The sequence below is a fragment of the Pseudothermotoga elfii DSM 9442 = NBRC 107921 genome (assembly GCF_000504085.1).
GTDB lineage: Bacteria > Thermotogota > Thermotogae > Thermotogales > DSM-5069 > Pseudothermotoga_B > Pseudothermotoga_B elfii.
The window spans coordinates 1,373,186-1,430,720 of record NC_022792.1 but is presented as its reverse complement, the minus strand read 5'-3'; the positions used below and the strand labels follow the sequence as shown (position 1 = coordinate 1,430,720).

58 protein-coding genes, 2 tRNA genes and 1 riboswitch (2 of these 61 cut by a window edge) are annotated in these 57,535 nt (G+C 38.4%); of the genes, 16 read left to right on the top strand and 44 right to left on the bottom strand.

Translation table 11 applies throughout. The features are described from left to right. Window positions 1-890, bottom strand: partial view of a dienelactone hydrolase family protein gene (locus TEL01S_RS06935; protein ID WP_028843922.1) — the 5' portion only. The gene continues 106 nt to the left of window position 1, outside the view; the window shows 890 of its 996 coding nt (coding positions 1-890); its start codon is at window positions 888-890; its stop codon lies beyond the left edge, outside the window. Beyond that, a complete protein-coding gene (locus tag TEL01S_RS06930; RefSeq protein WP_051366209.1) occupies window positions 877-1,578 on the bottom strand; it encodes a Crp/Fnr family transcriptional regulator in 702 nt (233 codons plus the stop codon). Before TEL01S_RS06930 ends, TEL01S_RS06935 begins: the two co-directional genes overlap by 14 nt. Before the next feature lie 63 nt (window positions 1,579-1,641). On the opposite strand from TEL01S_RS06930, the gene TEL01S_RS06925 reads away from it, so the two are divergent. The 4 genes from TEL01S_RS06925 to TEL01S_RS06910 all read left to right on the top strand — a co-directional run bounded on the left by TEL01S_RS06925 (window position 1,642) and on the right by TEL01S_RS06910 (window position 3,445). Continuing rightward, window positions 1,642-1,869, top strand: coding sequence for a DUF438 domain-containing protein (locus TEL01S_RS06925; protein WP_028843923.1), 228 nt, complete (start codon window positions 1,642-1,644; stop codon window positions 1,867-1,869). An 88-nt stretch (window positions 1,870-1,957) separates the two neighbouring features. Further along, window positions 1,958-2,563, top strand: a complete 606-nt coding sequence (locus TEL01S_RS06920) for a site-2 protease family protein (RefSeq protein WP_028843924.1) — start codon at window positions 1,958-1,960, stop codon at window positions 2,561-2,563. A gap of 13 nt (window positions 2,564-2,576) precedes the next feature. Then, the gene (locus TEL01S_RS06915) at window positions 2,577-3,062 is read left to right on the top strand and encodes a hypothetical protein (RefSeq protein ID WP_012003388.1); all 486 of its coding nucleotides are present in this window, start codon (window positions 2,577-2,579) and stop codon (window positions 3,060-3,062) included. Further along, window positions 3,059-3,445 (top strand): GIY-YIG nuclease family protein, encoded by a 387-nt coding sequence (locus TEL01S_RS06910; protein ID WP_028843925.1) that lies wholly within the window; start codon window positions 3,059-3,061, stop codon window positions 3,443-3,445. The genes TEL01S_RS06915 and TEL01S_RS06910 overlap by 4 nt, the downstream gene beginning before the upstream one ends. On the opposite strand, the gene TEL01S_RS06905 is transcribed toward TEL01S_RS06910, so the two are convergent. The 17 genes from TEL01S_RS06905 to TEL01S_RS06825 all read right to left on the bottom strand — a co-directional run bounded on the left by TEL01S_RS06905 (window position 3,433) and on the right by TEL01S_RS06825 (window position 17,609). Further along, window positions 3,433-4,119 carry an ABC transporter ATP-binding protein gene (locus TEL01S_RS06905; protein ID WP_028843926.1) on the bottom strand — a complete coding sequence of 229 codons (687 nt, stop codon included), beginning with the start codon at window positions 4,117-4,119 and terminating at the stop codon, window positions 3,433-3,435. The two genes, TEL01S_RS06910 and TEL01S_RS06905, sit on opposite strands and share 13 nt — an antisense overlap. Then, a complete protein-coding gene (locus tag TEL01S_RS06900) occupies window positions 4,103-4,855 on the bottom strand; it encodes an ABC transporter permease (RefSeq protein ID WP_028843927.1) in 753 nt (250 codons plus the stop codon). The genes TEL01S_RS06905 and TEL01S_RS06900 overlap by 17 nt, the downstream gene beginning before the upstream one ends. Further along, complete coding sequence (locus TEL01S_RS06895; RefSeq protein ID WP_012003384.1) at window positions 4,833-5,747, bottom strand: ABC transporter substrate-binding protein; 915 nt, start codon at window positions 5,745-5,747, stop codon at window positions 4,833-4,835. Before TEL01S_RS06895 ends, TEL01S_RS06900 begins: the two co-directional genes overlap by 23 nt. A gap of 72 nt (window positions 5,748-5,819) precedes the next feature. Then, complete coding sequence (locus TEL01S_RS06890; RefSeq protein WP_028843928.1) at window positions 5,820-7,571, bottom strand: NADH-dependent [FeFe] hydrogenase, group A6; 1,752 nt, start codon at window positions 7,569-7,571, stop codon at window positions 5,820-5,822. A gap of 79 nt (window positions 7,572-7,650) precedes the next feature. After that, window positions 7,651-8,022: a 50S ribosomal protein L20 gene (gene rplT, locus TEL01S_RS06885; protein WP_012003382.1), complete on the bottom strand. Its 372-nt coding sequence runs from the start codon at window positions 8,020-8,022 to the stop codon at window positions 7,651-7,653. 16 nt (window positions 8,023-8,038) lie between these two features. Beyond that, window positions 8,039-8,242, bottom strand: coding sequence for a 50S ribosomal protein L35 (gene rpmI / locus TEL01S_RS06880; protein WP_012003381.1), 204 nt, complete (start codon window positions 8,240-8,242; stop codon window positions 8,039-8,041). A 15-nt stretch (window positions 8,243-8,257) separates the two neighbouring features. Beyond that, on the bottom strand, window positions 8,258-8,809 hold the full coding sequence (gene infC / locus TEL01S_RS06875; protein ID WP_012003380.1) for a translation initiation factor IF-3: 552 nt from the start codon (window positions 8,807-8,809) through the stop codon (window positions 8,258-8,260). Between the two features lie 83 nt (window positions 8,810-8,892). Beyond that, window positions 8,893-8,968: transfer RNA gene (locus tag TEL01S_RS06870), tRNA-Lys, on the bottom strand. Between the two features lie 7 nt (window positions 8,969-8,975). Next, a tRNA-Arg gene (locus TEL01S_RS06865) sits at window positions 8,976-9,050 on the bottom strand. A 252-nt stretch (window positions 9,051-9,302) separates the two neighbouring features. Further along, a complete protein-coding gene (locus TEL01S_RS06860; protein ID WP_012003379.1) occupies window positions 9,303-11,078 on the bottom strand; it encodes an aldehyde ferredoxin oxidoreductase N-terminal domain-containing protein in 1,776 nt (591 codons plus the stop codon). Then, complete coding sequence (locus tag TEL01S_RS06855) at window positions 11,062-11,490, bottom strand: 4Fe-4S binding protein (RefSeq protein WP_012003378.1); 429 nt, start codon at window positions 11,488-11,490, stop codon at window positions 11,062-11,064. The genes TEL01S_RS06860 and TEL01S_RS06855 overlap by 17 nt, the downstream gene beginning before the upstream one ends. A 31-nt stretch (window positions 11,491-11,521) precedes the next feature. After that, entirely contained in the window at window positions 11,522-13,180 is a 1,659-nt protein-coding gene (locus TEL01S_RS06850) for an adenine deaminase C-terminal domain-containing protein (protein WP_012003377.1), read from the bottom strand. Continuing rightward, window positions 13,161-13,910, bottom strand: coding sequence for a nucleoside phosphorylase (locus TEL01S_RS06845; protein ID WP_012003376.1), 750 nt, complete (start codon window positions 13,908-13,910; stop codon window positions 13,161-13,163). Before TEL01S_RS06845 ends, TEL01S_RS06850 begins: the two co-directional genes overlap by 20 nt. Then, complete coding sequence (locus tag TEL01S_RS06840) at window positions 13,907-14,977, bottom strand: ABC transporter ATP-binding protein (protein ID WP_012003375.1); 1,071 nt, start codon at window positions 14,975-14,977, stop codon at window positions 13,907-13,909. The genes TEL01S_RS06845 and TEL01S_RS06840 overlap by 4 nt, the downstream gene beginning before the upstream one ends. Before the next feature lie 9 nt (window positions 14,978-14,986). Continuing rightward, the gene (locus tag TEL01S_RS06835) at window positions 14,987-15,766 is read right to left on the bottom strand and encodes an ABC transporter permease (protein ID WP_012003374.1); all 780 of its coding nucleotides are present in this window, start codon (window positions 15,764-15,766) and stop codon (window positions 14,987-14,989) included. Next, window positions 15,763-16,581 carry an ABC transporter permease gene (locus tag TEL01S_RS06830; protein ID WP_169728191.1) on the bottom strand — a complete coding sequence of 273 codons (819 nt, stop codon included), beginning with the start codon at window positions 16,579-16,581 and terminating at the stop codon, window positions 15,763-15,765. The genes TEL01S_RS06835 and TEL01S_RS06830 overlap by 4 nt, the downstream gene beginning before the upstream one ends. Beyond that, window positions 16,581-17,609 carry an ABC transporter substrate-binding protein gene (locus tag TEL01S_RS06825; RefSeq protein WP_012003372.1) on the bottom strand — a complete coding sequence of 343 codons (1,029 nt, stop codon included), beginning with the start codon at window positions 17,607-17,609 and terminating at the stop codon, window positions 16,581-16,583. Before TEL01S_RS06825 ends, TEL01S_RS06830 begins: the two co-directional genes overlap by 1 nt. A 105-nt stretch (window positions 17,610-17,714) precedes the next feature. Between TEL01S_RS06825 and TEL01S_RS10845 the strand changes: the two genes are divergently transcribed. From TEL01S_RS10845 to bgaS, 4 genes are read left to right on the top strand one after another with little or no spacing between them, the layout of a single operon-like run. Continuing rightward, window positions 17,715-19,694, top strand: coding sequence for an HD domain-containing phosphohydrolase (locus tag TEL01S_RS10845; protein ID WP_070104241.1), 1,980 nt, complete (start codon window positions 17,715-17,717; stop codon window positions 19,692-19,694). 15 nt (window positions 19,695-19,709) lie between these two features. Next, on the top strand, window positions 19,710-20,522 hold the full coding sequence (locus TEL01S_RS06815) for a DMT family transporter (RefSeq protein WP_228369055.1): 813 nt from the start codon (window positions 19,710-19,712) through the stop codon (window positions 20,520-20,522). A gap of 45 nt (window positions 20,523-20,567) precedes the next feature. Then, complete coding sequence (locus TEL01S_RS06810) at window positions 20,568-21,824, top strand: MFS transporter (RefSeq protein ID WP_038051840.1); 1,257 nt, start codon at window positions 20,568-20,570, stop codon at window positions 21,822-21,824. Window positions 21,825-21,837: 13 nt separating this feature from the next. Continuing rightward, a complete protein-coding gene (gene bgaS / locus TEL01S_RS06805; protein WP_028843931.1) occupies window positions 21,838-23,310 on the top strand; it encodes a beta-galactosidase BgaS in 1,473 nt (490 codons plus the stop codon). Between the two features lie 31 nt (window positions 23,311-23,341). Here the strand turns inward: bgaS and TEL01S_RS06800 are convergent, their stop codons facing one another. The 3 genes from TEL01S_RS06800 to TEL01S_RS06790 form a co-directional block, all read right to left on the bottom strand. After that, entirely contained in the window at window positions 23,342-25,381 is a 2,040-nt protein-coding gene (locus TEL01S_RS06800) for a heavy metal translocating P-type ATPase (RefSeq protein WP_012003367.1), read from the bottom strand. Then, a complete protein-coding gene (locus TEL01S_RS06795; RefSeq protein WP_028843932.1) occupies window positions 25,378-25,743 on the bottom strand; it encodes an ArsR/SmtB family transcription factor in 366 nt (121 codons plus the stop codon). Before TEL01S_RS06795 ends, TEL01S_RS06800 begins: the two co-directional genes overlap by 4 nt. A gap of 142 nt (window positions 25,744-25,885) precedes the next feature. Continuing rightward, a complete protein-coding gene (locus TEL01S_RS06790) occupies window positions 25,886-26,785 on the bottom strand; it encodes an L-fucose/L-arabinose isomerase family protein (protein WP_232504350.1) in 900 nt (299 codons plus the stop codon). Between the two features lie 223 nt (window positions 26,786-27,008). On the opposite strand from TEL01S_RS06790, the gene TEL01S_RS06785 reads away from it, so the two are divergent. Then, a complete protein-coding gene (locus TEL01S_RS06785; protein ID WP_012003356.1) occupies window positions 27,009-27,638 on the top strand; it encodes a nucleoside deaminase in 630 nt (209 codons plus the stop codon). A 7-nt stretch (window positions 27,639-27,645) separates the two neighbouring features. Here the strand turns inward: TEL01S_RS06785 and TEL01S_RS06780 are convergent, their stop codons facing one another. Further along, on the bottom strand, window positions 27,646-28,386 hold the full coding sequence (locus TEL01S_RS06780) for an MBL fold metallo-hydrolase (RefSeq protein WP_012003355.1): 741 nt from the start codon (window positions 28,384-28,386) through the stop codon (window positions 27,646-27,648). Between the two features lie 173 nt (window positions 28,387-28,559). Between TEL01S_RS06780 and TEL01S_RS06775 the strand changes: the two genes are divergently transcribed. Beyond that, on the top strand, window positions 28,560-31,064 hold the full coding sequence (locus TEL01S_RS06775) for an ABC transporter permease (protein ID WP_232504349.1): 2,505 nt from the start codon (window positions 28,560-28,562) through the stop codon (window positions 31,062-31,064). Between the two features lie 10 nt (window positions 31,065-31,074). Then, window positions 31,075-31,752 carry an ABC transporter ATP-binding protein gene (locus tag TEL01S_RS06770; protein ID WP_028843934.1) on the top strand — a complete coding sequence of 226 codons (678 nt, stop codon included), beginning with the start codon at window positions 31,075-31,077 and terminating at the stop codon, window positions 31,750-31,752. A 16-nt stretch (window positions 31,753-31,768) separates the two neighbouring features. On the opposite strand, the gene TEL01S_RS10955 is transcribed toward TEL01S_RS06770, so the two are convergent. Both TEL01S_RS10955 and TEL01S_RS10950 read right to left on the bottom strand, forming a co-directional pair. Beyond that, entirely contained in the window at window positions 31,769-32,125 is a 357-nt protein-coding gene (locus TEL01S_RS10955) for a hypothetical protein (protein ID WP_051366206.1), read from the bottom strand. A gap of 51 nt (window positions 32,126-32,176) precedes the next feature. Then, window positions 32,177-32,515: a class I SAM-dependent methyltransferase gene (locus TEL01S_RS10950; RefSeq protein WP_051366204.1), complete on the bottom strand. Its 339-nt coding sequence runs from the start codon at window positions 32,513-32,515 to the stop codon at window positions 32,177-32,179. A 195-nt stretch (window positions 32,516-32,710) separates the two neighbouring features. Between TEL01S_RS10950 and TEL01S_RS06760 the strand changes: the two genes are divergently transcribed. Beyond that, on the top strand, window positions 32,711-34,852 hold the full coding sequence (locus TEL01S_RS06760) for a sodium-translocating pyrophosphatase (protein WP_028843935.1): 2,142 nt from the start codon (window positions 32,711-32,713) through the stop codon (window positions 34,850-34,852). 70 nt (window positions 34,853-34,922) lie between these two features. Here the strand turns inward: TEL01S_RS06760 and TEL01S_RS06755 are convergent, their stop codons facing one another. From TEL01S_RS06755 to TEL01S_RS06730, 6 genes are all read right to left on the bottom strand, one after another. Beyond that, the gene (locus TEL01S_RS06755) at window positions 34,923-35,471 is read right to left on the bottom strand and encodes a sulfurtransferase TusA family protein (RefSeq protein WP_028843936.1); all 549 of its coding nucleotides are present in this window, start codon (window positions 35,469-35,471) and stop codon (window positions 34,923-34,925) included. Between the two features lie 79 nt (window positions 35,472-35,550). Further along, window positions 35,551-35,814, bottom strand: coding sequence for a DsrH/TusB family sulfur relay protein (locus TEL01S_RS06750; protein ID WP_012003349.1), 264 nt, complete (start codon window positions 35,812-35,814; stop codon window positions 35,551-35,553). Window positions 35,815-35,823: 9 nt separating this feature from the next. Further along, window positions 35,824-36,177, bottom strand: coding sequence for a hypothetical protein (locus tag TEL01S_RS06745; RefSeq protein WP_012003348.1), 354 nt, complete (start codon window positions 36,175-36,177; stop codon window positions 35,824-35,826). A gap of 10 nt (window positions 36,178-36,187) precedes the next feature. Then, window positions 36,188-36,544: a DsrE/DsrF/TusD sulfur relay family protein gene (locus TEL01S_RS06740; RefSeq protein ID WP_012003347.1), complete on the bottom strand. Its 357-nt coding sequence runs from the start codon at window positions 36,542-36,544 to the stop codon at window positions 36,188-36,190. 3 nt (window positions 36,545-36,547) lie between these two features. Continuing rightward, complete coding sequence (locus TEL01S_RS06735; protein ID WP_028843937.1) at window positions 36,548-37,543, bottom strand: YeeE/YedE family protein; 996 nt, start codon at window positions 37,541-37,543, stop codon at window positions 36,548-36,550. Between the two features lie 16 nt (window positions 37,544-37,559). Beyond that, window positions 37,560-37,799 carry a sulfurtransferase TusA family protein gene (locus tag TEL01S_RS06730; protein ID WP_012003345.1) on the bottom strand — a complete coding sequence of 80 codons (240 nt, stop codon included), beginning with the start codon at window positions 37,797-37,799 and terminating at the stop codon, window positions 37,560-37,562. Between the two features lie 525 nt (window positions 37,800-38,324). On the opposite strand from TEL01S_RS06730, the gene TEL01S_RS06725 reads away from it, so the two are divergent. After that, complete coding sequence (locus TEL01S_RS06725; protein WP_012003344.1) at window positions 38,325-38,876, top strand: YkgJ family cysteine cluster protein; 552 nt, start codon at window positions 38,325-38,327, stop codon at window positions 38,874-38,876. A gap of 271 nt (window positions 38,877-39,147) precedes the next feature. Here TEL01S_RS06725 and TEL01S_RS06720 read toward each other — a convergent pair whose 3' ends face one another. Genes TEL01S_RS06720 through TEL01S_RS06695 form a run of 6 tightly spaced genes read right to left on the bottom strand, consistent with a single transcriptional unit; the run spans window position 39,148 to window position 46,535 of the window. Further along, entirely contained in the window at window positions 39,148-40,122 is a 975-nt protein-coding gene (locus tag TEL01S_RS06720; RefSeq protein WP_028843938.1) for an ABC transporter ATP-binding protein, read from the bottom strand. Continuing rightward, entirely contained in the window at window positions 40,106-41,098 is a 993-nt protein-coding gene (locus tag TEL01S_RS06715; RefSeq protein ID WP_028843939.1) for an ABC transporter ATP-binding protein, read from the bottom strand. Before TEL01S_RS06715 ends, TEL01S_RS06720 begins: the two co-directional genes overlap by 17 nt. A 9-nt stretch (window positions 41,099-41,107) precedes the next feature. After that, window positions 41,108-42,025 carry an ABC transporter permease gene (locus tag TEL01S_RS06710; RefSeq protein ID WP_049753409.1) on the bottom strand — a complete coding sequence of 306 codons (918 nt, stop codon included), beginning with the start codon at window positions 42,023-42,025 and terminating at the stop codon, window positions 41,108-41,110. A gap of 13 nt (window positions 42,026-42,038) precedes the next feature. After that, window positions 42,039-43,025: an ABC transporter permease gene (locus TEL01S_RS06705; RefSeq protein ID WP_028843940.1), complete on the bottom strand. Its 987-nt coding sequence runs from the start codon at window positions 43,023-43,025 to the stop codon at window positions 42,039-42,041. A gap of 11 nt (window positions 43,026-43,036) precedes the next feature. Continuing rightward, window positions 43,037-44,395 (bottom strand): M14 family zinc carboxypeptidase, encoded by a 1,359-nt coding sequence (locus TEL01S_RS06700; protein ID WP_028843941.1) that lies wholly within the window; start codon window positions 44,393-44,395, stop codon window positions 43,037-43,039. Window positions 44,396-44,441: 46 nt separating this feature from the next. After that, entirely contained in the window at window positions 44,442-46,535 is a 2,094-nt protein-coding gene (locus TEL01S_RS06695; protein ID WP_028843942.1) for a peptide ABC transporter substrate-binding protein, read from the bottom strand. Window positions 46,536-46,751: 216 nt separating this feature from the next. Here TEL01S_RS06695 and TEL01S_RS06690 point away from each other — a divergent pair, with 216 nt between their 5' ends. From TEL01S_RS06690 to speB, 3 genes are read left to right on the top strand one after another with little or no spacing between them, the layout of a single operon-like run. After that, window positions 46,752-47,987, top strand: coding sequence for an RNA-guided endonuclease InsQ/TnpB family protein (locus tag TEL01S_RS06690; protein WP_051366202.1), 1,236 nt, complete (start codon window positions 46,752-46,754; stop codon window positions 47,985-47,987). Continuing rightward, window positions 47,969-49,534 carry an AAA family ATPase gene (locus TEL01S_RS06685; protein ID WP_028843943.1) on the top strand — a complete coding sequence of 522 codons (1,566 nt, stop codon included), beginning with the start codon at window positions 47,969-47,971 and terminating at the stop codon, window positions 49,532-49,534. Before TEL01S_RS06690 ends, TEL01S_RS06685 begins: the two co-directional genes overlap by 19 nt. Before the next feature lie 2 nt (window positions 49,535-49,536). Continuing rightward, window positions 49,537-50,394, top strand: a complete 858-nt coding sequence (speB, locus tag TEL01S_RS06680) for an agmatinase (RefSeq protein ID WP_028843944.1) — start codon at window positions 49,537-49,539, stop codon at window positions 50,392-50,394. On the opposite strand, the gene TEL01S_RS06675 is transcribed toward speB, so the two are convergent. The 7 genes from TEL01S_RS06675 to TEL01S_RS06645 all read right to left on the bottom strand — a co-directional run. Continuing rightward, window positions 50,395-50,826: an amidohydrolase family protein gene (locus TEL01S_RS06675; protein WP_144313079.1), complete on the bottom strand. Its 432-nt coding sequence runs from the start codon at window positions 50,824-50,826 to the stop codon at window positions 50,395-50,397. A 28-nt stretch (window positions 50,827-50,854) separates the two neighbouring features. Beyond that, entirely contained in the window at window positions 50,855-52,393 is a 1,539-nt protein-coding gene (locus tag TEL01S_RS06670) for an ABC transporter permease (RefSeq protein ID WP_028843946.1), read from the bottom strand. Continuing rightward, entirely contained in the window at window positions 52,390-53,376 is a 987-nt protein-coding gene (locus tag TEL01S_RS06665; protein WP_012003333.1) for a thiamine ABC transporter substrate-binding protein, read from the bottom strand. The genes TEL01S_RS06670 and TEL01S_RS06665 overlap by 4 nt, the downstream gene beginning before the upstream one ends. Window positions 53,377-53,421: 45 nt before the next feature. After that, a riboswitch (TPP riboswitch) is annotated at window positions 53,422-53,530 on the bottom strand. Between the two features lie 90 nt (window positions 53,531-53,620). Continuing rightward, window positions 53,621-54,196, bottom strand: a complete 576-nt coding sequence (locus TEL01S_RS06660; RefSeq protein ID WP_012003332.1) for a lysine exporter LysO family protein — start codon at window positions 54,194-54,196, stop codon at window positions 53,621-53,623. Continuing rightward, window positions 54,193-54,465, bottom strand: coding sequence for a LysO family transporter (locus TEL01S_RS06655; protein ID WP_012003331.1), 273 nt, complete (start codon window positions 54,463-54,465; stop codon window positions 54,193-54,195). Before TEL01S_RS06655 ends, TEL01S_RS06660 begins: the two co-directional genes overlap by 4 nt. A gap of 3 nt (window positions 54,466-54,468) precedes the next feature. Then, window positions 54,469-57,501 carry a glycoside hydrolase family 2 TIM barrel-domain containing protein gene (locus TEL01S_RS06650; RefSeq protein ID WP_012003330.1) on the bottom strand — a complete coding sequence of 1,011 codons (3,033 nt, stop codon included), beginning with the start codon at window positions 57,499-57,501 and terminating at the stop codon, window positions 54,469-54,471. Next, window positions 57,495-57,535, bottom strand: the end of a protein-coding gene (locus TEL01S_RS06645) for an amylo-alpha-1,6-glucosidase (RefSeq protein WP_012003329.1). 1,669 nt of this gene lie beyond the right edge of the window; 41 of the gene's 1,710 nt are visible here — the last part of the coding sequence; its start codon lies off the right edge, out of view — the gene reads right to left on this strand; its stop codon occupies window positions 57,495-57,497. The genes TEL01S_RS06650 and TEL01S_RS06645 overlap by 7 nt, the downstream gene beginning before the upstream one ends.

Sequence of the window (57,535 nt, the reverse complement as noted above, 5' to 3'; positions counted from 1 at the left end):
AGCCATGTCACATGACCGGTTGGGATAATGTATTTTTTCGGTTTTCCAAGCGCCTGCCATAAGATTTTCCTTGTTTCTTTGGGAAGAGCACGGTCAAAAAGGGCTTCTATGAAAACCATTTTTTGAGGTTGAGTGTACTTGGCGTATGCGACAGGGTCGATTTTTAATAAAGGATGGATGTCTGATTGGAGCATCTGCTGAATGCTCGAAAAAGATGAAAGCCTGTCAATATCTTTTTTAAAGTTTTCTATCAATGATTTTTTGTCATCCATTCTACTTTCTTTGCCCAGACCACGGGCTATATCTCTTCTAAAGTAAGCTAAGGTTGGTGACTTCCACATAAGTGTGGCAACATCTCCACCTGAGGTTATGACAATTGTCCTGTCAAAATCCTCACTCAGGGCGGTTAAAATTACTGAAATCATTCCCCCCAGGCAATAACCAACCAAACAATTGTTGTTATGCCACCAGTTGTTTTCTTTGGCAAGATCGAGTACAGTGAGAGCATCTACTACAGCGTGTTCCCAGAAACGTGTCATTTTCTCGATGTCAGCCGAAAAATAATCTCTACCACTTACGGAACCGTTTGCCGTACGTGTGAAATTCCCCGGAAGTATCGGAACAAAAGTTGTTACTCCAGCACTTGCAATATGTATTGCCATCCACAGCAAAAAGGGTATATTTATGGTTCCAAGGCCATGAAGGAGCATCAAAGAGCCGACGGGTTTTTCTTTCGGTTCAAATTGGTAAACTTCGACAGTTTCGGTGCCCGGAAAAGGTTTTTCGTACAGCGTGGGGAATTTCATAACAGATGCCCTGAAATTTTTCCCTTTCATTATGTATCCACTCGAAAATGATGGTATTTTTCTGCTGTATTCAAAGCTCACCATAAGAATAATCATCTCCAAGTTTTTCCGAAAGTTTTTCGAGCGAAGATCTGTCAAGTATTTTTATTTTCCTGCCATTTTGAATAAGAATACCTTCTCTCTCAAACTGCATAAACACTCTCGAGACAGATGGTCGTGGAACAGCAAAAAATCTGGCTAATTCTTCCTTGCTAACAGGCAAAATAAATTCATCTTCTTTTGCGTGTTGAACAATGTATTTTGCGATTCTGCTTCGCAGAGTTCCAAAAGTTAATTCGTGAAGTTTTTTTGCCAGAAAGAGTAGTCTATCTCCCATATCGCAAAGAAGGTTTTTCAAAAATTTCTCGTTTCTCTGACAATAATCGAGTATTTTATCTTTTCTGATAAACAAAATCCTGCAATCTGTCTTTGCAACTATGTCTACAGGAAGGACGGCATCAGTTGAAAAAAGTACAGCAGAAGCAAGAACGTCTGGAGATTTGATAGTCTCAAGTTGTAATATCTTTCCTTCTTTATCTTCCATGTAAGTAACCACTTCTCCTGAAAGAAGAAGCATCAGATAATCGCAAGTTTCTGTTGCATGAGCTATGTATTCATCCCTGGCGAATTTTTGCAAAACTGGCCGGGACCTCTTAAAAAGGTCTTCAATTTCACCTATAGTCAAACCTTTGAACAATTTTGTCTTTGCCAGAGCCTCAATTAATTGATTCATTCTGTATCATATGTTACCGCAAAAACGAATATATATTTATATTCTTCCTAAAGAGGTGATTTCTTGAGGGATAAGAAACAAATTGTCGAAAAACTCATTTTAAAAATATATCAAAATCCAAAAAAAGAGATTCTCATCAGGCATCAACTCAACAAGATTTTTCGTGAGCTCACGCCTCTCGATGTTCTTCAAATAGAGAAAGATCTTATTTTAATGAATTTGCCAAAAGGTGTTGTAGAGCTTCTCTGTGATGTAAAATTAATGAAATTGCTTTCAATCAAAAAACGCTGAAAATATTGATTTTGATGAAAGAAGTTCTTATACAGTTAATTTCTGTGATAGAATCACTTTGAGGTGTTCGAGATTGTCTCTCTTAGACATGATAAAAAGATTTGTAGAGCTTTCTATAACAGGCTTTATAGCTGTTATTATGGCAATTACACCAAGAGAATATATAAAGGCCAGGTTAGCATTAATGTTTGGAGATCAAACTCCAAAAAAAGTTGGTCGTGTTTCTTTGAATCCATTTGTTCACCTCGATCCTATAGGTACTGTCACTTTTATTTTTCTTGATTTTGGCTGGTCCAGGCCAGTGCCAATCAGGCCTTGGAATTTGAGAGGAAAGAAAAAAACATTTCTTTTTGTTTCTCTAAGCGGTCCTGCAGTTGGTGTGTTGTGTTTTGTAATATATGGTTATCTTGCAAACGCTGCTGCAGTCGAGAACAAATATGTCTTTGAAACACTTTATAAAGCTGCAAAGTTTAGTCTTACTTATTCATTGTTTTCACTTTTTCCTATACCGCCACTCGATGGTTCAAAGGTTCTCGGAGCGCTTCTTCCTGAAAATTACACAGAATGGTATCTAAAATACGAAGTTTATGGTGTCCTGTTTATGCTTGCCTTACTTGTTTTATGGATTATGCCACTTGTAATGAATCCTTTTGTGGATTTTATAGACAAGTTGACGAATCTTGTGACCAGTTGAAAGGAGCATAAAAATGCTGGTGATCAGATACCCTGCATCTTTGAATGTTATCAGGAAGCTCAAAACATCTGACATAGTTAAATATACCGGGAAATTGACAGTTCTGAGCAGGCAGGCACTTGAAAGGATTATATTTTATGAAAGGGCTGAAGGGTTGATCCCCGATTTTATGAATGGTGAATTGATCTGTTTTGGCAGCATTAAGGAAGGTTTTTTGAATATACTATCCGCCAGGGATTTTGAAGATTTATTTGAAAAAATTTTTCTCTTTGGGTCTGTCGGGATTATTTCCAAGGCTAATTCGGCTAATCCCTTTTATTTCAAGAGATACGGGAGAGTTATGTTTACCGCTATGGAAAAACCTGTTGCAAAATCTTTTAAAATACTTGCCTATTCAGATTTGAAAAGTAATGCCGTTATGGAGGTTGAAGTTGAAGATTTACTTATGCGGGTTACTATAGATTCGAGAGGAACTACAAAGCATGTTGAGGTAGAATGAAAGGTAGCTATATTTTGCTTATTGAAGTTGATCAGTCAATTGAGCTAATTGTTCGTAAAAACAAATGGTTCCTCAGAGAAGATATCTACGCCTATGTCGGATCAGCTATGAATGGTATTTGGCAAAGAGTTTCCAGGCATTTACGAAAAAACAAGAAAAAGCACTGGCATATAGATTATCTTCTGAAATTCGCGAAAATCAAAGCCGTTGTAATGTATCCGGGAAAACGAGAAGAGGAACTTTCCAGAACTTTGAGCAAGTATTTTGAGGGTGTTCAAGGATTCGGAGCGACTGATCTGAGATTAAAATCGAATTTATACAGAGTGGAAAACATAGACAGTTTTTTTGATGTAGTCAAGGGATTTCTAAATCAAGATGATTGAAGTTTCAAAATCTTTTTTTCAATTTCTATAAAGCCGGGATTGAACATACCTTTCTGACTTTGTTCTATCTTTATTTCATCCACAATTGTAGCTGGTTGGCCTGCTAAAACATATATCTTTTCAGCTATACTTACTGCTTCTCTTACATCATGAGTGACAAGTACAGTACTGATATTAAGTTTTTTGATAATATTAGAAAAATCTTCTATAAGCTTTGTTTTTGTGAGTAAATCAAGGCTCTGAAACGGCTCGTCAAGGAGCAACAGTTCTGGTTTTATGCTTATAGCACGCGCAAAGTTAACCCTCTGCTTCATACCGCCGCTTAATTTGGCTGGTCTGTAATTGTGGAAAGATTCCAGGCCAACTAATTTTAAGGCACTCAAAGCTGTTTTTTTCTCATTACAGACGAAAAGTAAATTGTCAAGCACAGTATACCATGGTATCAATCTGTCTTCCTGGAAAACGTAACCAATCTTGTTTGTGGATTTTTTAATTTCCCCGGATGACGGCATATCAAGCGAAGCAATGATTCTTAGCAGTGTGGTTTTTCCACAACCAGATTTTCCAACTATCGCAATTGATTCTCCTTCGTAAAAAGTCAGGTTTATATTTTTTAAAACCCGTAGTTTTCCAAAATCTTTTGAAACGCTTTTAAGCTCAAACAGCTTTTTCACCAAAGAATCGCTCCCAGATATTGTAAAATATTATTTCCAGCAGCAGACCGAAAAATATCGCACTTACAGTATAGGCAAAAACCTTCGGTGTATCCACATAAAATTTTGCCTGGAAGATTTGAAGTCCAAGTCCGCTATCGCCTATGAGATATTCGGAAACGATAGCAGCTTTCCACATTGTTCCTATGCTTATATTTATAGCGGAGAGCAGAAATGGCAGAACGGAGCCGGCGTATATATATTTAAACATCTTTGGCCGTGGGACATTGTAAACTTTGGCCATTTCGATTAATTTGATGTCCACTGATCTCACACCTTCAGCCACGTTGAAAATTACAACTGGCAAGAGTGTCATGAATACGATAAAAACCACACCTTTCCATCCTATGCCCCACAACAATATTACCGTGCTGAGCCAAGAAACAACAGGAACAGATCGGAGCACCATTAAAACAGGGCGTAACAGTTCAAACAGCGCCTGAAAAATTCCCACAAAGAAACCAGTAATCAAACCTATCAGCAAAGCGAGGAACAGCCCCAGAAAAGCTTTGTAGAAAGTTTGAAGTAATTGTATAAAAAGCTTTCCGCTTTTTATGAGTTCAATGATTTCTTCAAAAACATCAGCTGGTGCAGGAAACACCAGCGATGATTTAAAAAGAAAAGAAACTGCCTGCCATATGAAAATCAAGAGAATGAATCCAATGAGAAGCCACTTAAAACGCGAAGAATTCATCATCAGGTATCTCAGGTATTGCAACTGGTTCTATCTGATTCACAATTTTCAGATATTCTATAATCTCTTTCTTTGATTCTTTTGCTGTTTTATATTCATAAATGGTTCTTCCAAGTGATTCTTCAATTACCAGCGGGTTGATATTTCCAAGATATTTTGACGAAAGCTGTATGACCTCCTGTTTATTATTCATGGCATATTCTATAGATTTTTTTACATTCATAAGCACCTTTAATATTTCGCCGCTGTTTTTGAGTAAATCTCCTCTCACAAAAATACCTGTTATGGGGACTCTGGGTGGAAGTTGAGTGATTTCTGCCCATATTTCCTGCATATCAAATACGATTGAAGCTGATGCATTTCGGATAGCCAGAGTTACAAATGGTTCAGGAAGGACCGATATTTTGACTTTTCCTGCACTCATTAATGCGACTATTTCGTTTTGCGCTGCATATTGGATCTTTACATTCTGCAAACCATGTTTTTCAATCAAAAGCCTTGTCAAAACGTCCCCTGTTTGCCCTTTTCCTTGTGGAGTATAGATTTCTTTTCCATTAAGATCTTCTATGGAATTTATCTGTACATCCTTAGCAACCATATAAAATCCGCTCCAGAGGGTCACAGCTGCTAATCTCAAGTCTACTCCTTTCAGATAAAGTGATGTCCCTATCGAAACAGGTAAAATCACCATATCAGCTGTTTTAGCCGTTATTTGAGCATTAACCTGGTCAAGAGTTCGCCAAAAATCTATTTTTATAGAATCTTCGGTAGCTATTCTGTTTTCAATGAGAGCGGCTACGCTTATGACAGTAGGCCCGGATGGTACAAGTAATGTAACAGAAAAACTTGCTGTGAAAACCAATGTCAGCAACGCCAATAAAAACACTTTTTTCATATTATCGCCTCCCGTATTTATTATAAAACAAAGCGGCGGGCAAAACCCGCCGCAGATTCAATATAAAATAATTCAAGCCATGGCTTTCTCGTGTATTTTGGATTTTTTCGATCTGTCTACGTATGTCGTATGCAGCAGTTCGTGAGACACATGGCTGAGTGGATGTTCCAGAAATTCTTCGTAAAGTTTCTTTATAGAAGGATTTTCGTGAGATTTTCTTATCGTGCTTCTTTCGTCAATGGTGTAGATACCTTCCATTCTTCTTGTCAAAACATTTTTATCAAGGCTCTTAGGCTGTCCTCCACCACCTATACAGCCAGCTGGGCAAGCCATTATTTCAACAAAATCGTAGTACACTTCTCCGGAAGTAATTTTATCGAGCAACTTGCGAACATTCGCACCACCGTGGGCAACAGCAACTTTTAATTGCTTGCCATCGAAATCTATAGTGGCTTCTTTTATGCCATCAAAACCTCTAACATTTGTGAATTCAACTTTTGGAAGAGGTTTGCCCAATCCCAGCTCATAGGCCGTTCTCAGAGCGGCTTCCATAACACCACCAGTTACACCGAAAATCGCAGCAGCTCCAGTAGATTCTCCAAGCGGACTATCATATTCTTCGTCTGGCAAAGAGGCATAAGGTATTTTCTTCATTTTGATTAACTTTCCAAGTTCTCTTGTTGTCAGGACTATATCGACGCCAGGCATACCATTCACCATGTGTTGTGGTCTGATGATATCATCTTTTTTCGCCGTGCACGGCATAATGGAAACTACCAGAATATTTTCTGGATCAATACCTTTTTTCTTTGCAAAATATGTTTTCACAAGTGGACCAAGCATCTGGTGTGGTGATTTGGCAGAGGATAGATTTTTAAGAAATTGGGGATAGAGCTTTTCTGCCATATTCACCCACGCAGGGCAGCAAGTGGTGAACATTGGGAACGGTCCCCCATTTTTAAGCCTTTCAAGAAACTCTGACCCTTCCTCCATTATTGTTAGGTCCGCTGCAAAATTTGTATCAAAAACATAGTCAAATCCAAGTTTTCTCAAAGCTGCAACCATCTTTCCTGTTGAGATACTTCCCGGTTCAAGTCCGAACTCTTCACCAAGTGCGACTCTTGTAGCTGGAGCTGTTTGAACAACAAGAACTTTATCGTGCCTTTCCAATTCTTCAAGTACTTTTCTCACATTGCTGTTTTCTGTAATTGCCCCAACCGGGCAGAAAGCCGAACACTGTCCACATGCAATACAATCTGTTTCATAAACGGGCATCTCAAAAGCAGTTTGAGGAAGCGTCTCAAAACCTCTATCTACCATTGAGTAAATATCCATTCCCTGAAGTTCAGAACAAGCTCTTACGCATCTACCACAGACAACACATTTTTCAAGATCTCTTATTATTGATGGGGAACTGTCATCATAGACGGTACTTGTTTTTTCTTCGCTTGGAAAAAGATCCTGAATATCATAGCGATAAATGAGGTCCTGAAACTCACAGCGACCATTTACTTCACATGTCATGCAGTCTTTTGGATGTCTTGAGAGAAGAAGAGCCAGATTGAACTTCACAGCCTTTTCCACTCTGTCTGTCTTTGTTTTAATTTTCATACCATCTTGAACTTTTGTAGCACAGGCCGGTTGAAGGTTTCTCGCCCCTTCAACCTCTATGACGCAAACCCTGCATGCGCCAGTCGGTTCAAGTCTTGGATGATTACAAAGTGTTGGAATATAAACACCTGCGAGGTTACAAGCTTCCAGAATTGTTGCACCTGATGGAACCTGGTGTTGCTTTCCGTTGATCTCTACTAACACGCTTGCCACTGTGAACCCTCCTCGCGAACAGTCTTGTTAAAGTATTCACATAAAGTATAACACAAAAAGGCATCCAGCGGATGCCTTTTTATTTAACAGCCTCTTTTTGAAGTTGTTCTTTTGCAATTTTGACATATTCACTAAACGCCGGTGGGTCATTTATCGCAAGTTCGGCGAGCATTTTTCTATTGACCGAAATATTTGCAAGTTTCAGTCCATGCATCAACTGGCTGTATTTTAAACCATTCTGTCTTGCTGCTATATTAATTCTTGTAATCCACAAACTCCTGAAATCACGTTTCTTCAGCTTTCTACCGGCGTACGCATACCATTTTGCTCTGTAATAATGTTGTTTAGCCAGTCTGTATCTTCTTTTTATAGCACCCCTGTAACCTTTTGCAGATTTTAAAAATTTCTCTCTTCTTTTCTTTCTCGCATGCACTGATCTTTTGATTCGCATGGTTTGCTTCCTCCTCTCACTTTACGCCAAGAAGCCTTTTTACTCTCTTTTCGTCACCTTTTGCCAGAGCATCTTTCTTTCTGAGCACTCTCAGGGCTGAACGTCTTCTCTTACCCGTGGTATGTCTCGTGCGAGCATGGTTAAACATGACTTTGCCGCTTTTTGTGATCTTAAACCTTTTTGATGCTGTTTTGCTGACTTTCATCTTACACTTTGCCATGTTTTTTGACCTCCCTCAATTCTTTGGTTTGAGTTGCATCCACATGTCCCGACCTTCAAGTTTGGCATCTGTTTCAACAGCAGCAATATCGCTGACATCATTTGCTATTCTCTCGAGAATCTGCTTACCCTTTTCTGTAAAGGTAATTTCCCTTCCCCTGAACATGATTGTAACCTTTACCTTATCACCGTTTCCAAGAAATCTTCTTATGTGCTTTAGTTTTGTTTGGTAATCGTGCTCGTCGATTTTCAGCCTGAATTTCATCTGCTTGATTTCCTGCTGTTTCTGCTTTTTTCTTGCTTCTTTCTGTCTTTTGGAAATCTGGTACATATACTTGCCGAAATCCATGATTTTCACGACGGGTGGATCACCATTTGGGGAAACAAGAACCAGATCTAGTCCCTTTCTTCTTGCAATCTCCAGAGCCTCTCTGGAAGACATTATGCCAAGTTGTTTTCCATCAGAATCAATTACTCGAACTTTTGAAAATCTGATCTGTTCATTCTTCAACAATACCTGTTCTTTATCTATGATCTCTACCTCCTTATTAAAAAAATATGCGGGCAAACGCCCGCCTCCCATTACGGCCTGATTTTTTTTAAACCCCTTCGACTCTGTCTCGGGGTGGGAAGCAAGGCTTCCTCTTGCTCTGGTGGGCCGTGCAGGATTCGAACCTGCGACCCCCTGATTAAGAGTCAGGTGCTCTACCAGCTGAGCTAACGGCCCATTTCCCTGGTGCCCCTGGGAGGAATCGAACCTCCATTTGCGGATTAGGAATCCGCCGTTCTATCCTTTGAACTACAGGGGCACCGCTTTTTCATTTTATCATTTTACAAAATAGCTGTCAACAGATTAGACTTTCCCCAACATACGCATGCGTTCTACCCGGGTATTTTTTCCATAATATAATATACGATTGTGAAAAATTCACAAATGGAGGATATCTCGAACTTTCTGAGAGTTTCAAACAAAACAGGCGAATGTTTTCTTGAAAAAATATTCTTTTTTGCGGTTTTAACTTAATGGTTACCTTATAGCATCTGAATTGTAAATCTTGAATTCAATCAATTGTATGAGATAGAAACTGCTTGGCCATGATTTTGTCCTGTTCTATAAATTCTGCGTAAAATTTCACTCTTTCTAGAAAATCTTTTTCATTTATCAACCCTCTGCTTGTATAAACACTGGTCAATTTTGTGGGAATTTTCAGGTCTGAAAATCTAAAGCCCATTTTTTCTTTCAAAAGGTATTTCATACCATGTACAATTTTCGAAATTTTTATCAATTTATTAGCATCTACATCGTATCCAAGAATTTTTAAGCCTTTTTCTATAACAGGCATGTTGTACGTCCCTCGAGCGAAGAGGCATGTTACAAGGCAATTAGTAAGGTTCCTGATAAGGGATTCTTCGTACATGAGTTTTGTTTCTTTCGAAGGGTCGTTTTGCCTTCCTAAAAATTTTTGATCTATACTGTATCCGGCGCAATCTAAATGAGAATGTCTTACACCAACTGAGTATCCGACAAAAGCATTTATGCCTGTCATATAACCAGGAGCTTCGTTTTTATTAAAATGAATAGCAAAATCTTCTCCCCCATATTTTTTGGCGCAATAATATACTCCTTTTTCAAGATCTTTGTAAAATTCATTTGATTCATCAGATATGTTCTGCAGAACTTTCAGATATGTATTGCTGTCGCCAAAGCTTAGAACAATCCCATTGGTATGTGCAAGGTTGATTATCCCTTTTTGAAAAGCTTCAGTCGCCCATGCCAGAGTGACGCCTATACTTATCGCATCCCAGCCCTGTTTTTCTATGAACTGAAGAAGTTTTAAGATGTCCTCCGCTTTTGATATGCTTAGATTGGATCCTATTGAATAAATAAGTTCATGGTCGTATGACACTTTTATAGTTTTGTACATATGTGGATCTGCGAAGAGTTCTCTCAATGTTGCAACGTGGATACATCCAATTGGACAATGTGTACAGGATATCTGCTGTACTAAAAAATTATCGGCAAAGTTCTGACCACTTATTTCTCCAGCACTTTCAAAAAAGCCCTGCGAAAAGTTTCGTGTTGGCAACCCGTGGATCTCTGACAAAGGAATGACATTTGCAGCTGTGCCAAGGTCTCTATATTTGTAAGTTGTTTCAGAATAAGCGAGTGTCTTGAAAAGTTCATTGTAAAGAGATTGATATTCTTTTTTATCTTCAATATGAAAATATCTATTTCCGGATATAACGATAGCCTTGAGATTTTTAGACCCCATCACTGCTCCAAGTCCAAGTCTACCAAAGTGCCTTGAACTGTCTACTGTAACACAGGCTATGGGTGATAATCTTTCTCCAGCAGGTCCTATTCGAATTATGCTTTTTTTGCCTTTTCTTGTATCTTCTTTTTCGCGAAGAATTCTTTCTGTTGAAAGGGCGCTCCTACCCCAGAGTGATTTACAACTAACTATCTCAACACGTTCGTTGTCTACTGATAAATATGCGGGTTTTTCAGATTTGCCCGTTATTTTCAAGACATGGAATCCTGATGCATACATTGCCATGGAAAGTCTTCCACCGGCGTGGGACTCTCCTAAATCTCCAGTAAGTGGCGATTTGAATAAAGCAACAGTCTTTGAAGCACTTGGGAACCAGTTGTTGAAAGGACCTATCCCCAGAAAAATCGGGGCTGACGGAGAAAGTGGGTCGAGTTTTTCGTCGAATTCAGAAAGGGCAAGATAAGTTAACACGCCCGTTCCGCCTATGAATTTTGCAAACAGATCAGATATATCTTTCACTTTAGCCTTACCTGTGCAGAGGTCTATCTCAAGCATTTTGTACATTTGTTACCACCTCTTGCATATCTAAAACGTTTGTCGGGCAATACATAACACATACCCCACAGTGATAACAGGGTAACGGCATCTGGGTTTCATCATCCCACTGAAGAGCACCCGCACTGCAAGCTTTAACACATCTCATACAGTGAGTACATTTTTTTCGGTCTAATTCAACGCCATATCCTTTTTTTGATAGCTTCAGCGCTCCGGTCGGGCAAATTTCAGCACATTCTGGCTCGAGGCATGCCTGGCATATTCGAACTGAAAAAGCACCTTCAACACCCGGGTAATTTTTCACCCTCATAGCAGATTTTTCTATGCCAATTATGTTATGCCATGCCCTGCTACATGCATACATACATGAATAACACCCTATACATCGTTCTCTATCTTTGACAACAAGTTTTTTACCCACGTGACTCCCTCCAGATATCAGGAAGAGTATATCATTGATTGCCCATTAGCAGGGAATTTTCTGTATCAACTATTCCAAGGTCTGAAAATTTAAATTCTGGGCTGACTGTCAGAGCAAGGATTGTCAGAAAAAGAATGGGATTCTTGTGCTTAACACCGTTTTTTCTGAGGGATTTTTCAATGTCATCAAGTTTGCCAGCCACTTTTTCAACTTCATTTGAGGTTATGACCCCGCCGATTTCGAGTGGAAGTTTTAACAGGTTTTCTCCATCAAAAAACACCATGCCACCTTTCATATCAAGTAATTCTTCTGTGGCTTTTTTCAAGTGGTCAATTGATTTTCCCACAGCTACTATGTTGTGAGAATCATGCGCAAAACTGGAAACAATGGCTCCTTTGGTTAACCCAAAACCTTTCAGCAATCCGACGTGACCTTTTAGAGATTCCTCTCTCCTTCTGAAAACACACACATTGACATAATCACCATCAGCTATACCATCTCTAACAGAAACTGTTTCGTTAATCAAGCCGGTCAGAGTGTTGAATTGATTCATAGTTACTACATTTAACTTTCTTTTCCCGTCTTTTACATTTGTCAGTTTAAAAGCATCTGTGGTAATGTTTTTAATCTTTATAGTTTCTGGTAAATTCGAAAATTGGGCTGGTTTGAAAACGAGCTCGGAGAGCTCGGTTCCTTCGCAATAAAAATTTTCCACTGAAAGCTCTGTAATATCTTTTGTTGTAAAAAATGTTGCGATTTTCCCGGGAGATATGGAGCCCATATCGCTTATTTTCATATATGTGGCTGGTCTTATTGTTGCAGATGCTATTGCATCTAACGGTTTCCAGCCGTTTTTGATCGCGAGGGAGACAATTTTGTTGAGATGCCCTTTCACAAGTCTTGTTGGAATAACGTCATCTGTGACCAGTAGAATACGTGATCTATCTGGAAAATTCATGATCGATTTGATGTTTTCTTCACTCAGGGATTTTTCCTGTATCATAACATGCATACCTTTCGAGAGTTGTTCGTTGATTTTATCTGGATTCGTCAGAGTGTGATCAGAGCCGATGCCTGCGGCTATATATTTTGATAGTTTTTCCCCCCTCAAAGTTGGGCTGTGTCCTTCTATTAACAATTTATTTTTTCTGGCAACTTCTATGATTTTCATCAGTTTTTCGTTTTCCTCGATAACGCCAAGATAATCCATAACTTCTCCCAAGGCAATTACCCGATCTAATTTTGACAGTTCTTCTACATCAACAGGATCAATTGACGAATTTGCTGTTTCGAGTTTTTTTCTTGTCACAGGGACACAACTTGGAATGGCGCAGTAAAACCGCAATGGTTGATTATTTCCATCCTGAATCATAAATTTCACACCGTCAGCACCAAAAACATTGGCTATCTCATGGGGATCGTGGAGAACAGCTGCTGTTCCATGTTTGAGAGCAGCCTTTGCAAAACTACTGCATGTTACCAAACTGCTTTCAACATGCATATGAGCATCTATGAAGCCGGGTACAACATACTTTTCTTTCAAATCAATTAGCTGGCAAGGTTCATTTGTTGTTACTTCCCCTTCTTCAACAAATTCAAATCTACCCTGGTTAACAGAGAACCATCCTTTAAAAATTACCTGTCTTATAACATCAACTATCAGGGCATTTTTAAAGATTTTTCTTTGCAAGTTTATCCTCCTCAATCAGTATATCTATTGCTTTTAATGCAACATCTATTGCCTTTTTTTCTGCTTTAGAGAAAAGTTTTTCTTTTTCCTCAAGTGGCGGCTGGGGATTCAACCATATATTAGAATCGGTTGCCAGAATTGCACCTACCCGAACATGTTTGATTGTACCAAGAATAAAAGCTATTGAGCATTCTTGCTCTGCAGCAACGATCCCGCTATCGGTTAAAAATTTGTTTAAGCCTTCATCCTGCACATAATAGGCGTCTCTCGTGTAAACAATACCACTGTAATATTTATAACCCAACGACTCCGCTGCTTTAATGAGAGAAGAAGTGACCTGCAAATCAGCTACAGCAGGGAAAGCTGAAGGTGCGTAAGCATGAGATGTTCCTTCTCCTCTGTAAGCGGCAGTAGCAATTACCAGAGAACCTATGGGCATGTAAGACTGTCTTGAGCCTGCAGAGCCAACTCTTATGAGAGTTTTTGCCCCAATTTTTATCAATTCCTCAATAGCTATGGAGGCAGATGGACCACCTATGCCTGTTGAGCAGACGCTTACTTTTACTCCTCTTAATTTACCAGTGTAGACATGATAGGCACGATTTTCAGATATTTTTCTAACATCTTCTAATCTTTCGGCTATTTTAGCAGCCCGCGATTCGTCCCCGGGTATAAGAACATACTCCCCCACATCGCCCGGTTTACATCTTATGTGTTTTTGCAGACTCATTCATCTTCCTCCTTCAATGCAATTAAATCTTCTGAGAGTATATGCAAGAAGACATTTTGGTTTTCAAAAAATTGCTCAGCCTGTGATGGCTCAATTTCGACTACAAATCTTTTTTCACCTATTTTCAAAATAATTGCAACACTATCACCCTGAAAAATTTTAGATATCACAGTTGCACTAAACCTGTTTTCGCCATCATCTTTCACCAGTTTTATTTTTTTGGGTCTGGAAAACAGAACAACTTTTTCTCCTAATTTCAAAGGTGTGATCATACGAGCTCTGATGATTCTGTTTTCAGTGATTATAAATGCGAAATTTTCGATTATTTGTTTTACAACACCTTTTATCAATTCCTGAAAACCCATGAATTTCGCAACAAATGCTGTTTCAGGATTGGCGAAAACATTTTCCGGGTTTCCTATTTGTTCGATTTTTCCGTTTTTCATCACTACTATTTGATCTGACAAAGCTACCGCCTCTGATTGGTCATGTGTAACATATACGGTGGTGATACCCAGTTTCTCTTGCAGTTGCTTTATTTCATTTCTCATTTCTAATCTGAGATTTGCATCCAGGTTTGAAAGAGGTTCGTCCATCAGGAGTACATCCGGCTCTATAACCACGGCTCTCGCTATTGCAACTCTCTGTTGTTGCCCTCCGGAAAGCTGTGTAACCGATCTTTCTTCAAACCCCGAAAGACCAACCAGAGCTATTGCTTTTCTGACTTTTTGATCTATCTCATTTTTGTTCAATTTTCGCATTTTCAATCCAAATGCAACGTTTTGAAAAACATTCATATGTGGAAATAAAGCATAATTTTGAAAAACCACTCCCATGTTTCTTCTGTGTGGGGGAATCTGTGTGTAATCATTTCCTCTAAGAAGGATCTTCCCTTTTATTGGTGTCAGGAAACCGGCTATAGTCCTTAAAGTAGTTGTCTTTCCACATCCAGACGGTCCGAGTAATGATAGAAATGTGCCTTTCTCAATCTGAAGGTTGAGGTCTTCCAAAATCATAAGGTTTTTCTGATATGCGACTGAGATGTTCTGCAACTGTAAGAATGCCATTTTCATCCCTCACATCATTTTTGATATCCCAAAAAGTTTTTGTGCGAGAAGAACAATTAACAGTGTTGCACCTATGAGAATGGTTGAAAGTGCGGCTATGCTTGGATTATAGTAATATTCCATATAAGTCATCATAACGACAGGCAGTGTATTAACACCCGGTCCTGTTAGGAAAAGTGATACAGGAACATTGTTAAAAGATGTTATGAAAGTCATTATGAAAGCTGAAATAATACCTGTTCTTATGTTGGGTAAGACGATAAGAAAGAAGGTTTTGAGATGGTTGGCCCCAAGGCTTCTTGCTGCCTCTTCTATAGATCCAGGAAGATTTACAAGACTTGACAAAGTTGATCTTACTACATACGGTAAAACTATTGCAGTATGCCCTATCAAAAGGGTTGTTTCAATTGAAAAAACATTTAACAGCACAAAAAATCTGAGTAATGCAAGCCCGGCTACTAAGCCGGGTATTATGACAGGCAGGGTTGTAATGAATTCCAGAAAACGTTTTGCCCTGAAGTCATATCTTGCTGTCACATAAGCAACTGGCACACCAAGTAGTAACGAAACGGCTGAAGATAGTAGAGCCAACCTCAAACTGAGGAGAAAGCTTTTCTGAAACATAGGCATATTAATCACTTTTTTGAACCAGGACAGAGTAAAGCCTGTTGGAGGAAATCTGAGCGATGAAGTTGGTTCGAAAGATGCCAGAAAAATTACCAGAAACGGCCCAAGCAAGATGACTAAAACGACGATTAGAGCAAGAAGAATCCATCTGTTAATCTTCATTTGCTCACTCCCAGATTGCTGAGTTTTCGAGAAATGTAATTTATTAAGAGGGTGGTTAGAAACATAATCACTGCTATAACTGTTGCCATATTCCAGTCAAGTGTAACTGATGCCTTTTGGTATAAAAGAGTGCTTAACATCAAAACGCGACTTCCACCAAGTACAGCAGGGGTGACATAAGCTGTTATACAACCTGTGAATACCAATGTACATCCACTAACAATTCCTTCAGAAGTTAGAGGAAGATAGATTCTAAAAAACAAATTATAGCCGTTTGCGCCAAGGCTTTTTGCTGCAAGGGGTACTTCTTTTGGAAGGTTTTCAAGTGCGCTTACAAGAGATATTATCATCAGCGGAAGGAAAAGTTGTAACAGACCGAAAAAAACTGCACCGGGTGTGTACAAGAGCCTCACAGGATTGTCAAGTATTCCAAGTGCTGCCAATAGATTATTCACCAGGCCTTCTCTTCCAAGTACAGCGAGCCATGAAAAGGTTCTGGCAACAGAATTTGTCATGAGGGGAAATACAATTAATGTCATTAGCAAGCCTTTGAGTGAATCATTTTTAATGTTTGATATCGCCATGGCTGCTGGATAGCCAGTAAGGAGTGAGACAGCAGTCACGAGCAATCCTATAGTAAGGCTCCTTGTATAAGCATTTCGAGATACTTTTTGTGTGAAAAACTTTGAATAGCTGTCAACACTCCATCCTTTATCAGGCTGATAAATGCTCTGTGTTATTACAAATGTTAATGGTAAAACGAAAAAAATTATCAGAAAAAGTATGGCTGGCAGGATGAGAAAATACTTTCTCATTACTGAGCTATCATCCTGTTCCATTTATCAATCCATCTATCGTAATTCTCAACGATAAAATTCGCATCATAAAATACAAGTGAATTTATGTGTTCTTTTCCATAGGTTAATTTTTCTGCTATTTCTGGTGGTACAGATACTTTCACATTTACAGGGGAGTCCACTAAATCCATAGCTTCAGCCTGTTGAACTTCTTGGCTTATAATGAAATCTATATATTTATAAGAACTTTCCATGTTCTTTGCACCATTTATTATGCAGACGACATTGAGAAATCCAAGCATGCCTTCTTCTGGTATAACCCATGCTAACGGTAAACCTGTTTCAAGAAATTGGCCCCATGAGAATCTCGTAACAGGTGCCATCCAGACTTCGCCCATTTTGAACAGATTGATCAGCTCTGACGACGTATTGTAAAAAGTAACAACATTTTTTGATAGCTGTACAACTTTTTCAAAAGCGGCGTTGAGTTCGGGATCGTATGCATCCTGTCCAAAGATTTTATTGAAATGCATCATGAGTGCCGGACCCTGTGTCGTTGTAATGTTTGGAAGGCTTATGTGGTCTGCAACATCTTCTGACCAGAAATCTTTCCAAGAAGTAACAGGTCTTTTTATTTTGTCAGTTCTATAGACGATTCCAAGGCTGTAAACAGTATAGCCAATACCATAATGGTTTCCTAACGGATCTTTGGCAAATTCATACAGGTCGTTGTAGTTGCTTAATTTGCTAATGTCGATTGGCTGAAGGAGACCATTTTTTAAGGCAAGAGCGGCGTAGTAATCAACAAAATGAACCACATCTATTACTGGGTTATTTTTCTGGGAGATCAGTTTCGTTAATCTAACTGAGTTGTTGCCAATTTCGCGCACTATTTCTACACCGTATTTCTCGAAAAACGGTTTTGAAATGTTTTTGTCAAGTAAATCGAGGTTGAAACCCCATGTTGAAACATTAAGTTTTCCCGCTGAAAAGATATTGCTGCAAATCACAGTTAAGATGAATACCATCAAAAAAAGCTTTTTCATGAACATCCCTCCCACACTGGTTTTTAAAATTATACAATATAGATTCTAACTTAACAACTGTGCCTGATTGTAATTGTGTTAAACTTTGTTGTTGAGGTGCATCGGATGAAATTTCGAGTAATCGTTTTACTTATATTTTGTACGTGTACGATCTTTTCTGTAAGCTTAAAAATAGGCGTTTATCATAATCCACCATTAATTGATTTCATGGATGGAAAAGTTTCTGGTTTGTATTCTGAGATAATTCAGGAAATTGCAAATGCAAATAACTGGCAAGTTGAATATGTTTATGGAGAATTTTCACAACTCTTGGATAATTTACAAGCAGGAAAAATAGACCTTATGACTGCTGTGGCGTTTACTGAGGAAAGAGCAAAAATTATCGATTACAACAGAGAGTCTGTTATATTGAACTGGGGTGTTGCCTGCTCAAAAAAGCAAATTGATAGTTTTTTAGATTTGGATAATAAAATTATTGCAGTAGTTGAAAAAGATGTCTATGCAGATTATTTAGAGAGACAGGCTGGTGACTTTAATTTTCAGTTGAGATTTTTCGTTGTCGAGGATTACGAAGAAGCTCTGAAAGCTGTAAAAGATGGTTTAGCAGACATTGCGATTGTGAGCAGAATATTCGCTGCAAAAAATGCTAAGCGATATTCTCTAAAAATAAGCGGAGTTGTTTTTTCCCCTGTCGAGTTGCGTTTTGCTTTTCCAAAAGGGGCTCAACAAAATCACGTTCTTACCGAGCAGATTGACAATTATCTATCTTCATTGAAATCTGATTCATCTCGATATAATACTCTAATTTCACGGTATCTCGGAACCTACGTTGAAGAAAAAGTAATACCTCGATGGTTAAGCACAATTTTGATTCTATCAATTTTCGGGGTGGCTTTACTTGCACTCTGGATAATTTCTCTGAGAAAAATTGTTCAAAGGCGTACTCAGCAACTTGAGAAAATTGTGAGTGATCTGGATAAAAAAAATGAAGAGCTCACATCTGCCAACGAGGAAATACGGGCACAGGATCAGGAAATCAGAGCTATAAATGAGGAACTTGAAAAAACCTTAGAAGATCTTGAAATCTCTATCCGGCGTTTTGCACGATCTATGAATTTGTTTAATCGGCTCGTTACAGATACCGAGAATGAGCAATTTTATCAAGATATACTGGAAATTTTGAATTCCATTTTACCAGATTGCTCAACGGCGGTTGTTAGCGAAAATACATGCTATTTACAAACATCCACTGGAACAAAACACATTTTGAATGTAGATTTTTTCAGCGCAAATGATGGTAGATTTGATGGGATTCCGAAAGAATTTGAATTTCCCGAATTGGGAAAAGTTTCAGAAACTCTTTGCTTGACAGCTAATGAAAAGTTACTTCTGTTGCTTTTCAATCATTCTGAGCGGAAACTTTCTGAGGAATTTCTCAAGCTTGTAGAAGCAGCTGCAAGTGCCCTGAAAGCTTTCATCACAATAAGAAATTACGAAAATGAGCAGCAAAGAATGCATCAGAGGGTAATAGATGTTCTTCTTTCGGCTTTGAGCTATCACGAACCGTATACAGTGGAACATTCTTCTCGGGCACAAAAATACGCTGTAAAGATAGCCGAATATCTGAATCTTGAGGGTGAGAGAATAGCAAAAGTTTATTGGGCAAGTTTGATTCATGATATCGGAAAATTGGCAATACCAAGGGAAATTCTGCGTAAGCCGTCAAAGTTATCTCCCCACGAATATGAGCTTGTGAAAAAACATCCCGTAGTTGCCGCGGAGTTACTTGAAAAAGCCGGTTTAAGCGATATAGCAAAAATAGTACGTCACCACCACGAGAGATACGATGGCAGTGGTTATCCAGATGGCTTAAGAGGTGAGCAGATACCTGTTGAATCAAAAATAATATCTGTTGTTGACGCATTTGACGCCATGACAAGTGACAGGCCTTACAGGCCACGTTTATCTAAAGAGGATGCTATCAAAGAGATAAAGATGAACTCTGGAACCCAGTTTGATCCAGTTGTTGTTAATGTGTTTTTGAAGATTATGGAGCAGGAGATTGATAAAAATTCAAAGGAGTGAATTGGCTTGGTATATGTGTATCTGCTGTTCTCGCTTTTAATGTGGTCTTCTATGGAAGTGCTCACAAAACCCCTAATGCAGCAGGTAGATCCATTTTTTTTGACATTCTTCAGATTTCTTGTCGGAGGTATTTTTCTCGTAATTTTTGCAAAGAAGAAGATCTCACTTAAAGATGCCGGGGTGCTTGCACTGATAGGTTGCCTGAATGGTGTTGTTTCGATGTCTCTGCTGCAATTGTCGATTAAGTTTTCTAATGCATCGACTGCAGCTACTTTGGTGGCGACTAATCCTCTGTTTGTAAGTATTTTTGCATTTGCCTTGGGAAAGGAAAAACTCAATTTTAAAAAATTTGTTGGTGTTGTTGTTGGTTTGATAGGTATATTTGTTTTATCCTATGGCAAAGTTGAAGGAGATAGTACTTTTGGTTTAATTTGCGGTGTCGGTGCGGCTATTACTTTTGCTCTTTATACGGTTTTGATGAAAGATTTTACCTTGAAGTACGGATCAATGAACGCTACAGCATTTTCCACATTGTTTGCCGGGATAGTCTATGGGGCGATTTTATTGCTCGCAGGTAAGCTCGATATCCCGGAAGTGGCACTTAATGGCTGGATAATATTGCTTTATTCGGCCATTTTTGTTACCGGGCTTGCTTATGTTACCTTTTTCAAAGCTGTGGAAAAGCTTGGACCAAGCAGAGCCAGTTTGGTATTCTATCTGAAGCCAGCTGTGGCGAGCTTCTTTGCTTTTTTAATTCTGTCTGAGCCTGTGGGAATATTCAAATTTGTTGGAACTGCGATTATAATTGTTGCTCTGTTTATAAAATAAGGGGGAGGTGTTAATTTGAAGTCTTTCTGGGTAGTTTTTTTCTTGATGGTTTTGCTTATTCTGTTGAACGCAGATCAAATGGTAATGTCTCCAACTATAGGGATGATTGAAGAAGAATTTGGTGTTAGTGACGCTCAGATAGGACTGGTTGGGGCTATATTCACAGTAATAGGAGCTCTTATAAGTTTGGTGTGGGGATATCTGGCAGACAAATTTAACAGGAAGAACTTATTGCTTTACTCTGTACTTGTTGGAGAAATACCGTGCTTGATGACGGCTTTTTCTGGTTCTTTTTCCCAGCTTTTTCTCTGGAGAGCGCTAACCGGCATAGGGGTTGGTGCAAGTTTTCCTATCGTTTATTCACTTGTCGCAGATATGTTTGATGAAGTGAGCAGAGGAAAAATAGTTGCTTTCTTGACGTCGGCTATATCAATTGGAAATATTCTCGGTATGGTTATTGGGGGCTTTGTTGGTCCAAGTTTTGGATGGAGGATTCCATTTGTCATTGTTTCTCTACCAAATGTTTTTCTCACCATAGCCGCTTTTTTTGTTCTAAAAGAACCGAAGCGTGGTGCATTTGAGAAGGGTATTGGTGAACTCGTGAGGGCTGGTTACACTTATCCGAAAATTCCAAAATTTCGAGATTATGCAAAGTTGGTCACTATAAAGACAAACCTCTTTTTATTTCTTCAAGGAATTCTCGGTACTGTGCCATGGGGAGCAATCCCGTATTTCTTAGTTGAGTATTTCAGAAGAGAAAGAGGTTTATCTGTCGAGATTGCAACGATCGTCTTTCTCGTTTTCGGTTTAGGAAATATTCTTGGGACGGTTGTCGGTGGGTGGATAGGCACAAAGTTATATAAACGGTCCAGATCCATACTACCTGTTTTTTGCGGCATCAGTACTGCAGCAGGAGTATTGCTAACAATTATTACAATTGATTATCACGCAACAGGGCCAGGTGGTTTATTTGTACTTGGGACTCTTGGATTGTTTGCGGCCATGACAGATAGTATTACTGGACCGAATGTGAAATTCATGCTGATCAATGTAAACGAGCCTCAGGATAGAGGAAGAATTTTTTCAATTTTTAATCTTACAGATTCACTTGGTACAGGAGTGGGTAGGTGGATTGGAGGAGCTTTGTCAATAGTTTTTGGTTCTCTTGGCATCGCTATGAAAATCTCAGCGTATTTTTGGTTCGGTTGCACAGTTTTTTTGATGATCCTGTCCATCTATTTTTCAAAAGATGTTCAATCTCTTGAAAATAAAATGATCGCACTTGGAAAATCAAAACTGTAAAGGGGGAGATCTTATGTTTCCAGAGAAATTTCTTTTTGGGGCTTCAATGGCTGGCTTTCAGGTTGAAATGGGATGCGAGAAAGAAGATGTTGACCTTAACACTGACTGGTTTGTCTGGGTTAGAGAACCTGAAAATATTATCACAGGAGCAGTGAGTGGACATTTACCAGAGTATGGCGTTGGTTACTGGCGCAACTACGCAAATCTACATCAGCTTGCAGTTGATTTTGGTATGAACGCACTTCGAATAAACATAGAATGGTCGAGAATTTTCCCAAAAGAGACATTCAGCATATCTGTCCAGGTAAAAGGTGATGAACAGATAACTGAAATTGGGGTAACTCATGAGGCACTTAAAGAACTTGACGAACTGGCGGATAAAAATGCCGTGGATCATTACAGATCTATTTTGAAAGACATGAAAGATCGTGGCTTGAAAGTAATCCTCAATTTATCTCATTTCACGCTTCCACTATGGATACATGACCCTGTGGCAGTGCATAGGGGGAAATCAACGGAAAGAACAGGCTGGGTTAACAAAAAAACGGTGATCGAATTTGCCAAGTTTGCTGCTTATATAGCCTGGAAATTCGATGATCTGGTAGATATGTACAGTACAATGAATGAGCCGAATGTTGTAAGCCAGATGGGATATATAATGAGTAGATTTGGTTTTCCACCATCCTATTTTGATCCACAAATGTACATGAACAGCCTTTTGAACCAGGCAGAAGCTCATGCGAGGGCTTACGACGCCATTAAAGCAATCAGTAAAAAACCCGTTGGAATAATCTATTCGGCGTCTGTGTATGAATCTATCGACAATGATAGAGAAATTGAAGAAAATGCCACACAATTAATGAATTATTCTTTTCTGGATATGATTCATTCTGGAAAGATTTTCTTTCAGCAAAGAGAAGATATGAAAAATAAGCTTGATTTTCTTGGTGTGAATTATTACACCAGAACTGTAATAAAAAGAACAGAATCCATAAATTTTGGCCCGGTTTCTCTTGACTGGACGATAGTTGAAGGGTTTGGATACAACTGCCAAGCTGGCGGTTATTCAAGAGACATGAGACCAGTGAGTGATTTTGGATGGGAAATATATCCAGAAGGTTTGCTCAAGGTTCTCAAGCAGATGTATGAACACTATAAATTACCGATAATTGTGAGTGAAAATGGTATAGCAGATTTCAGAGATTGTCTCAGACCTTATTATCTGGTGGGACATCTTTATGCAACAGAAAAGGCAATTGAAGAAGGAGTGGATGTTGCTGGATATCTTCACTGGTCGATAGTGGATAACTATGAGTGGGCGCGAGGTTATCATATGCGATTTGGACTTGCTGAAACCGATTACAATACTAAGAAGTTCATTCCAAGACCATCAATGTATATTTTCAGGGAAATTGCTAAATCTCATACATCGAAAATTTTTCTGCACTATTTGAACTCGCCATACGATATATGGAGATTGGGATGAGCGATGCGGCCCCATTGGGGCCGCACATTAATCAAATTTCTGTTTTTCTCGAGAAAAGTACTCTTAGCGAGTTAAGCACGCATAAAAGTGCCACGCCGGTATCTGCAAAAACTCCCTGCCACATGGTTGCTTTACCTGTTATAGCAAAAAACATAAATAGCAGTTTTATTGTGATCGCAAAAAAGATATTTTCAAGTACTATTTTCTTGGTCATTCTGGCTATATTTATAGATTCCACAATCTTAATTGGTTCAGCTCCCATGATAACCACATCTGCTATCTCAACAACAGCATCGTTGCCAAAACCGTTCATTGCTATTCCAACATCTGCTCGAGCAAGTGCTGGAGTATCATTTATACCATCTCCAACAAACGCTGTTTTTCCGCTTTTTAATATCTTTTTCTCAAGAATATCTATTTTGTTTTCGGGGAGCAATTCAGAGTAATAATCTATGTTTGAAAGTCTTTCTGCAATCTCTCTTGCGGCGCTTTCATTGTCCCCTGTTAACATGTAAACTGATAATCCTTTGCTTTTGAGTAAATCAACTGTTTTTCTGGAACTTTCTTTTAGTTTGTCCGCAAGCAAAATGTTCCCTGCATACAGTCTATTTACTGAAACATGGACAGTTGATTTCTCGTCAAGTTTGCAAACAGTTTCTGGATGGGGAATATTTTCTCTGTGAAGAAGTTTGTCGTTTCCTACATGGACGAGTTTCCCATTTATCGAGCAGGTTACGCCAAATCCATTCAGCTCATGAAAATTTTTTATAAGAGAATGATCTATCTTTTTGAAATGTTTCAGTATAGACCGAGCTATGGGGTGATTTGAATTAGCCTCAGCATGAGCAGAGTACATCAACAGATCATCTTTCGAAAAACCGTTTACACTGTTAATATTCGTTATTTCAAAGCTACCATGCGTCAGAGTTCCTGTTTTATCAAACACAATGTTTTTGATATTGGCCAGAGTATCAAGATAACTTGCTCCCTTTATCAAAATTCCTCGTTTTGAAGATTTTCCAATACCGGCAAAATATGTTAATGGGATTGCAAGTACAAGAGCGCATGGGCACGATATTACAAGGAGTATTAATCCACGGTAAATCCATTGGTTGAAAGATTCATTCAGTATTACAGGGATCAGGAAAGATATCAGCGCAGCTGTTATTACTACCGCAGGCGTGTAATATCGCGCAAAAGTTGTAATGAATCTTTCTGTCTTTGCTTTTCTTTCTGAAGCACTTTCAACTAATTTCAATATATTTGCCATAGATGAATCAGAGTATTTCTTTGTAACTTTAATTTTCAAAGAACTTTCCCTCACTATAGTTCCTGCAAGAACGCTATCCGAAATAGCAACATGTCTTGGAATAAATTCACCTGTAATTGGTGAACTATCTATGTAAGCATCTCCCTCAACAACTATTCCATCGGCAGGCACTTTTTCCCCGGGTTTTACCAGAACAATTTGCCCGGGCTCAAGTTTTTGAGGATCTGTTTCAAGTAGCTGTGAGCCACTTACCAACCAGGCGTGTTTCGGTGTAGATTCAATCAGAGATTTTATAGATTTTCTCGATTTATCTACTGCCAGGTCCTGGAAATACTCACCTGTTTTATAAAAAACCATAACCGCGGCGGCTTCAGGAAATTCTTTCAGCAAAATAGCGCCTATTGTTGCCACACTCATCAGAAAGTTTTCATCAAGGAACGACCTTTTTCTAATATTTGAAATAGATTTTTTTATGACATCTGCACCACTTATCAAATAAGAAACAATTGCAAAATACCATATTCCGGTTATTAGAGAGAGCACAAGTAGGGCTGAAGAAAGTATTATAAATGTAAGTTGTTTGTGCTTGTTGTGATTCTTTTCATCGGATATTTCCACGTTTTCCTCAACAGATTTTATTATTTTTTTCACATCAACAAATTCCTCACATTCAATATCAAGAGTTCCAAGAGAAAAATTCAGGGTTGCTTTCTTAACTCCCTCCGAATTTTTTAGTGCGTTTTCAATTTTTGCTGCACAATCAGGGCAGTGAAGATTTTTTATTTCATAGCGCTTTTTCACTTTTTTCCCTCCTTTACATGTTCAAGTGCAGCTTGAAGAAGTATACTGACATGCTCATCGGAAAGCGAATAGAATATTTGCTTACCCTTTCTTTCTGCTTTTACGAGTTTTGTCATCTTCAAAATTCTCATTTGATGAGAAGTTGCTGATTTGGATATATTCACCGCTGCTGAAATGTCACAACTGCATAATTTTGCCCTTGAAAGGCACAGTAGAATTTTCAGACGAGTTGAATCTGAGAAGGTGGAGAAGAGCGTAGCCATGTTATAGACTGTTTCTTCATCTTCCAGTTTTTCTAAAACACTCTTAACGGTTTTGTTGTGAATTTTCTCTATAGAACATGTATTTTTGTTTTTCCTCATATCATCACTCCGATAGTTGAACAACTGTTCAACTGTTATTTTAATACAAACAACCCTCTGCTGTCTACAGAAAATTTTGTTTGAACTAAACTGTAATAAAAAGGAAAAAGATATCCAGTTTCTGTCTTTTTTAGAATTGTATCTATTTGTGCAAATAGATCTTTATGTCCATGTATCTTTCAAGAGCTTCTTTGATTGATTTTGCTATTCGGGACAAGTTAATTGCCACGTGGTGTTCGAATCCTTCAAGGCATATATAGTTCATGAGCCCGTCTAAATTAGATATCTTTGCAATACCTCTTGAGCCAAAAGTTTTTGGATTTTGTGATAATATTTCACCCTCACCAACATAACCTTTTACAGAACCATTTATGTCTTCAGTTGATAATCTGAGAAATGTAAAAGGACCACTTTTTATCTTTCCAGCACAGGCTCCGTATGCGTTTTGGTTTCCAACAGTAGTTCCTATGACATCTGCATAACGTATTTCTACAGATTCATACAGAGATGGCGGAAAATTTCCGCAGTGGAAGAGCATAACCTCATTTTCTAAATAATTGTTATTCCAGTCAACTAAAGCTGAAGGTTTACCTGACGCGCTCTGCAAAATATACATTGAAAGTGCACCCATTACATCGACCTCACAGGCACTGGGTTTTAATTTTTCGCTCATCATACTCATTACTGCGCACGGTGTGATATGGAGTTTCTTCTCGAGAATAGTCCAACATTGAATTGCTGTGGCATCCAGATCGTTTTCTGAAATCCACTCTTCTATAATCACCGAAAGCTTTGCTATACTGACCAAAGCGCTATCTGGAACAATTTGAGTGTGGTAGATATTTTTCATTGTCTTGATTTTTTCAATCACTCTGTCATTATCATCAGAAATTTCGTCCACTTTAAATATGACTTCTGAGAGATCAATTGTTTCAACACTTATATTCATTTGTTCAAGAAGCTTTTCAGAAAATCTCACGGTGTTGAAAGCACCTGGTCTTGCACCAATAGCGCCTATTCTAACTTTTTTCAAAGCTTTCACAACACGGCAGACACCTGCAAACCATTCAAGGTCATTTTTAAAAGATTCTGATTGTATTTGTTCTGTGTGATGCCATTTTTTGTTTTCTGCGAACGATATTCCCTTACCTTTTGCTGTATGAGCGATTAGATGAGACGTGCATGCTGGATGTGATGATATAGACCATTGTAGATGTTCATGATACGTTTGTTAAAATATGGTTGTTGCAGAAGGAGGTTTTTGCGTGAATTACATTAATGAAATAGTACAACTTTGCATTGATGCGCTTAAAATGGGGTCTCTTCCGATAGGTTGTGTTATTGTGAATGGTTCGGGAAATATAATATCAAAAGGAAGGAACGCGATTCATGAGAGCAATTTTTCTGGATACCCTGTTTTTGGAAACAGTATTGCACATGCTGAACTAAATGCTCTCGTTTCAATGAAGAGAATCCCAGACAATATGGAAATTTCTGATTATGTTATTTATACTTCCATGGAACCATGTGTTATGTGTTTTGGAGCAATTTACATGTCTGGTATAAGAAATGTGGTTTACGGTATGAAAGATGGGGTGGGAGGCGGATTGAATTTATACGGTGTTACGGAATATTATGGAAAAAAGAAAATCAACATTGTTCAGAATAAAAAGCTTGAGAAAATGCAGGCCGTGTTATTTGGTTTCATGCGTGATAAAGACTACATAAATAGAGGGGGCCTCTGGCAAACTTACCTTTCGATGTATTCAGAGGAATATAAAATAGCTGAACAACTCAGAAAAAATGAAATTTATGGGAAACTCCTTGCAGGTACGATGAATGCCTCTCAATTCATCAGCGTCGTTGAAAAATTTATCTGTGATCTGAATAAGTAGATGTTTTTTAAGGTAACCTGAGTTCATCTCCAGCTTGTAAAATCACACATTTCTCTTTCAGTTTTTTCTTGAAAATTTCTACAGCATCCCGACCAGTACAATGAAGTGGTATGATATATAAGTCATTTTCGAAAAAAAGTTTTGCTATTCTTTCGATCCGTCCTAAGGGCGAATTCACCAGGTGAAATCCACCGATAACATAGTTCACTTTTCTATTTTCAAGAACATATTCTATTATGTTTTCGATTCCTCTGTGTGCACAGCCAGTAAATAATTTATCCTCTATAACAATATTTATTTCGTCTTCAAACAAGTCATATTCACCATTTTTTGTAAAATTTTTGTCTATTATATTCTCGAATAAAGGTACAGAATTAATGAATTGAATTTTATCAATTGTTATATCATCCCGCAGATATCTGATTTCCAACCCTGTTTTTTCCAGCTCAAATGGGATGCCTGCAGGTTTGTTCTGACTGTATTTTTGAACAACTGCTTCTTTATGAATATACACGGTTGCATCTACATTATCCCAGTATTTCAACCCTCCGGCATGATCGTAATGGCCATGTGAGATTATGATTTTCTCTATTTTTTCAAAATCAATATTCATTATGCGGCCATTTTTCAGGAAAACATCAGTTTGTCCTGTGTCAAAGAGTATTTTGTCATCAATCAAGATTGAAAGTCCGTGCTCACTGTAAAAACCTTCTCTGGCTTTGTCATTGCATAAGACCTTCAGATTCACAGTATCACCTTCTAACTTTTATTGTACTATCTTAATTGAGATGAGAACTTTAATGTGAAATGCGAAAGGAAGTGATCAAACTGCTCAAAGTTGTTTTTAAAATAGCTTCCCGGAATTTTTTGATGAGGTTCAAATCAGTCTTTGTTCTCATTTTTGGGATAGGGGTACCTTCGATGCTTCTTGTAGGTGGACTGTCTTTGAATGACTCTATAGGAAGGTGGATAAAAAGGAGTCTTGCAGAAAATTTTGGTTGTGCGGATGCTTATGTGGAAAACAGAAGAAACAACATATTCTTCAAAATTCCACTTGATCAACAGATTGTCGATATTTTGAGAAAACACCAGAAAATTTTATCGGTTTTGCCAGTCTCTGAAAGTATTGCTCAAATTGAATATGGCGGTAAAATTCTTGATTGTCTCGTGATAGCTACTTCTCCGGAAGAATTGAGTTACTTTGTCGAAGAAAAAATTGAACTGGTTTCGAATAATATACTTTTGTCGAAAGAACTTGCTCAGATAATGAATATAAGAGAAAATGATTTCGTCGCACTGGACATGGGCAGAGGCCAGAAACAGTTCAAAGTAGTTAAGATCTCTACTGATGGCTTCTTGAATTTTCGAGGGGAAAATCTTCAGTATGCAGGAACAGTTTTCATAAATCGCGATGATTTTCAGGGGGTAGGGGGATTCCCAACAAAAATCTATATGCGACTTGAAGGATCTATAGAAGAACATAAAGCAACGACAGATTGGATATCCGAAGAACTGAAAGTGAAGGCTGTGGCAATGAAGTTTCAATTATTAAATTCACCGGCAAATAGAACACTTGGCTATTTAACTATTGCTTTCAGCAGTTTCTCAGTTATCGCTTCGTTTATACTGGTATATGTATTTGCACAGAGTTTCGTCGAAGAGAGAAGTACAACAATGGTCACATTACGAATTCTTGGAATGAAAACAGGGCACTTATCGGCCATATTGATTTATGAAGGATTAATTTATTTTCTAATAGCCGGCCTCTGTGGGGGAATAATGGGAACTTTTTTAGGAGATTTTCTTTTACGCAGATTAAGAACAATTTCAGGCACATTGATGAGTGAATTCTACATAGGGTTTTCAGATCTTACTCTTTACGTTTCTCCTCTCACAGTATTTACTGGTATTCTTGGCGGGCTTGTAATACCTCTAATAATTTTTATTCTAAAGATCAGGGCTATCACGCATCATCCACCTGTGGAAATGCTTAGAACAGAAAGTCGTGTAAGGACACAAAGATGGAAACGAAAAATATCAGGAGGTTCAATGATAGTTTTATCGATGGTTATGATTCTCATATATCCGAAGTTCTGGTTATTTTTCTTTTTAATTGCGGCGCTTGGTGGAGTTGTTGTATTTCCAACGACTTTTCTCAGTCTTGGTATGGGTATATTTCTGGTGTCGTTCATCTATTTTCCATTAACTCAATCTGCCACGGTATGGGACATCTTGCAAAGAGGCGCTTCGTTTTTTATAGGCAGCTGGTTTTTGTTTCTGTCGCTTATCTCTCCTTTGAGAAAGATATTTTCAAGATGGATGAAAAAAGGGTCTGTTTCCACATTTATAGCTTTATCCTACGTTGAGCGAAATCGAAAAAATACATTTATCATTGCTTCGATGTTCAGTTTGATAGTTTTCATGATGACTTTGGTTCTTGTTGTACCATATAATATGGAAAAATTTGTTCTGGAAAGAATGAAGACGGGGCTTTTTGGCTATGATTTGATGGTGATATACAATCCTTTGAAACTGGTTTTGTCGAAAGGGGAGCCAGATCTTTCGAAAGATTTGCAGAATCCTTCAAAGATTTATGTTGCACAATTTAACGACGATCTTATTGCGTTTGTGGATGACAATTTTTTGAAAGATGCTGTTGTTTCCATCGAAACAAATAAAAGATGGAGGGAGCAGTTACTTGAACCCGGTACGATAGTTGTAGGGGATTTTGAAGGAGCAAGATCTCTGCAAATTACGGGTAAGGTAAAATCACCTTTTGGATTTGGTGAAACCGAGAATATGACTTTTCGGGTTGTGGACACTTTTGATATGCGCCAGCTTATGGTACCTGTGAAATATGTTGCATCGATAAACAGTATTCCAGAGAAAGTCAGATTGATTCCGGTGATAATTTCCAGAGTGGATCCAGCTAATGTTATGCAGGTAAAGGATTTCTACAGAAAGAGATTTGATTTTCCAATCTATATTAAAGAAGAGCTTAATCGAGTTTTTTCTGGTATTGATCTTCTTATTCAGACAGGTGTGACTTTATTATATTTTGGTTTGATAAGTGGTTTTAGTGGTATAGCATTTTATTCGTTGCGCAATGTGATAGTTAGAAAACGAATGTCGGGAACATTAAGGGCTATAGGGATGTCTGGTAAAAGCCTTAGTGCAGCCTTTATTTTGGAAAATCTTATAGTAGCGTCCATGGGTATAATTACTGGTATTTGCGCTGGATATCTTGAATCAAAAGACGTTTCCAATTTTATTTTTTCGATATTTGGTTCAGGTCAATTTTCAGTACCAATCTGGGAACTTGCTGGCTTGATTTTGGCGATTTACATGATTATATCCCTGGTAGTAACCTTGCCGGTTTTGGTGATTCGAACCAGCCCAGTGGAAGCGTTGAGAGCGCCTGATTAGGAGGATGAAAATGATAAAAGTAAAAAATCTGTGGAAAATCTATGGTGAAGGAGAAGGGGCTGTACAGGCTCTTAAAGGCATAAATATTACCATAGAGCACGGAGAGTTTCTTGCCATACTTGGACCATCTGGTTCTGGCAAAACCACGTTGCTTAATTGTCTTTCTGGAATTGATGCTCCGACACGCGGTGAGATTTTTTTCAATGGGGTGGCTTTTCATTCGATGAGTGAAGAGAAAAAAACGCAATTTCGAGCAAAATATATGGGTTTCATTTTCCAATTTTTCAACCTGGTACCTGTGCTTACTGCTATTGAGAATGTGGAATTGCCTCTTAAGATTCTCGGCGTGAAACATACTGAGGCAAGGAATAGAGCTCTTGAAATGCTGAAAAAAGTTGGTTTATCAGAAAAAATCAACAGGTTTCCATCTCAGCTTTCAGGTGGTGAACAGCAGAGGGTGGCCATAGCAAGAGCGATTATTCACAATCCAGATATAATATGGGCTGATGAACCAACCGGAAATCTCGATTCAGAAACCGGACTTGGCATAATAGAGCTGCTTGAAAGAATCAGGAATGAACATGGAACAACACTGGTAATCGTTACTCATGATGAACGAATAGCAAAGCGAGCAGATCGTGTGCTTACTATAAGAGACGGTAAGATTCTGAGTTTTTCTACGTTTTGAAAAGCAGAAGATTACATCAGCATTTTCTTTCTTTTTTGCTCACTACCATTAATTCTATCTTATCCATTCTGAGTGGTTTGCGGTTCCAGGAACCGGCGGTACCTCCCCAGATATTTTCAACAAGAAAACCTGCTATTTTCAACATGTAAACAAGTTCGCTTGCTATAAAACCTTTTTCTCTCAAAAATATGCTGTCCGGAGCATTTTCAAGGTAATCTGACATTGGACTGCTCTCGACAATTGCTAATTGATCAAATTTCCCCTTAGAGACATCTTCATCGTTGAACAATCTGATCATTCTGAGACCATTTAAAGCGGTAAATATAAATTTTGACCCTGTCTTTAGAGTTTTGTTTATATTTTTGAGAATCATTATATCTCTGTCAAAAGGATCTTCACCTTCGGATAGAAGTCCAAAAGCCCCTTAAAGGCAGATGCACGCATCGTATAATTTGTTTACTTTGAAATCTACTGCATTTGCTTGGATAAAGTCTACAGAGACACTTTCTTTTTCACATTTTTTTCTGGCAATACTCAGCATTCTTTCAGATATATCGATACCTTTTACACTATAACCTCGTTTTGCAAGCTCTATTGAATGTCTTCCTGTCCCGCAGCCAACGTCAAGTATGAAAGAACCTGCGGGTATGTTGAGTTCCTGTTCAATAAAATCTATTTCTGCTTTTGTATTCTTTGTAAAAATCTCATTATCGTATTTTTCTGCGTATTCATCGAAAAAATATCTCCAGCTATTTTGAATCATTTTAATTCTCCTTTCCTATAAGGAAAAACGATCTCATCTTAAATTAACCAAGATATGGTATTAAGCGTAAATTAAATTCCATCCATCTTAACTTAACTATGCAAAGAGTAAAATTTTTTGATAGCAAGCAAAAAATGGCATCTGAGCTTGAATATGTTTCGATCATACCACATTCTTACGTTATGGAGGAGATGTATGATGCTGATGTTTCTGATTCCCCTTTTTGGTCTGATTGTAGTCTTTTTCAATTTTAAAGGATTGCTCAAGAAACCTGAAGGAACAGAGTACATGCGAGAGATATCATTGCGAATAAGAGAGGGAGCAGACGCTTTTATCAATCATGAATACAAAAAAGTGGCCATTTACGCTGTGGTAATAGCGATAATCTTGGGAATATTAACTGCTTGGTATGTATCCATTGCATTTTTGATAGGTGCTCTTATGAGTTCTCTGGCTGGTTATTTAGGAATGAAAGCAGCAACGAGGGCAAATGTGCGTGTCGCAGAGGCAGCAAGGCAGCACAAAAAAATTGGTCCTGCTTTGAAGACGGCATTTCAGGGTGGCTCGATCATGGGCCTTTCTGTGGGAAGTCTTGCGTTGCTGGGCTTTATAGTTGTTATGACGATTTTCAGACATCAATTAGAGCCAGAGCAGCTGGTTATTGTTCGTAATTATCTTGGTATCAATTTCATCCCAATTACAATGACACTTTCAGGATATGCGTTAGGATGTTCAATAATAGCAATGTTTGATAGAGTGGGTGGAGGAGTCTACACGAAAGCTGCTGATATGGCAGCTGATCTGGTTGGAAAAACGGAACTGAGGCTTCCAGAAGATGATCCAAGGAATCCAGCAACAATTGCAGATAATGTTGGGGACAATGTTGGAGACGTGGCTGGCTTAGGAGCTGATTTGCTTGAAAGCTACGTTGGTTCGATTCTTTCTGTTATCGTACTAGCTTCTTATATCTTTGTTCTGACATCAACAGAGCATACTGAACTTGTGATCAAGCTCATTAGCTATCCTATAGGATTTGCGCTAATTGGATTGCTTTCTTGCATAGCCGGTGTAATGTTTGTCATATTTAAAAAGTCTTCCAATAAACCTCATGCAGAACTTAATTTTGCTCTGTTTCTTTCTGCTCTTTTGACAATAGTTGGGAACTTTTTCTATACAAAATTTTCTCTGTCGGGAGAAAATAATCTTGAATCCTTCGGGTTTCGTTACGGACCGTTTTCTGCGTATTTTTCGGCTATAATTGGGATTGCGGCGGGTATAATAATAGGATTACTTGCGGAATACTATACTTCAGATGATTTCTCACCAACGAGAAAACTAAGCCATAAATCCATGCAGGGAACAGGAATGGTTATAAGTGGTGGCCTTGCGCTGGGTATGATGAGTACTTTTTTACCATGTCTTATGCTTTTTGCAGCTATCCTGGCTGCAGATCATTTTGCTGGACTTTATGGAGTTGCAATGGCAGCGGTAGGAATGCTTTCATTTGTGGCTATGTCCGTAACAGTAGATTCTTATGGGCCTATAGCGGATAATGCAGGGGGAATAAGTGAAATGTCTGGGCTCGAGCCAGAAGTCAGGCAAATTACAGACAGGCTTGATATGGTAGGAAATACCACTGCTGCGATAGGTAAAGGTTTTGCAATAGGGTCAGCAGCACTTGCCGCCCTTTCTTTGTTTGCCTCGTACATGTTTTCACAGGCTTCACCTGGTGAATACGTCAAAAGTATCAGTGAGCTGTTGAATCTAAATATTATAAACGCACGAACTCTCGGTGGAGCAGTTCTCGGTGCAGCTTTGCCTTATCTTTTCAGCGGGATACTGATTGAAGCTGTCGTGAAAGCAGCTTCGAAGATGGTAGATGAAATAAGAAGGCAAGTTAAAGAAAGACCAGGAATAATTGATGGAACCGAAAAACCCGATTATCAAAGGTGTATTTCAATAAGTGCTGATGGTGCACTTCAACAGATGGCTCTTCCTGCGATGATAGCTATTGTTACACCTGTATTGAGCGGATTTCTGCTTGGAGTCGAATTTGTTGGGGGTTTGCTTGTAGGAACGACGCTCAGTGGTATAATGCTGGCGCTTTTCACTGCAAATGCAGGTGGTGCATGGGATAATGCCAAGAAGTATCTCGAACAAGGTAATATAGAGGGATTGAACAAAGGTTCCCAGGAGCATTCTGCTCTCGTTGTTGGGGACACAGTAGGAGATCCTTTGAAAGATACAGTTGGGCCGAGTCTCGATATACTTATCAAAATAATGGCTGTTATTTCTCTAATATTTGCCCCACTTTTCCAGAAATTCAGCATCTTTTGAGAAATAATTCCGCTCCCCTTCCTATGGGGGGAGCTTTCAATACCCAAAAATGATGAATAGGGCACAAAGATTATCCAGTTTTTTCTATGTAGATTTTCGAATCTAATTTGTCATCCACGGCGATAACTTTATAACCCATCTTTCTGCAAAAACTTATAATCCTTTCCTTGGAGAGGGGATAATCTACTATAACCAGCAATGTTTCACCATTGGTCAGTTCTTTCAACTCTCTCCTTGTAGTTAATTCTGGTATGGGACAGGTTTCACCCCTAAAATCAAGAACCCTTTTCGGTTTAAAAAGATTGGTATCGTTATAATAAATGGGTTCAAAAACAGGTGTTCCACGCTTGTCTGATATGAAATTAATAGCTTCCTCAATAACTCTAAGCATATGTTTAGAAGAGAAATCAAAACGATCACCATCTGGTGTTTTGATTACAGAAAGTATACCTTGTTTGTACATTTGGGTTAGATATCTGTAGGCTGTTGAAATATTAATACCAAGTTTTTGAGCAACTTCATTGACAGTTAAACAGCTATCAAGAAGAAGAGTTAGTATATCAAGACGTTTCTGGTTTGCCAGCACTTTAAAAAGTTCGACCAGATCAGATCTTTTCATGTGTGGATTATCACCTTTTAATTGATTAATTGAGATGCCGCGATGGCTATCGCGGCATCTATATTGCTATTATACCATATTAACCTATAAACTGTGGCTCAGATTCAACAAGTTCAATAAATTGTGGATAATCAATCAATGGAACCTGTGAATCTTCTTCTTTGTACCCTCTTGAAAGAAAATCATCTTTGATTGCAAATATCTTTGCTTTTGTCTCGTATTTTTTAAGAGCCCAAAAAACACCATTCTGGATAAGTACGATTTTATCTCCGGCTTTAGCATTTTCGATCTTAAGTTTCTCAACAGGGTGATCAACTCCGTACTTGACAAGTATTAATGCCATTGTATCACCTCACATGAAGATCACGTAATCAAAGCCGTGAAAGAAATCAGGCAGGCTTTTTTTCTCTATTATCTGTGCTCCAAAGTTTTCCTCTATTTCTTTTATGCTGAATTTTTCAATGTCCTCTTTTAGAACATAAACTTTGGTAGCGTATCGTTTTATGTATTTGTGGCATATAGAAAGTGGTAACAAACCGAGAGATTCAGGTCTGGTGTTTTTTGAAAGAGCAATACAGGCTTCATCTAAGAGAAGAACACTTGGCTCAAGATCTTCTCCATACATTCCAAACGCTGTTCTAAATGCTTCGTTTACCCATATGCTTCCCACTGGGGACTGGTAAGCAACAAAAAGTAATTTTCTCATTTTCCCCACCTCAGGCCATCAGATTTATAAACCTATCAGTTGTGGATAAGAGTGCTGCTAATTCTGGCAATCCACTTGGTTTTGCACCATCTATGATCATATCTTCTTTTATACCTCTATAATCCATGCAAATGCCACAGATATCAACTTTCAATTTTCCTGAATTAATCAAAGTTCTGAGTTTTTCAGGAATATTTCTATCAATTTTAAGTGGTTTGATATTTTTATTCACGCAAATTACCGAATCTGCAAATAGGAATAAAGTTACTTCATGTCCTTTTTCAACAGCTGCCTCAGCAATTTTGATTGCAGTGTCAATATCTTCATAAGTGTAAGGTTGAACCATCACTTGTATTGTTATTTTCATAAATCATCTCTCCTTGCCAAACAATATCCAGGCCATTGTCCAGTTACCAAGTATGAAGAATATAGAGGCTAATATAGAAGATATAGCCAGCTGGGGAACGCCCGTTAGAAAATGCCCGATATTGCATCCGCCAGCTGTTGCAGCTCCAAAACCCATGAATATTCCACCAACAATGACTTGCAAATAGGTTTTTGGGTTTTTGGGCATTCTTAGCTTGAATTCTTTGCCGGCGATAGAAGAAATAAGTGCCCCCAAAATAATACCTATTATTTCTGCGCCATCCCAGGAGAGTGGTTTATTATTGGTGTAGACACTGAAGAGATTAACCCAACCACCTGTGATGCCAAGTCCGTAATTTCTCCCTGCTTTTGCACTCGTCCACCAAGCAATCGGTGCGAGTACCGCTATGAGGATTGCGGCAACGATCCAGTTCAATTTTGTTGATCTTTCAGAAGTTTTTGTTCCAAAAGCATACCAAATCAGCAGAGCAGCAAAGATTAGGGCAACAATCCATGGGTTAATATTCAAAACGGTTGCCAGGGTTGGTCCTGTTTTTGGCGCATAAATTGATTGATTATTTTGTACAACAACGTTGAAAGTGCTGATCCATTTCTTCCATGGTGAGAAAAGTCCAGAATTTGTTGCATATGCAGTTAGTCCATAGAAAATAGCTGCCAACCAAGCTGTAGTCATGCCTTCACCGGTTCTGTAGGTTACTCCAGAAGCACAGCCACCTGCTAAAACCATACCCAGTCCAAAGATGTAACCGCCCAGGATATTTCCCAACCAATTGAGAGCAGGAGGATTTAATGCTATAAGTCCAGTTTGAGCAAACAGAAGGAGGCTGATCGATTCGAGGGCTATGGCGAGTGCTGCAAGTTTCATAAGATAGTTGTCTTTAAAGATTAAAATATCTCTGAACGCGGAATTAAAACAAATTCTGCCCCGCTGAAGAATCACTCCAAATATGAAGCCTACTAAAAGCCCTGCCCAAACCATGGAAAGTCACCTCCTTCTACTTGACCTGAATGTAGATTTTCCATTCGCTATTGCCAACTTCTTCAATTTCCAGAACTTCATGCCCCAATTTCCTGACTGTCTCAGGGATTCTCTCTTTGGACATGGGATAGTCGATCCATACTTCCAAAATTTCTCCTGGTTTCATTTCCTTCAGGGCTCTTTTTGTTTCAACATCTGGAACAGGACAGACTTCTCCACGAACATCCAGACTTTTTGCCACTTGATACTTTGCCATACCTGCACCTCCCTTTCGTGAAAAAAATATCGATTTCTAATAAAAGATTATCTTTGCATAATGAATCACTGTTGACATGTATATTACGACTTGGTAAATCTGGAAAATAACAATGGATTATAAATTACTGTTGAGTACGTACACCAGAATATAGTGCATAGAAAATTTGCTCAAATATGTTAAGTGTTAGCTATTGTGAAGCAGCTTTTGAATAAAGCATTCGAATGAATTTCACTGATGCAATATAAGGTACATTATATTGCATAGGCGTTGTCTCTTTCAAAAGCTCATTTAAACAGAATCAAATTAGACATTTATAACAGAAAAGCAGGCTCATGACACAAAACTCAGAGTTGATTCATAAGTAAGAAGCTCAAATAATATAATTATCGGTAAGCACTGGCACTAATCTAATAAAGAAAAATGGGATGTCTTATTTTTTTTACAAATTACAATTTGATTTTTCATATTTATCTCAATCTGGTGTAATGAAAAACTGATTTGATCGATTACTGAGAGGATTAAATGATAGATCGGATAACTGATCTTTCAAACCAGATACTCAAATTATATGAAGAACTCAACCAGATTCAAAAAACCTTTCCTTCCTGTAATGGTTGCAAAGAATGCTGCAACACGCCTTCGTGCAATATAGAAGCAACTATTCTTGAGTTTATACCGCTGGCAGTTCATTTTTCCCAGATGAATCTTTTAGATAAGTGGCTTGATAAGCTTGAGAGAACTACAGAAGAGGATATCTGTGTACTTTTTGATCCTGCTAATCCAAAAGGTGGATGCACCTATCATATATTTAGGCCTCTGATTTGCCGGCTATTTTCAGCGAGTCTGGTAATAAGAAAAAATATCATACAACCATTGAGTTGTAAATATCTCCGCAGCAGTCTTATAAACCAAATCACTAATTTGCCAAATGCTCAGGACTATTTTTCAAAACTTCTCTCAATAGATTTCTTTCTTGCTTCGTACAGATATCCCATCAACACTGCCCTGAAAAAAGCTTTGGAATATGTTGGTCTGTATTACACCACAGGAAGATTCACACGCCGCTCGGCATGACTAAGAATAAAAATCATTTCTTATTTGATATTAATATCTGTATCTAAAAATTATATTTGTAATTGTCAAACAGATATAAACTCACAAATCAAAATCACATTTCTAAAAATGTTTCTATAATATAATTCATTTTCCATTTTATAATAGATTATACTTTACATATTATTGAATAGAATACATTTTAAAAAATTTCACGAAAAGTGTTTATCGGGGCACAAAATACCGTTGTTTTCGCGGCGGTTTATGTTTTCAGATCAGATCTGATGCAGAATCAGTGATACAGAAAACAGGCAACTTGATGTGAGTTTTCAACGGTTTTGAGTTCAGGTATGCCTTGATGACATATCTTCATGGCATAAGGGCATCTTGAAGCAAATAGACATGCCTGCGGTGGATCTATCGGGGATGTGATTTCGCCCTGGATTGGTTGTATCTTTGCCAATTTCCGCATCTTTGGATCTGCAACCGGAACAGATGCAATTAAAGCTTGAGTGTAAGGGTGTAATGGGTGGTTGAATAGATCTTTTGAGTTAGAAAGCTCCACCAGTTTTCCAAGGTACATCACGGCGATTCTATCGCTGATATATTTGACAACAGCTAAATCATGCGCGATAAAAATGTAGGTGAGTTTGTATTTTTCTTTAAGAGCGGTCAATAGATTAATCACCTGAGCCTGGACAGAAACATCAAGCGCAGAGACTGGTTCATCGCAGATCAAAAGTTCTGGTTGCATTATAAGTGCACGAGCGATGCCAATTCTTTGCCTCTGACCCCCAGAAAATTCATGAGGATATCTGTAAAGGTACTCTGGCCTCAGGCCAACATTTTCTAAAGCTTGTGAAGCCAGTCTCTTTTTGTCAGAAATCGATAGGCTTGAGGACGACAAACCTTCAGTTACTATTTGCAAAACAGTCAATCTGGGGTTAAGAGAACTGTATGGATCTTGGAAGATCATTTGAATTTTCGCGCGATATTTTTGAAAACTTTTTTCGTCAAGCGAAGAAAGATCAACCAGATTGTTATTTTCATGATAAACAACTCTACCGGAAGTTGGTTGATACAGTCTGACAACCAACCTGCCAAGGGTAGTCTTACCACAGCCAGATTCCCCAACCAATCCAAAGGTTTCGCCACGGTCCACGAAAAAATGAACATCATCGACAGCTTTCAAATACGATCTTTTACCAAAATGCTTTTTTATTGTGAACCATTTACTGATACCTTCAAGCTCAAGAATTTTTTCCATCTGTCTCTCCCTCACTGTAAAGCCAGCATTTGACCATGTGATCTGACCCAACGAAGAGATTCTGTGGTTTTTGCCGCGAGCAGATATCTTTTTTGAAAATACATCTTGGATGAAATCTACAGCCAGCTGGGTATCTTGCTGGGTGTGGAACTACTCCTTCAATTGATGCGAGTTTTTCTTTGTGTAATTCATCATGTATCTTGGGAACAGAATTTAAAAGTGCTTTTGTATATGGGTGTAGAGGATTTTCAAAAATCTCGTAGACACCTGCTTTCTCTATCACTTGGCCTGCATACATGACAGCGACTTTGTCACACATTTCGGCAACAACTGCAAGGTTATGGGTTATCAATAAAATTGCCGTGTTGAATTTTTCTTTAAGATCAAGCATTAATTTGAGTACCTGAGCTTGTATTGTAACATCGAGGGCTGTTGTTGGTTCATCAGCTATCAAGAGTTTTGGACTGCAAGCTAAAGCCATTGCTATCATTACACGCTGTCTCATGCCGCCAGACAGCTGGTTGGGATAATGATTATATCTGCTGTTTGGTTCTGGTATTTTTACATCCGCCAGCATCTGTACAGCTTTGCTTTTCCTTTCTTCCTTTCTCATCTTTTCGTGAAGCTCATAAACTTCTTCTATCTGCCAACCTGCTGTGTAAACGGGGTTCAAAGAGGACATTGGTTCTTGAAAAATCATCGAAATTTCTTTTCCCCTGATTTTGCACAATTCATCACTGTGCAGAGTCACAAGATCAACGCCACTGAACCATATATGTGAATCTTTTGAAATGAAGGCATTTTTCGGCAAAAGTCTTGTGATCGCGTATGCCGTAACAGTTTTACCACAGCCAGACTCCCCTACGATACCCAGTATTTCACCGTCGTTGACCTCAAAAAAAACATCGTCCACAGGAACAATTTTTCCCATGTTCGTTTTAAATCCAATCTGCAGGTTTTCTACTTTTAAAAGCATTCGACCACCTCAAGCTTCACTGACAAATTTCGGGTCGAGGGCATCACGAAGTCCATCTCCTAAGAAATTAACGCTCAGAACTGTTATGAAGATCATAAAGCCCGGAAAGAACACAAGCCACCAGGGCACAGTGTTTGAATGGCCTGTGGAGAGAATATAGTTCATGGATCTTTGAAGCATGTTGCCCCACGATGGTGTGGGAGGTTGTATACCAAGTCCAAGATAGCTCAAGGAGGACTCTGAAAGTATCGCATAAGAAAGATTGAGTGTCATCGAAACTATCGTTATGGGCATTGCATTTGGCAAAACGTGTTTGAACAGAATTTTTAATCTACTGGTGCCAAGAACACGTGCTGCCATTATGTATTCATTCTCTCTTATTGACAAAACAACGCCTCTCACAAGCCTTGATACGCCCATCCAACCAAAGACAGACAGTACAAGTATTGTATTTGTCAGACCTGAACCAAAGACCATTGTGAGAATGAGAAGTATTGGAAAAAGAGGTATTGAAAGCATGACATCGACAAATCTCATCAATAATCTGTCAACGATGCCGCCAAAATATCCAGAAATCAATCCAATCAGCAAACCAATCGCGGTTGTGATCAGAGACGATACAAACCCAACAAAAAGCGATATTCTCCCACCATACATAACCCTTACAAGCACATCTCTACCGAGTTCATCTGTACCAAAAAGATGGTTTTGTGAAAACGGTGGTGCAAAGATAGCAGAAAGATCAAATTCGTCGTAAGTAATTTTCATAAATAACGGTCCAATAAGACTGAACATGGTTACAAAAACGAGAATTATCAATCCAAAAAGCGCTAAGCGGTGTTTTAGAAATCTTTTTCTCACCAATTGCCAGTAAGTACCAATTGGTATAACAGAACTGTCTTGTAGTTGTTCAATCTTTTTTTTCATTAAAAGCACTTTATCACACCGCCTTTTCACCAAGTCTTATTCTTGGATCAACCACAGCATAGAGGATATCCGCAAGCAAGTTTGACAGTAAAGTAATAACCGCGATGAACATCAAACAATTCACGGCAAGATTGTAATCACTTGCCAGAACCGCTTCGTACATCAATCTACCCATGCCAGGCCATGAAAAGACCGTCTCAACGATCAGCGCACCACCAAAAAAGTAAGGTATATCGAGCGCTATTATGGTAATAATTGGTATCATGGCGTTTCTCAAAGCATGTTTCAAAATCACTCTTTTTTCTTTTGCACCTTTTGAATAAGCGGTTCTTATGTAATCTTGATCGAGTACTTCTAACAGAGAGGTTCTTATGTACCGCACCCAATAAGCAACCTGAACTAAACCGAGGACCAGAGCTGGTAAAGTCAGATGCCTGAGTTTATCTACAAAGATATTCCATGAGCCCGTGATACCATAGGTTTGAACACCGGATATGGGAAACCAGCCAAGTACCACGGAAAACACGATTATCGCCATCAACGCAAACCAGAATGTCGGCAGAGAAATTCCAACGAATGCAAGAATGGTGAAGAAATAGTCAAAGAACGAATATTTCTTAACAGCAGAATAAATCCCTATTGGGAAAGCCACTACAAGTCCTATAACCCATGCAGTTATCGTCAAGGTAAGAGTATTCGGGAGCCTTTTAACGATAATACCCAGCACAGGTTGTTTGTACATCGAAGAAAAACCAAGATCGCCTTTGAGAAAACTCGTAAGCCAGAAACCATATCTGACTATCAAAGGATCATCAAGGTGATAATATTTTCTTAGTTCGGCAATCTTGGCTGGATCTCTCACAAGCGCACGTGGATTTTCTAAGCGACTTGTCAGCAACGGATCTCCCGGCATTGCGTTCAGAATGACAAAAATGATCAACGAAATGAGAAAAAATATGGGAATTAGTTCTACCAATCTAAAAAACAGGTATCTTTTCAAATTTTTACCCCCTACAGTGACTGTACATATTCAGCTGTTTTCAATCCTGCCAACAATTGTATGGCAACCAGATCTTTTATTGGTATTGCTCTGTAATTGAGATTTTTTTCAAGATAATCTATTTTCCTGTCAAATTGACCGTCAACTTTCTTTTTAACTTCAGATAATTTTTCATCTTCGTAATTTTCAAGAATCTCATTGACAAATCTCTTTAGCATACCGAGCATTAAAGATTGATAGAACTGCGTGACACAGGTGTTATCAAAAACTTCGGCAACGGTAGCTTTTCTTTGAAGCTGTGGATCGGTTTCGATCCAGTTCTTCTCTGCATTCAAATGTTCTGGCATGATTTCAACGTAATTTTTGAGAACTTCGTAGAATGGAGATTTCTCATTTGAGTAGTTTTCACATATTTCGAAGATTTCCCTGACAAATTCGTATTGTTTTGTCGAGCTTTCCCATGAGATGAGTCTTGCTTCTTTTCTTGTCATCTGAGTTTCTGATATATCTTCTATTCTTGGATCGTAGTAGTACGGAACTTCGCACACAAGAGAATATGTGTCTGCAACACGTTTGGCATATTCGTCTGAACTTGCACCAGCTCTTATGATCTGAGCAGGATCGACCTTCGCATGTTTTTCGAGATAATCGTATTCCTCAGTTATTGGAGAAAGTTTGTATATAGCCTTTGAGAGCATTTTCAGATATGGCACTTCCGGTTCACCAAGTGCAAGCGGTACCTTAAATCTATGTGGGATGGTGTGAAAACCTTCATACAATTCTGGTGAATCATCAGATATATAATAATAAACTCCGCCAAAACCCGCATTGTGCAAAGAATACATGAAAACTGGTTTTTCCTCTTCCATGATCTTCATCAAAGTTTGTGTTTCTGGTAATGGCTCATGAAAATGAAGGGTTTTATAATCTACAGGAAAAGTCCATTCAACCTGCCTGTATCCCGGTGGTCTGTAGAAATTGCCTGCATAGGACTTAATAGACTGTGGATTTGAAAACCAGCCCTCATTTAACTTTGTACCATCTGGATCTATAACCTTTATTAAATACCAGGTGTAATCAAAATGAGATCTCAATTGTTCATCCTCCACAAGTTTTTCGCAAAGGAAATCGAGCATCATTGCCCCTATGGGTTCATTAGGGTGTGGGCAACCAAACATGAGCGCATTTCTGGAGCCATTACCTATTTTGATTACCTTTATTGGATGAGCATTTCTCGATTTACCAATTTCATAAACTTTTACTACTCTGGGAAATTTTTCAGCAAGTTCCTGTGTTCTTCTGTCGAATTCATCGACGTAAAAAAATCTCCTGTAATCTGGTATTTGATCGACCAAGTAGTCAAAATTCATCTTGAGTCCTCCTCGGGAATGAAACTGGGGGGTTATCCCCCAGCCATTAATGTTGTTCTGTGTCTATGTACCAGTTGTAGATGATCCAGCCAAGGCCACTGTCGTAAGTAGAATTAAAACTTTTGATGTATTTCTTTGCAAAATGAGGTGTTGGATCTGAAATCAAAGGCAAAACTGGCAAGTCATTGGTCCATAATGCAAAGTGTTGTTTGTACAATTCGACTCTTTTTTCAAAATCAACTTCTGTTGCCATTTTCGCAAGTATCTCATCGTTTTTGGGATTGGACCAGCCCGTGTAATTCGTACCACCCCAGTTATTTGCCTCGGATGGTATCATATCACTACCCCAGTAATTTAGTGCTTCATCACTGACTCCATAGCCCCAGCCAGTCAGCCACGCATCGAATTTGCCCATGGGAGCTTCATCCCATATGACAAGTGCAGGTTTCATTTCAATCTTTACAGATATACCAACTTTTTTGAGCATACCCTGTATTAACTGGGTTATCAGCTCATTTTGACTGTTACCTGCTCCTGCAATCAGTGTGAACTCGAAAACCCTGCCATCTTTTTCAAGTAACCCCTGCTTGTTCTTTTTCCAGCCAGCTTGAGCAAGTAATTCTTCTGCTTTTTTCGGATCGTACGGGTATTTCTTTATATGGTCTCCTTTTAAAGCATCCCTCATCATATGGACTTCCGTGATCCATGTGTCTACAATCTGACCTTTTCCAAAAAATACAACGTTGTTTATTTGCTGACGATCAATTGCATATAAAATAGCCTGCCTGACCCTCACGTCAGAGAACAACGGATGTGGTTTTGAAAGATCGTTTGGATCTCTGAAGTTCAAATCAAGTGTCCACGCTGCCACATTCGGAGTGAAGTAGACATTGAAGATATCTCCTTTATCTTTTTCAAGTTGCAGACTTTGTTTAAGATCCAGCGTATACCTGCCAAAGTCTATTTCACCTTTTAAAACAGATGCAAAGATAACATCGCTGTCTGGAATTATTCTCATCACTATTTGATCAATATTTGGCCTGCCCATGTAATATTCATCAAATGCTTCCAGCACTATGTACTGCCCTTCGACGTATTCTTTGAATTTGTATGGTCCTGTCATAACAGGGTTGAAGGTAACTTTTTGAACAAATTGATCCCAGTTTCCTGTTTTCTTTGCTTCTTCAAAGTCTTTTCTGTAAAGATGTTCAGGAAGCTGGAACCAGCCGTAGTAATAGGCGTAGACCGATGAACCAAGTTCAGCACCGGGTACTGGACTGGGAAAATGAACTGTGAATGTGTAGTCATCTATTACATCAACTCGATCTACCATCTTTTCAAAGTAATTCGATGTAACTGGGGCTTCAGAAACCATAACTTCCCACTGAAATTTTGCATCATGTGCTGTGACCGGCTGACCATCGTGCCATTTCATACCTCTTCTCAATTCGAAGGTCACACTCATTGAACCATCCTGGTTGATTTTTACAAGACCGTTTTCGAGGGTGGGTATTCTTTTTATCATCCTTGGATGATAAAAGCCGTTGTCGTCAGTTCCTGTATTTCCATCACCGATGATGTTGCAGATTGTCCAGGTTAAACCTGAAGAGGTAAACAAGGTGTTGAGTCCCTTGGGATCTGCCCCAACTGCTGTTACAATCGTTCCACCACGTTTTGGTGGATAAAGCGCCATGTAGAAAGATCTTGCCGCTTCTGATTTTGTTATTGGTGATAGCGGCTCAAGCAAATGCCCGTAACGATAATCTAAAAGTTGTCTGTCGCTTCTAAATGCGAGTGTAAAAGCGCCTATAGCTTCTTTTGGAACTTTATCTTCATCGTTTGCGAGAGTGCAAATCTCTGTGAATTTTGCAGCCTCTTGTTCAAGGCCGAGTACCTTGACAAGTATCATGATAAAGTCTTTTCTCAAAACCTGATCTGTTCCCTTCTTTACAAGTGATTCTTTTCCAGGAAAAGCTTTTGCTACAGCAGAATAAAGTTCGTCATAAGTCAGGGCTGAATCGTCGATTGTTTTTAAAATGCCAAGCTTCTGAATAGCCGGGGCGGCTTCTTGCAGAGCAACCTGACTGAAACAAAGAACGAACAATGACAGAATACCAAATAAACTGAGCAGTTTTCTCATCACTATACCCCCTTTGTTTAGAATGATTATACGTGCAAAAGCCAGTATCGTCAATTTATAAAATCTTGCAATTAATGTGACAGAAAAAATATCTCCGCAAGTCCTTCTCCTTCAGGGGAATGGGTAAGGAGCTTATTAATTATCAAAAGCTGTGTTACAATTGTATAGGGCAACAGAAACGGTTTCAGAAGAAACTATCAGGAGATATACTGAAGAATGTCAAGATATGTAGTCAGAACATATAAAGTACCTGTACCATTAGAACTTTATCCTTTATGTTCTGAACTTAACAAAACTGCTGCACGGATATATAACAAAACAATGTCTCTTGTCAAAAAGATAAAGCGCAAGAAAGGTTTCTGGCTCTCTCAAAATACGGTGCGAAAATATATTCTGCGTTGGGCTGATAATATAGACATTCATACACATTCTAAACAAGCTATACTTCAAGAGTACTTTCAAGCTCTTGATAGTTACTTCAGCGCAGTTAAATCAAAACCAGATTTAAGACCGCCGTACAAAAAGAAAAGATTCCTGCCATTCATCTGGAAAAACACAGCGATAAAATTGATGCCGGATGGTAAGCTAAAGCTTTCAATGGGAAGAAAGCAACAACCTATTATTATCCAAACATCGTTGCCAGCCACAATAATCAGGCAAGCTAAATTAGTCTACGAAAATGGAAGATATTATCTTCACCTTGGAATAGAGGTGAAGATTGAAGAAGAAAACCGACAACCAAAGACAAAAGTTATGTCTATTGATCTTGGTATTATCCATCCGATCACGTGTTTTGATGGTTCCGAAACCATCATTTACCGAGGAGGTATTTTAAACAGCGTTCTAAGATACAGAAACAAGAAACTTGCTGAATTTCAAAAGCTATTAAATCGCTGTAAAAAAGGTTCAAAGAGATACAGAAAACTATCTAAAGCTAAAAAGAGAATGCTAACAGGAACACAAAACCAGATCAGAAACATGCTTCATAAGATAACGAGCAACTTTGTTGGATTGTGTATACAGAAAAGCGTAGGGACTATTGTGGTTGGAGATATAACAAACATTCGATACGGTGCAAATGGAAATGATAATTATAATCAAAAACTGCATCAGTGGCAGTACAGAAAAATAGTCAACATGATAACTGATAAGGCAAAGCTACATGAAATTAAAGTTGTGAGTATATCAGAAGCGTATACAAGTAAACGATGTCCTGTATGTGGCAGCAGAAATCATCCGAACAACCGCAACTATAAGTGCCAAAATTGTGGGTTTGAGTATCACAGGGACGGGGTAGGGGCGATAAGCATTTATGCAAGGTATCCTGGGGCTTCCCAGGTAATAGTGGAATTGGCACCCGCCAGAGGTGTGAGATTCAATCCACATCTCTGTGGCCATGGAGTATCCGTATCTCCATCTTTAGGGGATTGGGAGTGTCAAATAATAAATTGAGTATGAATGAGATAGAACTGAATGAACAATTTTTGAATGCATTAGAATTGATGGAAAAATCAGATAAGAACATCTTTATAACTGGCAGGGCCGGGACTGGTAAATCTACATTGCTAATGTATTTTTGCAACATAACAAAGAAAAAAGTCGTGGTTCTTGCTCCGACAGGTGTTGCGGCGCTGAATGTGAATGGTGAAACAATTCACTCGTTTTTCAAATTCAAGCCAAATGTGACTTTTGAGAACATTGAAGTATTAGATGATGAAATTTACAGAGAAATAGACACAATTATCATCGATGAGATCTCTATGGTTAGGGCCGATCTACTTGATTGCATCGATAAATTTTTGCGTTTGAACGCTCGAGATTTTAGCAAACCTTTCGGTGGTGTTCAGATGATTCTGATGGGAGATTTGTACCAACTGCCACCTGTAGTTACCAAGAAAGAAAGGGAATTTTTCAAAGAAAGGTACAGAAGTGAATATTTCTTTGATTCAGACGTGTTCAAAGATGTGGATTGGGAATTCATAGAACTCGAAAAAATCTACAGGCAAGATGATGATCAGTTCATAAAAATTCTCAATGAAATTAGAACTGGAACAATAACTGATGAAAGTCTGATGATCCTAAACAGCCGAGTAAATGCTCAGCTACAAAATATTAACTATGCTATTTATCTGACAAGCCACAACCAGACAGCCAAAAATATAAACCAGGAAAAGCTCAACCAGATCAAAGATAAACTGTACAAATTCGAAGCCAAGATACAGGGAGATTTTGATGAAAGTTCTTTCCCTGCAGATCATGTACTTTTGCTAAAAAAAGGTGCACAGATAATGATGCTAAATAACGATAGTGACGGCAGGTGGGTGAACGGTTCTGTTGGAAAAATCATTGATGTTCATCAAGATGATGGTATCGTCAAGGTTCTTTTTTCTGATGGCAGAATTGAAGAAGTGACACGTTACACCTGGGACATATTTCACTACAAATACAACAGGCGAAAAAAGATGATTGAAACAGAAATAGTGGGTACATTCAGCCAATTTCCGATGAGATTAGCCTGGGCTGTCACGATACACAAGAGTCAGGGCAAAACTTTTGACAATGTGACAATCGATCTTTCAAAACGTTTTTTTGCTCCGGGACAGTTGTATGTGGCTCTGAGTAGATGCACTCGCTTGAGTGGCATCTCACTCACAATGGCTGTAACGAAAAAAGACATAATACTCGATAGAAGAATTCTCAGATTTTTGAGTGATTTTCAATGTAAAAATAGTGAAAAAAAGTTATCTATGAGTGAAAAAATGGAACTCATAAACAGGGCTATTGAATTGAACAAATACCTTTTGATCGTTTATGTGAGATCTGATAATGAAAAATCAAGAAGAATTGTTGAACCAAGGAGAGTGGGAGAGTTTTCTTATTCTGGGAAAAAATTCTTAGGTCTTCAGGGCTATTGTTTTGAAAGAAAAGATTTGAGAACATTCAGAATAGACAGGATCCTTGATATCGAGCTAATCGAAGACAGGGAGGTAGTAAAGTGAAGATGCTCAAAAATTTGGTGAATCAACATACTTTTCTCAGATCAAAAGATAATTATGAATCAAGCAGGGCGGTTATCGTAGGTGCGCCACTGGATCAGACAACAAGTTTCAGGCCGGGGACACGCATGGCGCCAAAGAAAATCAGAGAACTTTCCTATGGTTTAGAGGATTACAGCCCATACCTGAATGACTCCTTGAATGACAAATCTTTTTATGATGCCGGTGATATCGAGATGCCGCTGGGAAATCTTCAAAAGAGCCTCGAGTTAATCGAGAGGATAACAAATGAAATCGTTCAAGACGAAAAAATACCAGTTTTCATTGGTGGAGAACATTTGATAACTTTCCCCATAGTCAGGCAAGTGGCGTTAAAGTACCCAGAGCTGAAAATCATTCACTTCGATGCACACGCAGACTTGAGAGACACTCTTTTTGGTGAAAGACTCTCTCATGGTACGGTTTTGAGAAGAGTGTGTGAGTATATCAAAGACAGACATCTGTATCAGTTTGGTATCAGATCTGGTTTAAAGGAAGAGTTCGATTTTGCAAAAGATCACACAAGAACTTTTTTGTACGATGTGAAAGAGCCTTTCATGAAGGTATTTGATGAATTGAAAGGTTTTCCGATATACATCACCCTTGACATAGATGTATTTGATCCTGCTTTTGCACCCGGTACTGGAACTCCCGAACCGGGTGGATGTACTTCAAAGGAAATCTTTGAAATAATCCAGAGATTTAAGGAACTGAAAATAGTTGGCTTCGACTTAGTTGAAGTTTCACCATTGACAGACATCTCAGAAAGAACCGGCATTTTAGCAGCAAAGATTTTAAGAGAAGTCTTAATGTGTATTAGCTGATCATCTTTTTCTGAAAATTTTTCCAGCCCGGGCCAGGGTATGTTCAGTCTCAAAAATAGTGAGCTCACCGTTCACTATTACATGAACTATACCCTGAGGGTAGCTTTTTGGATTTTCATAGCTGGCCAGATCTTGAATTTTATCAAAATCAAAGATCACTATGTCAGCAGCCATCTTTGGTCGAATGATTCCTCGGTCAAACAACCCAATTCTTCGTGCCGGAAAAGATGTCATTTTGTAGACAGCCTCCAATGTGATTGCTTTGAGCTCTTTGACATAGCGAGCAATTACCCTTGGAAAAGTGCCAAAGTTCCTGGGATATAAATGTCCATGCGAGAGAATACCATCAGGTAAGGCACTGCCATCAGAGCCAATCATTGAAAATGGGCCTATCTTTTTCACATCTTCTTCATCCGTGGCAAATCTCATCATGCTAAACTTCGATTTTCTTCAAAATAAATTATTCGGTTTGCTCAGAAATGAAGAACAGAATCAAAACAATCCACATTAGGATAGAATTCAAAGCCTGTGCTTCGCCGATATGACGTGTGCTGAAAAGTTTATAGGTTGCAACAGATAGAGTGGTCAATTGACCTTCTGACAGAATAATTGTCGCTGTGATCTCACCAAGTGCTATGGCCATACAAAATGCAAAAGTTCCTAACAGTTCTTTTTTGAAAACAGGCAATATTATTTTAAAAAACCTTTTTACAGAACCACACCCATCAATTTTACTGGCTTCTTCTATTTCTTTTGGAAAACTCCTCCAGACATTTTGAAGTGAACTGTGAACCAGAGGTAGTGATATCAATGCATAAATACCACCAAGTTTGATCGCCTGAGGTGCTTCAAAAAGAATCATTCCAAAAGCCATTGTGGCAGGAGAGATTGCAACAGGAAGATACGTCAAGATTGATAAAAAACTTCTATACCTGATCGAAGCATATGAGCTGACTAATCCAAGAATGCACACGCATCCTCCGACTATTGAACTAAGTAAAACGCTGTAAATAATCACAGGCCAGGCGTTCGCACCGATTATCCATTCGGCACTTTGACTGAACAAATTTCTGAAGTTTTCAAGTGTGAAAATCCCTCCATATTTTAAAAATCCTCCCAGAGAAGCCATACTCAGAGGTAAGAAAACAAATAATCCAACAACAGCGATATAAAAGTAAGACCATCTTGGTTTTTCTTCTTTGAGTGCTTCGCCAAAAGATTGCTGAGATTTGCTGGATAAGATTAGGAAGACAAAACTTACAGATGCCACGAAAATCATTTGGAATAACGTGAGAGCCAGTGCGCTTTCGAAATCCAGAAGCACTTTGAGGTACATATATATACTTACTTCAATAGTCGAATATTTGATTCCCCCCAATATCAAAACGACAGCAAAACTGGTGAAGCAATAAAGATAAGAAAGAGAAAAAGCCGCCCCAACTGCTGGTGCTATCAAAGGTAGTTCTATATACCAAAACCTCTTGAATCTCGAAGCTCCTTCAATGTTAGCCATTTCAAGAAAATTTCTGTCTATCCTTTCGAAAGCATCACCAACGATTCTTATGAACAGGGGAAAGTTATAGAAAACGTGGCCAATCAAAACAGCGGTGAATGTATAAAGTATTCTGATTTTAAGATTAAAAAAAGATAATATCCAGTTCACTATTCCATTATTACCAAAGGTGAGTAAAAAACCAATAGCCATCGATATACCAGGAAGGACAAAAGGCACCATGCTTGCAGATTTCAAAAAACTCTTCGCAACCTTTGGAAGCTTTGTTCTTGCAAATAAATAAGCGCCTGGTATTCCAAGAAGCATTGTTAAAAAAGCTGACAGCAGAGCTTGAAAAGCTGTGAATCTGATAATAGCTGCATTTTTTGAGAGTACTTGAGAGATATTCCAGACTGGAAATTTTGAGAACAGCAGGAAAAGCGGGTAAATCAAAAAGGTGCCGATAAAGATTATCGGCACCAGAATCAAGGTTATCTTTCCTTTCATTTACCTATCATTACCTCTGCCCATTTTTCAAGCCAATCTTTGCCTTTTTGCTCAAAGATACTATAGTCAAATGGCAGTACTTTATCTATCTTTGGTGCATATTTGTAGGCTTTTGGAAGTTCTATCTCTACAACCGGGTACATCCATTGATTCAAGGGAACATGAGATTGAAATTCTTTGCTCAAAACAAATTCGATAAACTTTTTTGCAAGCTCGATGTTCTTGCTGCCTTTTACTATAGCCGCATACTCGATCTGTACAAAAGCACCTTCTTCCATAACTACCGGCAGATACTTCAAACTGCCATATTCATGATAACTGTAAGCACCATCAGTCGCATAACTCACCATTATGTCAGCCTCGCCAGTTTCAAGCATGCTAAACGCTTCATCCCATCCCGGCGTTATGGTCAGAATATTGTTTTTTAAGCTCTTCCAGTAATCCAAAAAACCATCTTCACCAAAGACAGCTACTGTCCAGAGCATAAAAGAAAGTCCTGTACTTGACGTGCGAGGATCCTGAACTACCAGCTTTCTTTTAAATCTTTCATCGAGAAGTTCTTTAAAAGATTTCGGTGGGTTATTGATTTTCTCGGTATTGTAGACCAATGCGATTGCGCCATAATCAAATGGTATACCGTAACCTCGCATATCCAAGAGTTCTTTATTTTTTATCATAGATATGTTTTCAGGAACAAATTTTATCAATAATCCTTCAGAAATTGCACGTTTTAGCAGAGGTTGATCAAGACCAATCACAACATCGGCTTTTGGTTGATCTTTCTCGAGAATCAACCTTGCAAGCACATTTCCTGCATCCCCAAAAGATAGCAACTTCACTTTGACGTTATTTTGCTTTTCAAAAATTGGCAAGACCTTCTGCGCAATTCCTGATGCAAAACTGCTATAAGTGTAGATAACCAGTTCTTGAGAAAATACAGATACTGCAACAATTATTGATAGAACAAGTAGAAATTTTTTCATACGTACCACCTCCTCTAAGATTAAACCCCGCCGGCGGCGGGGTAATTTTGTTTTTGGTTTGCTCCCTACGCCGGCATTACCCGGATCAGGTTCAAGGGTCGAGGACTTCCGTCCTCCTCTCAGCCTCGGGTTAGAAGCTCCCCTGCACAAATATTTACTTGATATTCTCATTTTATCACAAAAAGCAATTTATGTGAATAACCTGACTTTCAGTAGATTGATCGGCAAGATACCATTTATAAAATTATGAGAATATAAATGTTATTAATACTGGCACGAAAGTTGACAGTATAACTCCATGACCAAAAGCAACTAACACTTCTTGTTTTGGCACATATTTAGAAATCAATCCAAGCAGGGTATCCATTGATGTCGCACCAGCGCACGATATTGCACCGTATTTTGTGATTTTTGCCAGAAAAGGCACAACGATGATTGATAAAAGTTCGCGAAAGATGTTTGCAATAAAAGATATGGTGCCCAGAGAATGCGAATGAACCTCACTTATCATGATTGCAGACAAACTGTACCAGCCAAGTCCAGCAGAGGCCCCTACAGCTTCTCTTATGTCGAGCTTGGTGAAAAAACTTGCTATAAAACCACCAAGCAAACTTCCTGTAATTGTTAAAATGCTTAAGATTATGATAGTATTGAGGTTCTTTTTTATTTTACTCAGTATTTTTTCTTCATTGCCTATGCTTATTCCAACAGTGAAGACTAAAGCTACAAGTAGTATTGTAAAAAACCACTCAGGAATTTCAAAATGTATAAACTTGCCAAAAAATATACCTGCTAAAAAAACTGCCAGAGTTTGTATCATTTTTTGCCACCTCTTTTTGAAAAATATTCAAATAACCATGCAAAGATAATGCTGCATCCAGCTGAAAAAAAAGCTATCAATAAACCTGTTATTCCTACACTTGGTAGAACTTTGAGTAAATCCTTGTTTGACCCGAGATTGAGACCCATAAAAAACAAAAGGGCAATAACTATAATATTCACGACGTTAATTTTTTTAGGCAAAGTTACTTTAAAAAAAGCACCTGATACTATGCCTAAGGCAAAGGACAGGATTATAATCAAGGCCAAATCTTATCCCTCCTGAAAATTTTCAAAAAAATTTCTAAGAACCTTGATTGTAAAAGAATATTTGTATTCTCCTGGAAAGAGAATATATTCTGGATGCGGTAAAGCACCCCAGCTGTTATCTCCTCCAAGTCCCATTTGCTTGTGATCTATGTTCACTACAACCAGATTTTTGTACGTTAGTTCATTCACATGGTTTGCTTTTTCAAGATCTTCCAGTTCGAAAGGCCATACGCTAAATTCGATCACAGGATGTCCTTCGACTAAAACAGTGATTCCGTAATCATCGGATATACTAAACCATCTAACATCTGTCCTCTGTCCAGTTTCTTGAGGTCTTACATATTTATGTATCATACCCTCAACTGTGCTTCTATACAGACCAACAGGCGCTCCTGTCTTTCTATCGCAATAATTTTCATGTGGTCCCCGGCCATACCACGACACGTACTTGAAATCACCAAGGAAGGTTCCTTGAATACCTATTCTTGGCAGCTCTGGAAGATGTCTATCGATATTTACCTTTAACTCCACTGTTATTTCATCAGAAATTGTATACACTAATTCCCAGTTCGTTTTTTCTATATCCTTGAAAAATCCTTCGAATACCAATTTGTATCCAAGATCGGATTCAACTCTTTTTATTTTGGACACCTTAGCTTTTTCCCAGATATTTCGCCAAATGGCTGCTCTTGCAGGCAGTTTGTTTCCTTTGTCGTTATCTGTAGGAGCTCTCCAGAAGTTCATTCTGAGAGGTTTTAAAAGCAATTCCCGGTTCATATATTTCAAACTTTCTATAAACCCTGAGTTTTTATTAAAAATAATTTTCATCTTTTGATTTCCTGCGAATATTCTTTCTGATTCTTCCTTCAGTTCAATTCCTTTTGCTGAAGCAGGTGTAAAGGTTTTCTTTTTTTTAAATAGGCTAAATTGTTCCCAAGCTATTTCATAGCCTCTTTCAGCCCAGATAGTGTCCTTTGCAAGGGTAAATAATATTTTCACATGATATTCCGCGTTTTCATTGAAAGAAATTTCATTGATAGGAATCTGGATTTTCTTAGAGCAACCAGGCTCAAGGTTGATTTTTCCTATTCTGATTCTTTGAATTGACAATCCGTTTTCTTGAATTTCGAAAAAGCAATCAAAGTTGTTCAGGTTTATGAAAGAATAATTATTGGTTATCAAGAACTCTCCAAGTTTATCTGCAGGGCTAATTTCTATGTATTGATAAACTTTCTTTACTTCACTAAGCTCAGGTTCAGGAGTACGGTCTGGTAAGAGAAGCCCATTGATACAAAAGTTTCCATCATTTGGCTCGTCTCCAAAGTCACCACCGTATGCCCAAAATTCTTTTCCAGATTTATCCTTTTTTCTTATTCCTTGATCCACCCAATCCCATATGCAACCACCGAGTAAATTTTTGTACTTTTTGATAACATCCCAGTATTCTTTTAAATTTCCAACGCTATTTCCCATGGCGTGTGCATATTCACATAAAAAAACAGGCCTATCTTTTATTTCTTCAGAAAAGCTTTCTAAATCTTTTGGAGATTTGTACATGAAAGATACTATGTCAACATATTTTTGTGTCCCTGCGGGTTCGTAATGAACAGGTCTTGTTTTGTCTCGCTGGTGAATCCAATTGCTTAATGCGACAAAATTTTGCCCATCTCCAGATTCATTTCCGAGCGACCAGATTATTACAGACGGATGATTTTTATCTCTTTCAACCATCCTTGTGATCCTATCAAGATGAGCCTCTAACCAGTTCGGATCTTCTGCAAGTAGATTACCCATACCATGTGCTTCTATGTTTGCTTCGTCAATAACATATAAGCCGTAATAATCACACAAGAAATACCATTTTGGATCATTTGGATAATGAGATGTTCTGACTGCATTAATGTTATATTGCTTCATGAGTTTTACATCCTGTATCATTCTGTCTAAGGTTATTGCGTAACCTTTATCCGGGTCAAATTCATGCCGGTTCACCCCTTTGATTTTGATTGGTTTTCCATTCAAAAGCATCTGACCATCGATAATTTCAACTTTTCTGAATCCAATATTGAATTTTTGGGATTCTAATATCTGTGAATTATGTCGTTTAAAAAGTTTTATTTCTGCAGAATACAAATTTGGGGTTTCTGAAGACCATTTCAAAGGGTTCTTTATTTCTTTTTCTATAGTTACAATTTTTTCTTCTCCTGGAGGGATAGTTCCTGCATCAAGCAAAATTGAGTCACAGACAGGTGCTCCATTTTCCGAATCTAACACATTGATTTCAAGGCACAAATCTTCAGAGCTTTCGCGTAGATAATTGATCAGCACCATATCTATTTTTAATACAGCATCCTGGTATTTTTCATCTAAATCTGTCTTGATAAAGAAATCCCTCAAATGTAATTTGGGAGTTGCATAAACAAAAACATCTCTATAAACACCAGCCATCCACCACATGTCTTGATCTTCTAAATAGCTGCCGTCGCACCATTTGTAAACTTCGATCGCTAAAGTATTATTTCCAATTTTCACATAATCTGTGATTCTGAATTCTGCTGGACTACAGCTATCTTGACTGTAACCGACACAAATACCATTTACATAAACGTAGAAAGCGGATCTAACACCGGCAAAATGCAAGAAAATTTCTTTTCCATCCCAGGACGAAGGTATAGTAAAATGCCTTCTGTAAAGTCCTGCTGGATTTCTTTCTTTGTCAATAAAAGGAGGATTCGGAGAGAATGGATATTTTACATCGGTATATATTGGTATACCATACCCGTGAATTTCCCAGTTGCTTGGCACCTCAATTTCAAACCAGGTATTGTCATCATAATCTATTTTATAGAATCCATCTGGCACGACTTTGAAGTTACGGCACCATTTAAATTTCCATTTTCCGTTCAACGAAATCAAAAATGGCCAATATTCCCATTTCCCATTACATGGATTCAATCTGTACAGAAAAGTACATCTCGGTTTTTCTCTGTTTTTGTGTAATATTCTGTGGTTTTCCCAGTCTATAGAACTCAGCACGATTTTTCCCTCCCATGATCCAGGTCTTTTGCAA

What these genes read in the sequence shown, in the direction of transcription:
- TEL01S_RS06930 (WP_051366209.1), bottom strand. Translation starts at nt 1,578, where the DNA reads ATGAATCAATTAATTGAGGCTCTGGCAAAGACAAAATTGTTCAAAGGT.
- TEL01S_RS06920 (WP_028843924.1), top strand. Translation starts at nt 1,958, where the DNA reads ATGATAAAAAGATTTGTAGAGCTTTCTATAACAGGCTTTATAGCTGTT.
- TEL01S_RS06915 (WP_012003388.1), top strand. Translation starts at nt 2,577, where the DNA reads ATGCTGGTGATCAGATACCCTGCATCTTTGAATGTTATCAGGAAGCTC.
- TEL01S_RS06910 (WP_028843925.1), top strand. Translation starts at nt 3,059, where the DNA reads ATGAAAGGTAGCTATATTTTGCTTATTGAAGTTGATCAGTCAATTGAG.
- TEL01S_RS06900 (WP_028843927.1), bottom strand. Translation starts at nt 4,855, where the DNA reads ATGATGAATTCTTCGCGTTTTAAGTGGCTTCTCATTGGATTCATTCTC.
- TEL01S_RS06895 (WP_012003384.1), bottom strand. Translation starts at nt 5,747, where the DNA reads ATGAAAAAAGTGTTTTTATTGGCGTTGCTGACATTGGTTTTCACAGCA.
- rplT (WP_012003382.1), bottom strand. Translation starts at nt 8,022, where the DNA reads ATGCGAATCAAAAGATCAGTGCATGCGAGAAAGAAAAGAAGAGAGAAA.
- rpmI (WP_012003381.1), bottom strand. Translation starts at nt 8,242, where the DNA reads ATGGCAAAGTGTAAGATGAAAGTCAGCAAAACAGCATCAAAAAGGTTT.
- TEL01S_RS06860 (WP_012003379.1), bottom strand. Translation starts at nt 11,078, where the DNA reads ATGTACAAAATGCTTGAGATAGACCTCTGCACAGGTAAGGCTAAAGTG.
- TEL01S_RS06845 (WP_012003376.1), bottom strand. Translation starts at nt 13,910, where the DNA reads ATGAGTCTGCAAAAACACATAAGATGTAAACCGGGCGATGTGGGGGAG.
- TEL01S_RS06840 (WP_012003375.1), bottom strand. Translation starts at nt 14,977, where the DNA reads ATGGCATTCTTACAGTTGCAGAACATCTCAGTCGCATATCAGAAAAAC.
- TEL01S_RS06835 (WP_012003374.1), bottom strand. Translation starts at nt 15,766, where the DNA reads ATGAAGATTAACAGATGGATTCTTCTTGCTCTAATCGTCGTTTTAGTC.
- TEL01S_RS06830 (WP_169728191.1), bottom strand. Translation starts at nt 16,581, where the DNA reads ATGAGAAAGTATTTTCTCATCCTGCCAGCCATACTTTTTCTGATAATT.
- TEL01S_RS06825 (WP_012003372.1), bottom strand. Translation starts at nt 17,609, where the DNA reads ATGAAAAAGCTTTTTTTGATGGTATTCATCTTAACTGTGATTTGCAGC.
- TEL01S_RS10845 (WP_070104241.1), top strand. Translation starts at nt 17,715, where the DNA reads ATGAAATTTCGAGTAATCGTTTTACTTATATTTTGTACGTGTACGATC.
- TEL01S_RS06810 (WP_038051840.1), top strand. Translation starts at nt 20,568, where the DNA reads ATGGTTTTGCTTATTCTGTTGAACGCAGATCAAATGGTAATGTCTCCA.
- bgaS (WP_028843931.1), top strand. Translation starts at nt 21,838, where the DNA reads ATGTTTCCAGAGAAATTTCTTTTTGGGGCTTCAATGGCTGGCTTTCAG.
- TEL01S_RS06795 (WP_028843932.1), bottom strand. Translation starts at nt 25,743, where the DNA reads ATGAGGAAAAACAAAAATACATGTTCTATAGAGAAAATTCACAACAAA.
- TEL01S_RS06775 (WP_232504349.1), top strand. Translation starts at nt 28,560, where the DNA reads ATGCTTCTTGTAGGTGGACTGTCTTTGAATGACTCTATAGGAAGGTGG.
- TEL01S_RS06770 (WP_028843934.1), top strand. Translation starts at nt 31,075, where the DNA reads ATGATAAAAGTAAAAAATCTGTGGAAAATCTATGGTGAAGGAGAAGGG.
- TEL01S_RS10955 (WP_051366206.1), bottom strand. Translation starts at nt 32,125, where the DNA reads ATGATTCTCAAAAATATAAACAAAACTCTAAAGACAGGGTCAAAATTT.
- TEL01S_RS10950 (WP_051366204.1), bottom strand. Translation starts at nt 32,515, where the DNA reads ATGATTCAAAATAGCTGGAGATATTTTTTCGATGAATACGCAGAAAAA.
- TEL01S_RS06760 (WP_028843935.1), top strand. Translation starts at nt 32,711, where the DNA reads ATGATGCTGATGTTTCTGATTCCCCTTTTTGGTCTGATTGTAGTCTTT.
- TEL01S_RS06755 (WP_028843936.1), bottom strand. Translation starts at nt 35,471, where the DNA reads ATGAAAAGATCTGATCTGGTCGAACTTTTTAAAGTGCTGGCAAACCAG.
- TEL01S_RS06750 (WP_012003349.1), bottom strand. Translation starts at nt 35,814, where the DNA reads ATGGCATTAATACTTGTCAAGTACGGAGTTGATCACCCTGTTGAGAAA.
- TEL01S_RS06745 (WP_012003348.1), bottom strand. Translation starts at nt 36,177, where the DNA reads ATGAGAAAATTACTTTTTGTTGCTTACCAGTCCCCAGTGGGAAGCATA.
- TEL01S_RS06740 (WP_012003347.1), bottom strand. Translation starts at nt 36,544, where the DNA reads ATGAAAATAACAATACAAGTGATGGTTCAACCTTACACTTATGAAGAT.
- TEL01S_RS06735 (WP_028843937.1), bottom strand. Translation starts at nt 37,543, where the DNA reads ATGGTTTGGGCAGGGCTTTTAGTAGGCTTCATATTTGGAGTGATTCTT.
- TEL01S_RS06730 (WP_012003345.1), bottom strand. Translation starts at nt 37,799, where the DNA reads ATGGCAAAGTATCAAGTGGCAAAAAGTCTGGATGTTCGTGGAGAAGTC.
- TEL01S_RS06725 (WP_012003344.1), top strand. Translation starts at nt 38,325, where the DNA reads ATGATAGATCGGATAACTGATCTTTCAAACCAGATACTCAAATTATAT.
- TEL01S_RS06720 (WP_028843938.1), bottom strand. Translation starts at nt 40,122, where the DNA reads ATGGAAAAAATTCTTGAGCTTGAAGGTATCAGTAAATGGTTCACAATA.
- TEL01S_RS06715 (WP_028843939.1), bottom strand. Translation starts at nt 41,098, where the DNA reads ATGCTTTTAAAAGTAGAAAACCTGCAGATTGGATTTAAAACGAACATG.
- TEL01S_RS06710 (WP_049753409.1), bottom strand. Translation starts at nt 42,025, where the DNA reads ATGAAAAAAAAGATTGAACAACTACAAGACAGTTCTGTTATACCAATT.
- TEL01S_RS06700 (WP_028843941.1), bottom strand. Translation starts at nt 44,395, where the DNA reads ATGAATTTTGACTACTTGGTCGATCAAATACCAGATTACAGGAGATTT.
- TEL01S_RS06695 (WP_028843942.1), bottom strand. Translation starts at nt 46,535, where the DNA reads ATGAGAAAACTGCTCAGTTTATTTGGTATTCTGTCATTGTTCGTTCTT.
- TEL01S_RS06690 (WP_051366202.1), top strand. Translation starts at nt 46,752, where the DNA reads ATGTCAAGATATGTAGTCAGAACATATAAAGTACCTGTACCATTAGAA.
- speB (WP_028843944.1), top strand. Translation starts at nt 49,537, where the DNA reads ATGCTCAAAAATTTGGTGAATCAACATACTTTTCTCAGATCAAAAGAT.
- TEL01S_RS06675 (WP_144313079.1), bottom strand. Translation starts at nt 50,826, where the DNA reads ATGATGAGATTTGCCACGGATGAAGAAGATGTGAAAAAGATAGGCCCA.
- TEL01S_RS06670 (WP_028843946.1), bottom strand. Translation starts at nt 52,393, where the DNA reads ATGAAAGGAAAGATAACCTTGATTCTGGTGCCGATAATCTTTATCGGC.
- TEL01S_RS06665 (WP_012003333.1), bottom strand. Translation starts at nt 53,376, where the DNA reads ATGAAAAAATTTCTACTTGTTCTATCAATAATTGTTGCAGTATCTGTA.
- TEL01S_RS06660 (WP_012003332.1), bottom strand. Translation starts at nt 54,196, where the DNA reads ATGATACAAACTCTGGCAGTTTTTTTAGCAGGTATATTTTTTGGCAAG.